The sequence below is a fragment of the Pseudomonas sp. SWRI81 genome, assembly GCF_014268545.1.
GTDB classification, from domain to species: domain Bacteria; phylum Pseudomonadota; class Gammaproteobacteria; order Pseudomonadales; family Pseudomonadaceae; genus Aquipseudomonas; species Aquipseudomonas hamedanensis.
Genome location: NZ_JABWQS010000037.1, coordinates 1 through 56,929 on the forward strand (window position 1 = coordinate 1; position 56,929 = coordinate 56,929).

General features: G+C 58.3%; 54 protein-coding genes, 5 tRNA genes and 3 pseudogenes (1 of these 62 cut by a window edge). 44 read left to right on the forward strand and 18 right to left on the reverse strand.

The genetic code is table 11. From position 1 onward, the window contains the following. Positions 1–232 precede the first annotated feature (232 nt). From HU765_RS20025 to HU765_RS20055, 7 genes are all read left to right on the forward strand, one after another. A tRNA-Val gene (locus tag HU765_RS20025) sits at positions 233–308 on the forward strand. A 55-nt stretch (positions 309–363) separates the two neighbouring features. Then, positions 364–440: transfer RNA gene (locus tag HU765_RS20030), tRNA-Asp, on the forward strand. 93 nt (positions 441–533) lie between these two features. Next, positions 534–610 (forward strand) — tRNA-Asp (locus HU765_RS20035). Between the two features lie 481 nt (positions 611–1,091). Continuing rightward, positions 1,092–3,923, forward strand: a complete 2,832-nt coding sequence (locus HU765_RS20040) for a xanthine dehydrogenase family protein molybdopterin-binding subunit (protein WP_186622493.1) — start codon at positions 1,092–1,094, stop codon at positions 3,921–3,923. Further along, positions 3,916–4,455: a (2Fe-2S)-binding protein gene (locus HU765_RS20045; RefSeq protein ID WP_186622495.1), complete on the forward strand. Its 540-nt coding sequence runs from the start codon at positions 3,916–3,918 to the stop codon at positions 4,453–4,455. The genes HU765_RS20040 and HU765_RS20045 overlap by 8 nt, the downstream gene beginning before the upstream one ends. Before the next feature lie 2 nt (positions 4,456–4,457). Next, complete coding sequence (locus tag HU765_RS20050) at positions 4,458–5,693, forward strand: cytochrome c (RefSeq protein ID WP_186622497.1); 1,236 nt, start codon at positions 4,458–4,460, stop codon at positions 5,691–5,693. A 1-nt stretch (position 5,694) separates the two neighbouring features. Continuing rightward, positions 5,695–6,666, forward strand: coding sequence for an XdhC family protein (locus tag HU765_RS20055; RefSeq protein ID WP_186622499.1), 972 nt, complete (start codon positions 5,695–5,697; stop codon positions 6,664–6,666). Between the two features lie 59 nt (positions 6,667–6,725). Here the strand turns inward: HU765_RS20055 and HU765_RS20060 are convergent, their stop codons facing one another. Next, positions 6,726–8,009 (reverse strand): FAD-binding oxidoreductase, encoded by a 1,284-nt coding sequence (locus HU765_RS20060; protein ID WP_186622501.1) that lies wholly within the window; start codon positions 8,007–8,009, stop codon positions 6,726–6,728. A gap of 182 nt (positions 8,010–8,191) precedes the next feature. Between HU765_RS20060 and HU765_RS20065 the strand changes: the two genes are divergently transcribed. The 3 genes from HU765_RS20065 to HU765_RS20075 all read left to right on the forward strand — a co-directional run bounded on the left by HU765_RS20065 (position 8,192) and on the right by HU765_RS20075 (position 9,257). Then, positions 8,192–8,268 (forward strand) — tRNA-Val (locus HU765_RS20065). A 145-nt stretch (positions 8,269–8,413) separates the two neighbouring features. Then, on the forward strand, positions 8,414–8,779 hold the full coding sequence (locus HU765_RS20070) for a hypothetical protein (protein ID WP_186622502.1): 366 nt from the start codon (positions 8,414–8,416) through the stop codon (positions 8,777–8,779). 22 nt (positions 8,780–8,801) lie between these two features. Then, the gene (locus HU765_RS20075) at positions 8,802–9,257 is read left to right on the forward strand and encodes a DUF2214 family protein (RefSeq protein ID WP_186622503.1); all 456 of its coding nucleotides are present in this window, start codon (positions 8,802–8,804) and stop codon (positions 9,255–9,257) included. Between the two features lie 219 nt (positions 9,258–9,476). On the opposite strand, the gene csrA is transcribed toward HU765_RS20075, so the two are convergent. Further along, positions 9,477–9,671: a carbon storage regulator CsrA gene (gene csrA, locus HU765_RS20080; RefSeq protein ID WP_003179932.1), complete on the reverse strand. Its 195-nt coding sequence runs from the start codon at positions 9,669–9,671 to the stop codon at positions 9,477–9,479. Between the two features lie 250 nt (positions 9,672–9,921). Here csrA and HU765_RS20085 point away from each other — a divergent pair, with 250 nt between their 5' ends. Together HU765_RS20085 and HU765_RS20090 are read left to right on the forward strand one after the other, a co-directional pair. Beyond that, positions 9,922–10,284: an SPOR domain-containing protein gene (locus HU765_RS20085; RefSeq protein WP_186551944.1), complete on the forward strand. Its 363-nt coding sequence runs from the start codon at positions 9,922–9,924 to the stop codon at positions 10,282–10,284. An 87-nt stretch (positions 10,285–10,371) separates the two neighbouring features. Continuing rightward, the gene (locus HU765_RS20090) at positions 10,372–11,286 is read left to right on the forward strand and encodes a siderophore-interacting protein (RefSeq protein ID WP_186622551.1); all 915 of its coding nucleotides are present in this window, start codon (positions 10,372–10,374) and stop codon (positions 11,284–11,286) included. A gap of 50 nt (positions 11,287–11,336) precedes the next feature. Here HU765_RS20090 and HU765_RS20095 read toward each other — a convergent pair whose 3' ends face one another. From HU765_RS20095 to HU765_RS20105, 3 genes are all read right to left on the reverse strand, one after another. Next, positions 11,337–12,026 (reverse strand): endonuclease I family protein, encoded by a 690-nt coding sequence (locus HU765_RS20095; protein WP_186622504.1) that lies wholly within the window; start codon positions 12,024–12,026, stop codon positions 11,337–11,339. 4 nt (positions 12,027–12,030) lie between these two features. Next, positions 12,031–12,300: a DUF1654 domain-containing protein gene (locus HU765_RS20100; RefSeq protein ID WP_186622505.1), complete on the reverse strand. Its 270-nt coding sequence runs from the start codon at positions 12,298–12,300 to the stop codon at positions 12,031–12,033. A 188-nt stretch (positions 12,301–12,488) separates the two neighbouring features. Then, on the reverse strand, positions 12,489–13,577 hold the full coding sequence (locus tag HU765_RS20105) for an asparaginase (protein ID WP_186551940.1): 1,089 nt from the start codon (positions 13,575–13,577) through the stop codon (positions 12,489–12,491). A 348-nt stretch (positions 13,578–13,925) separates the two neighbouring features. Here HU765_RS20105 and HU765_RS20110 point away from each other — a divergent pair, with 348 nt between their 5' ends. From HU765_RS20110 to HU765_RS20145, 8 genes are all read left to right on the forward strand, one after another. After that, the gene (locus HU765_RS20110; protein ID WP_186622506.1) at positions 13,926–14,378 is read left to right on the forward strand and encodes a hypothetical protein; all 453 of its coding nucleotides are present in this window, start codon (positions 13,926–13,928) and stop codon (positions 14,376–14,378) included. Positions 14,379–14,577: 199 nt separating this feature from the next. Next, a complete protein-coding gene (locus HU765_RS20115) occupies positions 14,578–15,534 on the forward strand; it encodes a sugar ABC transporter substrate-binding protein (protein ID WP_186551938.1) in 957 nt (318 codons plus the stop codon). Between the two features lie 57 nt (positions 15,535–15,591). Beyond that, positions 15,592–17,145 carry a sugar ABC transporter ATP-binding protein gene (locus HU765_RS20120; RefSeq protein WP_186622507.1) on the forward strand — a complete coding sequence of 518 codons (1,554 nt, stop codon included), beginning with the start codon at positions 15,592–15,594 and terminating at the stop codon, positions 17,143–17,145. After that, positions 17,142–18,119 (forward strand): ABC transporter permease, encoded by a 978-nt coding sequence (locus HU765_RS20125; RefSeq protein WP_186622508.1) that lies wholly within the window; start codon positions 17,142–17,144, stop codon positions 18,117–18,119. Before HU765_RS20120 ends, HU765_RS20125 begins: the two co-directional genes overlap by 4 nt. Before the next feature lie 7 nt (positions 18,120–18,126). Beyond that, positions 18,127–19,146, forward strand: coding sequence for a LacI family DNA-binding transcriptional regulator (locus tag HU765_RS20130; RefSeq protein WP_186551935.1), 1,020 nt, complete (start codon positions 18,127–18,129; stop codon positions 19,144–19,146). A gap of 24 nt (positions 19,147–19,170) precedes the next feature. Further along, positions 19,171–20,088, forward strand: a complete 918-nt coding sequence (gene rbsK, locus HU765_RS20135) for a ribokinase (RefSeq protein WP_186622509.1) — start codon at positions 19,171–19,173, stop codon at positions 20,086–20,088. Then, positions 20,085–20,489 (forward strand): D-ribose pyranase, encoded by a 405-nt coding sequence (gene rbsD, locus HU765_RS20140; protein ID WP_186622510.1) that lies wholly within the window; start codon positions 20,085–20,087, stop codon positions 20,487–20,489. Before rbsK ends, rbsD begins: the two co-directional genes overlap by 4 nt. Positions 20,490–20,519: 30 nt before the next feature. Further along, on the forward strand, positions 20,520–21,548 hold the full coding sequence (locus HU765_RS20145; protein WP_186622511.1) for a nucleoside hydrolase: 1,029 nt from the start codon (positions 20,520–20,522) through the stop codon (positions 21,546–21,548). A 32-nt stretch (positions 21,549–21,580) separates the two neighbouring features. Here the strand turns inward: HU765_RS20145 and HU765_RS20150 are convergent, their stop codons facing one another. Next, entirely contained in the window at positions 21,581–21,781 is a 201-nt protein-coding gene (locus tag HU765_RS20150; RefSeq protein ID WP_186622512.1) for a hypothetical protein, read from the reverse strand. A 128-nt stretch (positions 21,782–21,909) separates the two neighbouring features. Between HU765_RS20150 and HU765_RS20155 the strand changes: the two genes are divergently transcribed. Then, on the forward strand, positions 21,910–22,212 hold the full coding sequence (locus HU765_RS20155) for a hypothetical protein (protein WP_186622514.1): 303 nt from the start codon (positions 21,910–21,912) through the stop codon (positions 22,210–22,212). 166 nt (positions 22,213–22,378) lie between these two features. Next, positions 22,379–22,696: an I78 family peptidase inhibitor gene (locus HU765_RS20160; protein WP_186551929.1), complete on the forward strand. Its 318-nt coding sequence runs from the start codon at positions 22,379–22,381 to the stop codon at positions 22,694–22,696. Positions 22,697–22,768: 72 nt separating this feature from the next. On the opposite strand, the gene HU765_RS20165 is transcribed toward HU765_RS20160, so the two are convergent. Next, positions 22,769–22,981, reverse strand: coding sequence for a cold-shock protein (locus HU765_RS20165; protein ID WP_047229330.1), 213 nt, complete (start codon positions 22,979–22,981; stop codon positions 22,769–22,771). A gap of 290 nt (positions 22,982–23,271) precedes the next feature. Next, positions 23,272–23,574, reverse strand: coding sequence for a hypothetical protein (locus HU765_RS20170; RefSeq protein WP_186551928.1), 303 nt, complete (start codon positions 23,572–23,574; stop codon positions 23,272–23,274). A 372-nt stretch (positions 23,575–23,946) separates the two neighbouring features. Between HU765_RS20170 and thrS the strand changes: the two genes are divergently transcribed. The 9 genes from thrS (at position 23,947) to HU765_RS20215 (ending at position 31,399) form a co-directional block, all read left to right on the forward strand. After that, positions 23,947–25,869: a threonine--tRNA ligase gene (gene thrS / locus HU765_RS20175; protein ID WP_186551927.1), complete on the forward strand. Its 1,923-nt coding sequence runs from the start codon at positions 23,947–23,949 to the stop codon at positions 25,867–25,869. Further along, positions 25,869–26,420, forward strand: coding sequence for a translation initiation factor IF-3 (infC, locus tag HU765_RS20180; protein ID WP_169432615.1), 552 nt, complete (start codon positions 25,869–25,871; stop codon positions 26,418–26,420). Before thrS ends, infC begins: the two co-directional genes overlap by 1 nt. A gap of 60 nt (positions 26,421–26,480) precedes the next feature. Next, entirely contained in the window at positions 26,481–26,675 is a 195-nt protein-coding gene (rpmI, locus tag HU765_RS20185) for a 50S ribosomal protein L35 (protein WP_002553160.1), read from the forward strand. A gap of 27 nt (positions 26,676–26,702) precedes the next feature. Continuing rightward, positions 26,703–27,059 (forward strand): 50S ribosomal protein L20, encoded by a 357-nt coding sequence (gene rplT / locus HU765_RS20190; RefSeq protein ID WP_002553161.1) that lies wholly within the window; start codon positions 26,703–26,705, stop codon positions 27,057–27,059. 109 nt (positions 27,060–27,168) lie between these two features. After that, positions 27,169–28,185, forward strand: coding sequence for a phenylalanine--tRNA ligase subunit alpha (pheS, locus tag HU765_RS20195; protein WP_003226365.1), 1,017 nt, complete (start codon positions 27,169–27,171; stop codon positions 28,183–28,185). A 26-nt stretch (positions 28,186–28,211) separates the two neighbouring features. Further along, a complete protein-coding gene (gene pheT, locus HU765_RS20200) occupies positions 28,212–30,590 on the forward strand; it encodes a phenylalanine--tRNA ligase subunit beta (RefSeq protein WP_186622516.1) in 2,379 nt (792 codons plus the stop codon). A 3-nt stretch (positions 30,591–30,593) separates the two neighbouring features. Beyond that, positions 30,594–30,896: an integration host factor subunit alpha gene (gene ihfA / locus HU765_RS20205; RefSeq protein ID WP_002553164.1), complete on the forward strand. Its 303-nt coding sequence runs from the start codon at positions 30,594–30,596 to the stop codon at positions 30,894–30,896. Beyond that, positions 30,877–31,233, forward strand: coding sequence for a MerR family transcriptional regulator (locus tag HU765_RS20210; protein WP_003179985.1), 357 nt, complete (start codon positions 30,877–30,879; stop codon positions 31,231–31,233). Before ihfA ends, HU765_RS20210 begins: the two co-directional genes overlap by 20 nt. Positions 31,234–31,322: 89 nt before the next feature. Then, positions 31,323–31,399: transfer RNA gene (locus HU765_RS20215), tRNA-Pro, on the forward strand. An 82-nt stretch (positions 31,400–31,481) separates the two neighbouring features. On the opposite strand, the pseudogene HU765_RS20220 reads toward HU765_RS20215, so the two are convergent. The 3 genes and pseudogenes from HU765_RS20220 to HU765_RS20235 all read right to left on the reverse strand — a co-directional run. Further along, positions 31,482–32,405, reverse strand: a pseudogene (locus tag HU765_RS20220) (tyrosine-type recombinase/integrase); the annotation flags it as partial. A gap of 203 nt (positions 32,406–32,608) precedes the next feature. After that, positions 32,609–32,866, reverse strand: a complete 258-nt coding sequence (locus HU765_RS20230; RefSeq protein ID WP_186622518.1) for an HNH endonuclease — start codon at positions 32,864–32,866, stop codon at positions 32,609–32,611. Positions 32,867–32,922: 56 nt separating this feature from the next. Next, entirely contained in the window at positions 32,923–33,240 is a 318-nt protein-coding gene (locus HU765_RS20235) for a hypothetical protein (RefSeq protein WP_186622519.1), read from the reverse strand. 887 nt (positions 33,241–34,127) lie between these two features. Here HU765_RS20235 and HU765_RS20240 point away from each other — a divergent pair. After that, complete coding sequence (locus tag HU765_RS20240; RefSeq protein WP_186622520.1) at positions 34,128–35,087, forward strand: hypothetical protein; 960 nt, start codon at positions 34,128–34,130, stop codon at positions 35,085–35,087. On the opposite strand, the pseudogene HU765_RS20245 reads toward HU765_RS20240, so the two are convergent. Continuing rightward, positions 35,008–36,984, reverse strand: a pseudogene (locus HU765_RS20245) (DNA cytosine methyltransferase). The gene HU765_RS20240 and the pseudogene HU765_RS20245 sit on opposite strands and share 80 nt — an antisense overlap. A gap of 67 nt (positions 36,985–37,051) precedes the next feature. Here HU765_RS20245 and HU765_RS20250 point away from each other — a divergent pair. Beyond that, positions 37,052–37,741, forward strand: a complete 690-nt coding sequence (locus HU765_RS20250; protein ID WP_186622521.1) for a hypothetical protein — start codon at positions 37,052–37,054, stop codon at positions 37,739–37,741. A 48-nt stretch (positions 37,742–37,789) separates the two neighbouring features. Here HU765_RS20250 and HU765_RS20255 read toward each other — a convergent pair whose 3' ends face one another. Further along, a complete protein-coding gene (locus HU765_RS20255) occupies positions 37,790–38,086 on the reverse strand; it encodes a hypothetical protein (protein ID WP_186622522.1) in 297 nt (98 codons plus the stop codon). Positions 38,087–38,179: 93 nt separating this feature from the next. Here HU765_RS20255 and HU765_RS20260 point away from each other — a divergent pair, with 93 nt between their 5' ends. Further along, positions 38,180–38,815 (forward strand): hypothetical protein, encoded by a 636-nt coding sequence (locus HU765_RS20260; protein ID WP_186622523.1) that lies wholly within the window; start codon positions 38,180–38,182, stop codon positions 38,813–38,815. A 12-nt stretch (positions 38,816–38,827) separates the two neighbouring features. Here the strand turns inward: HU765_RS20260 and HU765_RS20265 are convergent, their stop codons facing one another. The 4 genes and pseudogenes from HU765_RS20265 to HU765_RS20280 form a co-directional block, all read right to left on the reverse strand. Continuing rightward, complete coding sequence (locus HU765_RS20265) at positions 38,828–39,142, reverse strand: hypothetical protein (protein WP_186622525.1); 315 nt, start codon at positions 39,140–39,142, stop codon at positions 38,828–38,830. Between the two features lie 75 nt (positions 39,143–39,217). Further along, entirely contained in the window at positions 39,218–39,682 is a 465-nt protein-coding gene (locus HU765_RS20270; RefSeq protein ID WP_186622526.1) for a hypothetical protein, read from the reverse strand. Beyond that, a complete protein-coding gene (locus HU765_RS20275; RefSeq protein WP_186622527.1) occupies positions 39,679–39,921 on the reverse strand; it encodes a hypothetical protein in 243 nt (80 codons plus the stop codon). The genes HU765_RS20270 and HU765_RS20275 overlap by 4 nt, the downstream gene beginning before the upstream one ends. Further along, positions 39,918–40,318: pseudogene (locus tag HU765_RS20280) on the reverse strand (YqaJ viral recombinase family protein); the annotation flags it as partial. The pseudogene HU765_RS20280 and the gene HU765_RS20275, both read right to left, overlap by 4 nt. 539 nt (positions 40,319–40,857) lie before the next feature. Between HU765_RS20280 and HU765_RS20285 the strand changes: the two are divergent. Beyond that, complete coding sequence (locus HU765_RS20285; RefSeq protein WP_186622528.1) at positions 40,858–41,001, forward strand: hypothetical protein; 144 nt, start codon at positions 40,858–40,860, stop codon at positions 40,999–41,001. 211 nt (positions 41,002–41,212) lie between these two features. Here HU765_RS20285 and HU765_RS20290 read toward each other — a convergent pair whose 3' ends face one another. After that, positions 41,213–41,752 carry a GAF domain-containing protein gene (locus HU765_RS20290; RefSeq protein ID WP_186552401.1) on the reverse strand — a complete coding sequence of 180 codons (540 nt, stop codon included), beginning with the start codon at positions 41,750–41,752 and terminating at the stop codon, positions 41,213–41,215. Positions 41,753–42,033: 281 nt separating this feature from the next. On the opposite strand from HU765_RS20290, the gene HU765_RS20295 reads away from it, so the two are divergent. The 9 genes from HU765_RS20295 to HU765_RS20335 all read left to right on the forward strand — a co-directional run. After that, positions 42,034–42,720 carry an isochorismatase family protein gene (locus HU765_RS20295; protein WP_186622529.1) on the forward strand — a complete coding sequence of 229 codons (687 nt, stop codon included), beginning with the start codon at positions 42,034–42,036 and terminating at the stop codon, positions 42,718–42,720. A 4-nt stretch (positions 42,721–42,724) separates the two neighbouring features. Further along, positions 42,725–43,618: a LysR family transcriptional regulator gene (locus HU765_RS20300; RefSeq protein ID WP_186622530.1), complete on the forward strand. Its 894-nt coding sequence runs from the start codon at positions 42,725–42,727 to the stop codon at positions 43,616–43,618. Between the two features lie 303 nt (positions 43,619–43,921). Further along, positions 43,922–44,587: a response regulator transcription factor gene (locus HU765_RS20305; protein ID WP_186622531.1), complete on the forward strand. Its 666-nt coding sequence runs from the start codon at positions 43,922–43,924 to the stop codon at positions 44,585–44,587. Positions 44,588–44,738: 151 nt separating this feature from the next. Further along, positions 44,739–45,551: a response regulator transcription factor gene (locus tag HU765_RS20310; protein ID WP_346727551.1), complete on the forward strand. Its 813-nt coding sequence runs from the start codon at positions 44,739–44,741 to the stop codon at positions 45,549–45,551. Continuing rightward, positions 45,548–47,965 (forward strand): transporter substrate-binding domain-containing protein, encoded by a 2,418-nt coding sequence (locus tag HU765_RS20315; RefSeq protein ID WP_186622533.1) that lies wholly within the window; start codon positions 45,548–45,550, stop codon positions 47,963–47,965. Before HU765_RS20310 ends, HU765_RS20315 begins: the two co-directional genes overlap by 4 nt. Before the next feature lie 211 nt (positions 47,966–48,176). Further along, complete coding sequence (locus HU765_RS20320; RefSeq protein WP_186622535.1) at positions 48,177–51,578, forward strand: Ig-like domain-containing protein; 3,402 nt, start codon at positions 48,177–48,179, stop codon at positions 51,576–51,578. A gap of 116 nt (positions 51,579–51,694) precedes the next feature. Continuing rightward, a complete protein-coding gene (locus tag HU765_RS20325; RefSeq protein ID WP_202883679.1) occupies positions 51,695–52,606 on the forward strand; it encodes an OmpA family protein in 912 nt (303 codons plus the stop codon). An 897-nt stretch (positions 52,607–53,503) separates the two neighbouring features. Then, on the forward strand, positions 53,504–55,795 hold the full coding sequence (locus HU765_RS20330; RefSeq protein WP_186622539.1) for a type I secretion system permease/ATPase: 2,292 nt from the start codon (positions 53,504–53,506) through the stop codon (positions 55,793–55,795). Next, positions 55,792–56,929: the 5' portion of an HlyD family type I secretion periplasmic adaptor subunit gene (locus HU765_RS20335; RefSeq protein WP_186552261.1), read on the forward strand. The gene runs 104 nt beyond the window's last position; 1,138 of the gene's 1,242 nt are visible here — the first part of the coding sequence; the start codon lies at positions 55,792–55,794; the stop codon falls past the right edge of the window. The genes HU765_RS20330 and HU765_RS20335 overlap by 4 nt, the downstream gene beginning before the upstream one ends.

The window sequence follows — 56,929 nt, forward strand, 5'->3', positions numbered from 1 at the left end:
CCTGAAAGGGAACTCAGCGTGACCGTGAAAGTGGCATAGCAACATCGCTGACGCGACAACTACCTTGAAAAACGCCGCCACATTTGGAATGCAATCCCCTGTGGGAGCGAGCTTGCTCGCGAAGGCGGTCTTGCAGGATGGAAGCAATTTCGTCTTTTTCAGAAAAACTTCAATCCCGCTATTGACTTAGCTTCGCCACCTGCGTAAATTTCGCGGCCTCGGAGATGCAAACGGGTGATTAGCTCAGCTGGGAGAGCGTCTGCCTTACAAGCAGAATGTCGGCGGTTCGATCCCGTCATCACCCACCACTCCCGAGAAGCTTGCGCAAGCAAGAGAGTAGGCTGAAAGTGCCTGCACCGACGCGCAGCGGTAGTTCAGTCGGTTAGAATACCGGCCTGTCACGCCGGGGGTCGCGGGTTCGAGTCCCGTCCGCTGCGCCATATTTTACGAGTCAGACATGTCTGGTTCGCGATTGCAAAGCACCGAAGCTTTCAATCAAAACGAGTTACTTGAGCGCAAGCTCAAAGCGATACGCAGCGGTAGTTCAGTCGGTTAGAATACCGGCCTGTCACGCCGGGGGTCGCGGGTTCGAGTCCCGTCCGCTGCGCCATATCTGTTTCAAGGACCACTGAACGCCTTGGAACACCGAAGTCAGCCGTTGGTTGAGTCGGAATCGATAGCAAAGACCCTGGTCGAAAGACCGGGGTTTTTTGTGTCTGAAATTTGTCCTTTCCTCTTCCTTTCTCGAAACTTCGCACAAGTCCTGTAGGAGTGAGCTTGCTCGCGATAGCGGTTTGTCAGTCACGAACATCGGCGACTGGAATACTGCTATCGCGAGCAGGCTCACTCCTACAGGGATCTGATTTCAAATCACATGGTGCGATGCCACGTCGCATTGATTTTTTGATTATTTAGTCAGGTTTTTGTAACTGGTTGTTTGCTGCGGCCTCAGAAACCTTTAAAGTTAACCTTTCGGTCAGCTTTGCACTGTCAACACAGCTCTTTGCTTCGCCAGAAAGGGCTTCTGCACGACTCGAGATTCCCAGTACATAACCAAAAGGGCGGACCCATAACCGCCCAGAGGATGATCCATGTCCAACCGTGAAATATCCCGGCGCTCGTTCCTTCAGGGCGGGCTGGTGGCGGGTGTGAGCGTCACGCTGACACCGCTCAGCAGTCAGGCGCTGGCTGCCTTGATGGAAACCAGTGTGACCGTGCCCTCCGAGCAGTGGCTCGGCAACAACGGCAAGGCGCGGCAGCGTAACGACGCCTTGTCCAAGGTCTGCGGGGCCAAGGTGTTTGCCCGCGACATCCGTGCCAAGGACATGCCGGGCTGGCCGCAGCAGCAAGGTCACGCCATGCTGCTGAAAACCATCAAGGCCGACCGCATCTATGACGGCTACGACTTGTCGTGGCTCGGCGCCGATCTGCAGCCGGACCGCATCGTCACCGCCGCCGACCTGGACAAGGACGGTATCGTCTTCCCCGAAGAACACGCCCCCGATCCGTTGCTGCCGCAAGGCAAGGTGCCGATGTTCATTGGTCACCCGGTGGCGATCCTGATCTGGAATGATTTCGAGCGCTTTCGCCAGGCCAAGAACCAACTCAAGTTCAATGACAAGGCGATTCGTTACGGCGCCAAAGTGCCGTTCTACGAAGGCGATCCCTACGGCAGCTTCCGCTATGTGCGCGTCGGCGGCCCGACCTCGGCAGACGAAGACGAGTTCGCCAGCCTCAAGGACTCGATCCTGTTCCCGATGCTGAAAAACCGCCGGCCGGTGTGGAACTCCCAGCCGAACCTGCACGGCAACCTGACCGAGCGTGGTCTGTTCTACGCCGAGCGGATGAAGAAACAGATCGATATCCCGCCAGACAACTGGCTGGTGTTCGATGAGCGCTACAAGACGCCATCGATCGAGCCGGCTGCACTGGAGCCGGACAACGGCAACGGCTGGTACGACCCGAAAACCAAGACCCTGCATTTCGTTGTGGCGACTCAGTGCCCGCTGGAAGTGGCGACCGATACCGCGAAAATGATCGCGCCGTCGCGCTTTGGTCTCGCCAATTTGAACATGCACCCAGGTTACACCGTCGGTTACGGCTCCAAGGACCACAACATTTTCGTCTACTACGCAGCCCTCGCTGCGCTGTATGGCGCCGGTGTGCCGGTGCGTCTGGCCAATGATCGCTACGAGCAGTTCCAGAGCGGCATCAAGCGCCACCCGTTCGACATCCGCTACCAATTGGCCGTGGACAAGAACGACTACACCTTCAAGATCTTCCGCGCCGAGATGAGCGTCGACGGCGGTGGCCGGATCAACTACAGCCCGTCGGTGGCCGCGGTTGGCGCCACTGCGGCGCAGTCGATCTACTACATGCCGCAGAATGACCTGCAGGTCACCGCGTATCACTCGCGGGCGGTAGAGGCGGGTTCGATGCGCGGCTATGGCACTCTGCAGAGCATGGCGTCGACCGAGATGATGGTTGACGAAATCGCCAATCGCCTGGGTGTCGACGCGATCGATTTACGCCGCAAGAACGCTCTGCGTTCGGGGATGAAAAACACTCAGGGCGCGATCCCGGCCGGTGCGCTGCGCCTGCACGAGATTCTCGACAAGGCCGCAGTCCACGAAGTCTGGAAGAATCGCGACGCGATCAAGCAGCAGCGCGAAGCGGCTGACCCGGACAACTGGTATGGCGTCGGTTTCGCCATCTGCCAGAAAGACTTCGGCACCGGTTCCGAAGCGCCGATGGCCAGCATCGAGTTCACCGCCGACGGGCGCATCACCTTGCGCCACATCGGTATCGAGATCGGCACCGGAATGTCCACCTCGCAAGCCTTGGTCGTGGCAGATTTCCTCGGCAGCCCGGCGCACGAAGTGAAGACCGGTGAAACCGAATGGAAGGAGATGCAGCTGATCACCAGCGGCAACCCTTACATCATGAGTCAGGCCGAGCAAGACACGCTGCTGCGCAACCCGCGCTGGGTCGGCAAATTGGCGTCGGCGTCGTCGGCGACCAACTCGGCTTACTACTTCAGTCACGCCACCCGTGAAGCCGCGCGCGTACTGTTCAATCACGGCTTGTGGCCGGCAGCGCTGGAGATCTGGCGTCAGGGCCCGTATGGCGGCCAGGCCAACCCTTACGTGGTGCGTCGCGAAGATGCGCATTGGGTCGACGGCAAGCTGACCGCCAACGGCATGCAGCCACTGAGTTTCGAGGAGTTGGCCAAGCGTGCCCACGAACGCGGTCTGGTGACAGGTGCCACGGTGCACGGTTTCAACCGCTGGAGCTGGGCCGAGGCTGAATACAGCATCGACGGCGTGCGCGAGCGGCTGCCGCTCGACGGTCTGGCGGTGAAGTACGGTGAAGGTGCGCCACAAGCGAAAAAGGCGCAGATGAACAGTGCCGGTTTCCACTTGCTCGATCGCCAGAACGTCAACTACCCGGTGGTTCAACTGAACAACGCAGCAGTGACTTACTACAGCCCGGTCGCCACGCTGGTCGAACTCAAAGTCAACAAAGGCTCGGCGCAAGTTGAAGTACTCAACCACCATTCATGGGTCGAGTGCGGGCGTGTGTTGGTTGAAGAGCTGGTCAAGGGCCAGCTCGAAGGCGGTATCGCCATGGGTATTGGTCACGCGCTGATGGAAGAAATGCCGTTGTACGAAGGCGGGCCGGGGGAGGGTGACTGGAACTTCAACCGTTACCGTTTGCCGATGGCGCGCCACGTTGCGGTGTGGAAACAGACCGCGGAAATTCTGCCGCCGCTGTCGCCAAGCGATCCGTCCAAAGGCATCGCCGAGGTGGTGATGATCCCGATTGTCGGTGCTATCGGTAACGCCGTGGCCCATGCCATCGGTAAACGTGTTCGCGATCTGCCCATCACTGCTGCGCGCATCAAGGAGGCCCTCAATGGCTAACCGTCCGCTTCAACTGACTCTTAACGGTCAATCCGTCGGCCCGGTGGACATCCCTGATGACCTGCCGATGATCGACTATCTGCACGAATACAAAAACCTCACCGGTTCGCGCCTGGGTTGCGGCCAAGGCATCTGCCATGCCTGTGTGGTGATCGTCGACAACCCCGACGGCACCAGCGAAGAAGTGCGCACCTGCATCACCGGCGCGCATTACTTCGAGGGCAAGAAGGTTCGCACGATTGAAGGCCATGCGACCCGCGACGAGCAGGGTCAGGTCACCGCGCTGAACCCGATCCAGCAACGCTTCGTCGATGAGTTCGCCTTCCAGTGCAGCTACTGCGCGCCGGGCTTCGTCAACGCCGCGACGGTGCTGGTTGAAAAGCTGCAACGCCAGCCAATCGTCAAAAGCCAGCTCGAACAGGTCATCGAGGAAAGCCTCGGTCATCACGTCTGCCGTTGTACAGGGTACGTGCGTTATTACAACGCTACCCGCAACGTGCTGACTGATCTCGGTTTGGTCAAGGAGGGTTGAGCATGAAGCTGTTACTGACCCGCCTGACCCTGACGCTCGGGCTGGCTGCGCCGCTGCTGTTTGTTCATGCCGACGATCAGGTCAAGCGCGGCGAGTACCTCGCCCGCGCCGCCGACTGCATGGCCTGCCACACCGCGCCGGGTGGCGCGCCTTATGCGGGCGGCCTGCCGATCGTGTCGCCGTTCGGCACGATCTACGGCACCAACATCACGCCGAGCAAGGAACATGGCATCGGTTTGTATAACGACGACGAGTTCTTTGCGGCGCTGACCGAGGGCAAGCGGCGGGATGGTGCGAACCTGTATCCGGCGATGCCGTATACCTCGTATCACCTGATGCCGCGCGCCGACTCCGATGCGATTCACGCGTACCTGAAAACTATCGAGCCGATCGAACGTGCTGCACCGGTGACCAGCCTCAGCTTTCCATTCAACGTCCGTCTGGGCCTGACCGGCTGGAACATGCTGTACGGCAAAGACCTCAAGCTGGAGCCAGCCGAAGGTAAAAGCGAAGCGTGGAAGCGTGGCCAATACATGGTCGATGTGCTCGGCCACTGCGGTGAATGCCACACCCCGCGCGGCCTGCCCGGCGCGATGCAACTGGACAAGCGCATGACCGGCGGCATCCTCAATGGTTATCTGGCGCCGAGTCTGCTGGCCACTGACCTGGCGGCACGCGGCTGGAACCAGGAGGATCTGAGCACGTTTCTTAAGCACGGCATGAGCGCGCAAGGGACGATGTTCAACGAGATGTTCCCGGTGTTCCACAACAGCACGCAAGGCCTCAGCGACGCCGATCTGGCGGCAATGGCGACGTTCTTGCTCGGCGACAAACCGCCGGCAGCCCAAGCGCTTGTTGAAGTACCGGTAGAGAAGCTTGGCGCCAGCGCCCAGCGCGGCCGTCAGGAATATTTGAACGTCTGCGCCGGATGCCACGCGGTCGGTGGCGAAGGCAAACCGCATATCGCGGTGGCCATGCGTGGCAACACCACGTTGCGTCTGGACGACCCACGCAATCTGTTGCGCGTCATCGAAGATGGTATCGGTGAGCAGAAGTTCTCCGGCTTTGAACACATGCAGCCGATGCCTGGCTTCGCCGACAAACTCAGCCCGGAGCAATTGACCGATCTGCTCAATTACCTGCGCCAAGGCTGGGGCGGGCAACCCGCTGAACTGGCGGTGAGCGAAGTGCAGAAGCTGCAAGCGGATGCGCCGTCCATCGAGCACAAGGCGCACTGACATGCAGCATCTTGATCTGCAAGTGGTGCGGCGGGCGCTGGAGTGGTCGGCAGCGGGGCGGCGCATTTGGTTGTGCACGGTGCTGACGACTTACGGTTCGGCACCGCGTGCGCCAGGATCGCTGCTGGCGGTGAACGATGGTGGACAGTGGATCGGTTCGCTGTCCGGTGGCTGCGTCGAAGAGGATTTTCTCGAACGCGTCGCCGAAGGTGCGTTTCTCGATCCGGTCAGCATCGTGCGTTACGGCGCCGGCGAGGATCCGCGCTCGCGGGTCAGCCTGCCGTGTGGCGGCATTCTCGATGTGCTGGTCGAGAAACTCGACGCCGACTGCGCGGTGCAGATGCACTTGCGAGAACTGCAATCGGCGCTGCTAGGGCAGCGTCGCTTGATTCGCCAGATCAATCTGGTCAGTGGTGCGCGCAGTCTGTTCGCTGATGGCGAGCAGGGTGCGCGGATTGCGCGCGAAAACGATCGGGTACGCATTCGTGTGGGCGCGGCGCAGCGCTTGTTGCTCGCCGGCTATTCCAGTGTGGCGCAGGCGTGCGCCGAGTTTGCGCTTGGGCTCGGGTTTGAAGTGATTCTCTGCGATCCGCGCGACGAGGTGCTTGAAGGTGTGCTGCTCGACGGCGTGGAAATCCGTCGGCAATTGCCATCGATGTTTATTGCCGATGGCGGTTGTCATCGCGACACGGCGGTGGTGGCGCTGACCCACGATCCGCGCATCGACGATCTGGCGATGATGGAAGCGGTGCGCACTGACGCGTTCTACATCGGCGTGATGGGATCGCAGCAGACATCGCAGAAGCGTTTCGAGCGCTTGCGGCGCATTGGTGGTTTGAGTGAGGCGGAACTGGCGCGGATTCATGCGCCGATCGGTCTTAATCTTGGCAGCAAGACACCGGCAGAAATTGCCTTGGCGGTGCTGGCGGATATCCTGCGGATTCGCAGCGGAATTGCCCGCGACCAGCTCTGATCCAAAGCCTTGCTGAATCTACTGTGGCGAGGGGATAAATCCCCTCGCCACAATGGTGTTTATAGGCCGTACTTATCCCGCAACCCGTAATACCAGGCCCCCATCGCCGCAAACGGCGTACGCAGCAATTGCCCGCCCGGGAACGGGTAATGCGGCAGATCAGCGAACGCATCGAAACGCTCAGCCTGCCCACGCAACGCCTCGGCCAGCACCTTGCCGGCGAGGTGCGTATAAGTCACGCCGTGGCCGCTGCAGCCCTGCGAGTAATAAATGTTGTCACCCAGACGCCCAACCTGCGGCAGGCGCGACAAGGTCAGCAGGAAGTTGCCCGTCCAGGCGTAATCAATTTTTACATCCTTGAGTTGCGGAAAGGCCTTGAGCATTTTCGGGCGAATGATCGCTTCGATATTCGCCGGGTCCCGCGCGCCGTACACCACGCCGCCGCCGAAGATCAGGCGTTTGTCAGCCGTCAGGCGGTAGTAATCGAGCAAGTAATTGCAGTCTTCGACGCAGTAATCCTGCGGCAACAGGGTCTTTGCCAGCTCATCGCCCAGCGGTTGCGTGGCGATCACCTGCGTGCCGCAGGGCATCGATTTGGCGGCCAGTTCCGGCACCAGATTGCCGAGGTAGGCGTTGCCGGCAACGATGATGAATTTCGCCCTGACCTTGCCTTGCGGGGTGTGCACGACCGGATTGGCGCCGCGCTCAATGCGCACCGCAGGCGACTGCTCATAAATAGTGCCACCGAGGGATTCGACAGCAGCCGCTTCGCCGAGCGCCAGGTTCAGCGGATGAATATGTCCGCCGCTCATGTCGAGCATGCCGCCCACGTACTGATCGCAAGCCACGACTTCGCGGATCCGGCGCTGATCGAGCAGTTCGAGTTGGCTATGGCCGAAGCGCTCCCAAAGGCGCTTTTGCGATTCCAGGTGGCCCATCTGCTTCGCCGTCAGGGCGGCGAACACGCCGCCGTCCTTCAAATCGCACTGGATGTTGTACGTGGACACGCGTTCACGAATGATCCGGCCGCCTTCGAAAGCCATCTGCCCAAGCATCTGCGCCTGCCGAGGGCCAACGCTGCGCTCGATCACATCAATATCACGGCTATAGCTATTAACGATCTGCCCGCCATTGCGCCCCGAGGCACCGAAACCGACCCTGGCCGCTTCCAGTACCGTCACGCGAAAACCGCTCTCCAGCAGGAAGAGGGCAGAGGACAGCCCGGTATACCCGGCGCCGATCACGCAGACATCCGTCTCCACATCATCCTGCAGGACAGGGCGTGGCGGTGCGGGATTGGCCGACGCCGCATAATAAGACTCTGGGTAAGGGGTGTTCGCCATCCTGCAGCCTCTGTTTAATATATTTTACGAGTGCGCCGATCCTACCCGAGTTGAAAAACCTCCGCCAGCCACCGAAAATCTCTGTCGGCACGCCGAAATTAAAAATTTTGCATATTCATAGGGTTAGGTGAAAAAAAGGTGTTGACACCCCTACGGAATTCCGTAGAATGCCGCCTCACAGCAGGCACGTAGCTCAGTTGGTTAGAGCACCACCTTGACATGGTGGGGGTCGTTGGTTCGAGTCCAATCGCGCCTACCAAACAAAATCCGCTCTGCTGGGCGGTCTGGAAGGGCTCACCGAAAGGTGGGCCCTTTTTTGTTGTCTGCGATTTGCAAGACTTTTGCAGAGGCCCCATTCCTGTACTTTTAGACATGCCGACTTAAACAACCTCTGCCTTGCCGCCATGCTTGCCCCCACGATTGTGGCCGCTCAAGAATGCATGATTCAGTCTGGACGTTCTGGGAAAGAGGTTGATGCCGGACGAAGCGTAAATCTGTCGGATATTGAACAGGTTACGAGTTTTTTTAACCGACCGGTTATCCAAAAAGCCTTGTTGAGGGTTGTGAATTTAAGTAACATCCGTCCCGCGTTCACCACCACGGTTTATGCATTTTTAAATCCCAAGCTTCCATCAGCTGCTTGGGATTTTTTTTGCCTGCGATTTGGCTTCTCCTGCCCCCTCGTTTTTTCTTCGCTGTCTCGCGACACCCGCGATACGCCGCGGCACGTTGCGGTTTTTTCGACTACTACTGACTGGCCGATTTTCTAACGATTGCCGATTGGGGGTAGCGATGCTGAGTCACTGGTTCCTCGCCGCTGTGCATCTTCTGGCTTTTGCCTTGGGCTTCTGGGCCGTGCTGACGCGTGGTGCGGCGTTCAGTCGTCTGGCGAGCGGTACGGGAGAGGTCGGGCGGGTTTTGCTGGCCGATAATCTCTGGGGAGTGTCGGCGCTGATCTTGCTCATCACCGGCGGGATGCGAGCCTTTGGTGGCTACGAAAAGGGTGCTGACTATTACCTTCATCAGCCGCTGTTTCATCTGAAGATGACGCTGTTTGTACTGATTCTGCTAATTGAGCTTGCACCGATGATTACATTGATCAAATGGCGGATCGGCAAGGCGCGGGGAGTGGTGTCTGATACCGGGCGAGCAAGGTTGTTTGCGCGTCTCAGTCACGTCGAAGCGCTGCTGCTGGCGCTCATGGTCATCGCGGCGACGGGTATGGCGCGGGGCATCTCTTTGGGGTAGGAGCGCAAATTCCCCGTGCGCTATCGGAAACGTCCGACAGTCAGTGACAGGAATGGCAGGTAGTATCGTGCGGCAAGAGGGAAGGGGAGGCGTAACGAAGTGTTCCGGTGTTTCAAGCGCCGTACCCAGTTGAGTGGGGAGCGGATGGCAAAACGGCGCGTGAATCTTTAGCCAGTCATTGCGCGCAGGCACACGAACTGGCTACTGACTGCGGGTGGCTCAGGGCGTCTGTGGCTTGTCTGGGGCGGTCAGGCCAGCCTGGATGCGCTGATAGATTTCTTCACGGTGCACGGCAACGTTTTTCGGAGCGTTGATACCGATGCGGACCTGTTGGCCGCTGACGCCCAGAATGGTGATGGTGATGTCATCACCGATGTTTATGCTTTCACCGACTTTGCGGGTGAGTATCAGCATGGTCTTCTCCTTGATTGCTTTGTAGGGCACCTGATTCAGACAGTGCAGAAGTCGGTGGTACGTATAGATTAGTGCGAAGTCTCACGGTTTGGGTGCCTCTTTCTGACGCGCAGAAGCGGCATTAATTCCCAGGGCGTAACTATACAGAGGCTGCAATCATCAATCTCGTTGTTTTGTGCCCATTTTGCGGGGCTCGCGAAGTATTTATGAATGTTAAGATCGCCGCTTTGAGAATTCCGAGGAAAGCGTTGTGCGCAAATTGGTTTGGTTGGTCGTGGCACTGGCATTGGCAGGGTGTGGTGAAGGCAAGCCTGTAGAGGAGCAAAAACCCAAAGCGGCGGTTGCGCCGGCGGTGGCATCGGCGCCGCAGTGGGATCTCGAAGTGCGTGGCGAAACCCCTCAGGCCGTCAGCGATCTGAGTGGCTGGTTGATCGAGCATGCTTTCGTTCCGACCGTTATCAAGGACAGCAGCGGCAAGACGCGGATTCTCATCGGTCCGTTCAATTCCAGGGCTGAAGCTGAAGCGCGAAAGGTGCAGGTTGATGCGGCTTTGGTGAAAGCCAAAAAGCAGAACATTGAATCGGTGTTGGTCGAGCATCCGATCGCGCCGTAAGCATGCCATTCGGCGGAGTTGCCTAAAGGCGATCCGGCGCGATTCGTTTTCAAGGGAATCGCTGATGATTTCCACAAGGAGCGCCCGATGGCTTGCGCCAATCCCTACAGGCTGTTCGATGTCACCTTGCACCGCAAAACGCAATTGAGTCCACACATGATGCGGCTCACGCTGACGGGGCCGCCAGTCACCGAAATGGCAACGTGGGCACCGGACCAACGAGTAAAGCTGTTTTTTCCTGCCGCTGACGGCACGCACTCAAAGCTTGTCCGGGAAGAAGGTTGGTACGCTCGATTCAAGTCGATGCTTGCGGATCGTCGTCCCGCAATGCGCACTTATACCATCCGGCATCTGCGTGCCGAACAGGGCGAGGTGGATATCGATTTTGTATTGCATGGGGAAACCGGTCCGGCATCGCGTTGGGCGTTGCGAGCGCAGCCAGGGGACTCGATGCAGATTCTTGCGCCTGACAAGCAGTTTTCAGCGAAAGAAACCGGTGGGTTTGAATGGAAGCCCCCAAAAACGCTCACGCAGTTGCTGATTGTCGCGGATGCGACGGCATTGCCGGCGGCCATGGGGATTCTCGACGAGTTGGCGACCCTCGCGAAGCCACCGCAAACGCAGGCATTCTTCGAAGTCGACAGCGCGCAAGACATGCTCGCCGTGCCGGACTGGCCGGGGCTCGCGGTGCAATGGCTGATTCGCGATCAAGCCGACGCGGTGGTTGCCGGTGCTCTGATGGTGGAGGCAGTGCGTCATGCAATCCTGCCCGTGCAGCCAGCTGCGGGGCAGGCGGTAGAGCTGGCTGAGGTCGATATCGATAAAGACATTCTCTGGGAAGTTGCCGAGACGGCCAGTGAAGGTTTCTATGGCTGGATCGCCGGAGAAAGTGCCGCGGTCATGAGCCTGCGCAGGTACTTGATCAAGGAGTGCGGCATTCCCCGCGAAGCGCTCAACCTGATGGGCTATTGGCGCGACACCAAGCCTGGTGTTCAGGCGTAAAAAAGGGCCTCGAATATTTCTGTTCGAGGCCCTTTTTTTGTCGCGATTGATCAGCCGCAAGCTTTCAGATTAACCGGGCCGACGAACTCGTTGCCTCGTCCCATCACGCACGCCACGCTTTGATTGCGCTGACGCTCCCAGTCCTGCACCGGGTAGGTCTTGTCCCATGCTTCGTACAAGCGCCGATCCTGTTTCGACAGGCGCAAGCCGTATTGCTTGCTCATGTAGAAATAGGTGCGCGCGATCATTCCGCGAATCGACGGGCGGGGCATGACCTTCTTTGCCTTGAAGTCGACTTGGGTCAGGCATGAGCCGTACTGGCCGGACTGTACTGGCAGCCAGCCGAAGCTGAAGTTGCTGCGGTCACCGTTGACCTCGCCGATGCTCGGTACCAGGTTGTGCAAATCCGCTTCGGCTTTCTGATAGATCGGGTCGTAGCGTGTGCAGTTTTTACGCCCGCCTTCTTGCCAGCATTGGCGCTGATGGCCGATTTGCCAGGCCGGCACGATGTGCTCCCATTCGATACGAGACGCGCGTTTGGCGTTCTTGCGCGGAACGTAACCACACGCCTTCAGATCAACCCTGTTGCCGGTGTATTTACAGCCGCAATAAAACTCGGTGGACTGCGGTGCGTACAGTGTCCAGGCGACCTTCTTGGCTTCAGTGAATGTGCGGGGAGCGCCAGCATGGGCGCCCACGGTGACGAACAGCAGCAGTAGAGCAAAACAGCGGACAATCATTGAATCAATCTTCCTTCGGCACAACCCAAAAAATCTGCACGCCACCGTCGTCGCGGTAGGCGAGGGTGACGTTGTCGTTCTCGTCGATCTCCTCAAGCAGGCGCTCCCACTGGTCCATCGGCTCGTCTGGCAGGCGGAAGATCAGTGCGGCTTTGGCTTTCTGTGCGGTGGGGGAGTTGATGATTTTCTGAACGCGCATGCCCATGCGTTCGTAAGCGTCAGGAGCATCAGGAGAGGTGGCCACGAGGTTATCCTTATTAAGCTGTACGTGCATACAGTATTTAACTGTAAGCAATTTCGCAACTGCTTAAATTTCAAGAAAATCCTCTGACAGCGGTTTTGGGTTTTTGGTGTAAGGCGCGTCGAGTTTTTTGTAGGAAAGATGCTGGACGGGGCATCACCCGCCGATCAGGCGAGTGATGAATCGAATGCCCGGTCCAGACTGGATCGGGCGAGGGGCAATCAGTATTCCCAGAACATCCGTTGCAGCTCTTTGCTGTCGTTGGTTTTGGTCAGTGCGACCATCGCCAGGATGCGGGCTTTTTGCGGGTTCAAGTCATGCGCGACCACCCAGTCATACTTGTCATCGGGTTGTTCGGCGTTACGCAGGACAAAGCCGCCAGCATTGACGTGGGATGAGCGAATGATTTGCACGCCATCCTTGCGCAGCGCTTGCAGGGCGGGGACAACGCGGGAAGACACCGAGCCGTTGCCGGTGCCGGCATGGATGATCGCCTTGGCGCCGGATTGCGCGAGGGCCTTGTAGGCGGTATCGCTGACGTTGCCATAGGAGTAGGCGATTTCTACGTCCGGCAGGCTTTTGATGGTTTTGATGTCGAATTCCGAATCCATGGTATGGCGCTTGGCTGGCAAGCGGAACCAGTAGGATTTGCCTTCAACGACCATGCCCATCGGGCCCCACGCGCTTTTGAACGCTTCGGTCTTGATGTTGATCGTTTTGCTAACGTCGCGACCGGACTGGATCTCATCGTTCATGGTCACCAGCACGCCTTTGCCGCGAGCTTCTTTGCTGCTGGCCACGGCCACGGCGTTGTACAGGTTGAGCATGCCGTCGGCAGACATGGCGGTACCCGGACGCATCGAGCCGACCACGATGATCGGCTTGTCGGTTTTCTCTACCAGGTTCAGGAAGTAAGCGGTTTCTTCCAGGGTGTCGGTGCCGTGGGTGATGACGATGCCGTCGACATCTTTGCTGTCGGCCAGTTCGGCCACGCGACGACCCAGCTGCAGCAGGTTTTCGTTGGTGATGCTTTCGGAGGCAATCTGCATGACTTGTTCGCCACGTACATTGGCCAGCTTGCTCAGCTCGGGAATGCCGGCGATCAGTTGTTCAACGCCGACCTTGGCGGCTTGATAGGTGGCGCTGTTGGCGGCGCTCGCACCGGCACCGGCGATGGTGCCGCCAGTGGCAAGTACCACGACGTTAGCGAGCTTGGTCTGGGTTTCGACTTCTTTTGCCTGAAGGGCGGTGGGCAGGAGCAGGAGGAGGGCCAAAGCGCCCGGAACCAAAGTGTTGAAAGCAGATTTCATTATTTTTCTCTCTAGTAGTGAGACGGTGCTGATGCAGGTTCATCTAGATGCGCCCCGAGCCGATCTGGAGGCTGGGGTGCAATGAACGGAGCAGGATCTGTACCACTCGTACTTTGCGCCGTAAAAATGTTTAACTCGATGATTTGCATCAATATTTTATAAATCTTCAAGTTGCGGAGTGAGTCGGTTATCCGGGTTTCCGAACACTGCGCGTCTTCCTGTTCGGCTCTCCGAAAGGGACTACCGGTTCTGTCCGGTTATGCGGATTGCCGATTTGCGTCTTTCTGCTAAAGAAACATTCGTTCGGGCCGATGGGTGTTCAAGGAAACTAAAACGTAGGGAGTTCCCATGTCACTGACGGTCGGTTTTACAAATCCTGGCGCTGTCACGATCGGCGGCAAGACCGCGGCAACGATCAACACAATGAATCAGGAGCAAGCGGATGCTTCTGCCGAGGCGTCTGGCACCGAGAAGGCTGACGTCACGCAGGTCAGAACCGGTGGTGGTCCTGCTGCACCAGCAGACAGCAAGGCTGAAAGCGGCGATAACCTGGGCGTCACCGTCAAGATGCTGTTGAAGCGGATGCAGGAGCTGCAAAAGCAGTTGCAGGAACAGCAGCAGCAACTGGCGGCCGCTCAGGCCCGCAGCTATCCGACGCCGGAGGCAAAGTCCCAGGCGCTCATGGCCATTCAGGGGCAGATCGCACAGACCAGCGCAGCGCTGGCGGAAGTGGCCGGTTCGCTGGTAAAGGAAATGTCCAAGAGCACTACCAGCGGTAATTTTGTCAGCACCACGGTGTAAGCAGCGAAAGGGCGGGTCGGACGATTCGCCCTACAATAAATGACGATTTGTGATTGTTGACAAATGTCGGCGGGATTCGCATAGTTCGGTCTACGCAAACGTTTGCGCGACTCATGCGGCGCGGTAAGGCCGGGAGAAGCGATGAAGCTTACGCCAGCGCGAGCGTTGCTCACAATAATCATAAGATCGGAGTGAACCCATGAAGCTGCCATTCGCTGGACGTCTTCTTGCTGTCGCTATGCTGGCTGCCACAGCCGCTGCACTACCCGTCTCGTCGGCATTCGCCGAATCCCCTGAAAAACCCAAGGTCGCGCTGGTCATGAAGTCTCTGGCCAACGAATTCTTCCTGACCATGGAAGACGGCGCCAAGGCTTACCAGAAAGAACACGCTGCCGATTTCGACCTGATTTCCAACGGCATCAAGGACGAAACCGACACCGCGAACCAGATCCGTATCGTCGAGCAGATGATCGTCTCGAAAGTCGATGCGCTGGTCATCGCGCCCGCCGACTCCAAGGCCATGGTGCCTGTCATCAAGAAAGCCGTTGATGCCGGCATCACGGTCATCAACATCGACAACCAGCTCGATCCTGCCATCGTCAAAAGCAAGAATATCAGCGTGCCATTCGTAGGGCCGGACAACCGCAAGGGCGCACGTCTGGTAGGCGAATACCTGGCCAAGCAACTGAAGGCGGGCGACGAGGTCGGCATCATCGAAGGTGTCTCAACCACGACCAATGCCCAGGCACGCACGGCCGGCTTCAAGGACGCGATGGACGCGGCGCAGATCAAGGTGGTGTCGCTGCAGTCCGGTGACTGGGAAATCAACAAGGGCAATCAGGTTGCCTCTTCCATGCTCAGCGAGTACCCGCAGATCAAGGCGCTGCTGGCTGGCAATGACAGCATGGCGGTCGGTGCAGTCTCCGCGGTGCGTGCCGCTGGCAAGGCCGGTCAGGTGAAAGTGGTCGGCTACGACAACATCAACGCCATCAAACCGATGTTGAAGGACGGTCGCGTGTTGGCGACGGCTGATCAGTTCGCGGCCAGACAAGCCGTGTTCGGCATCGAGACCGCGCTGAAAATCATCAAGGGCGAGAAAGTCGACGGCGCTGCCAATGGCGTGATCGAAACGCCGGTCGAACTGGTTACCCAATAAGTCTTCTGGCGACACAACGGCGCTCGTCCGTCCGGGCGAGCGCATGGAGAGTTTTTTATGTCAGTTTCCGCCCCGAACGCTGTCCTCTCGGTCAGCGGTATCGGTAAGACTTATGCGCAACCGGTGCTCAGCGGCATCGATCTGACGCTGATGCGTGGTGAAGTGTTGGCGCTGACCGGCGAGAATGGCGCTGGCAAAAGCACCCTCTCGAAGATCATCGGTGGCCTGGTCACCCCGACCACTGGCCGCATGGAATTCCAGGGCAAAGAATACTGCCCTGGCAGCCGTACCCAGGCCGAAGACCTCGGCGTGCGCATGGTCATGCAGGAACTCAATCTGTTGCCGACGTTGTCGGTGGCGGAGAACCTGTTTCTCGATAACCTGCCGAGTCACGGCGGCTGGATCAGTCGCAAGCAACTGCGCAAGGCCGCGATCGAAGCCATGGCGCAAGTCGGTCTCGACGCGATTGATCCGGACACGCTGGTCGGCGAGTTGGGCATCGGTCATCAGCAGATGGTCGAAATTGCGCGCAACCTGATCGGTGACTGCCATGTGCTGATCCTCGATGAGCCGACCGCGATGCTCACCGCGCGCGAAGTCGAAATGCTCTTCGAACAGATCACTCGTCTGCAGGCTCGCGGTGTTTCCATCATTTATATTTCCCATCGCCTCGAAGAACTGGCCCGCGTCGCTCAGCGGATTGCCGTGTTGCGCGACGGCAATCTGGTCTGCGTCGAGCCGATGGCCAATTACAACAGCGAGCAACTGGTCACGCTGATGGTCGGTCGCGAACTGGGCGAGCACATCGACATGGGCCCGCGCAAGATTGGCGCCGCGGCGCTGACGGTCAAGGGCCTGACCCGCTCGGACAAGGTGCGCGATGTGTCCTTTGAAGTGCGTGCCGGAGAAATCTTCGGTATTTCCGGACTGATCGGGGCAGGGCGTACCGAGCTGCTGCGGTTGATCTTCGGCGCTGATACTGCCGATAGCGGCAGCATCGCGCTCGGTTCGCCGGCTCAGGTGGTCAGTGTGCGGTCGCCGGTCGACGCGGTGCGCCACGGCATTGCCTTGATCACCGAGGATCGCAAGGGCGAGGGCTTGCTGCTCAGCCAGTCGATCAGCGCCAATATCGCGCTGGGCAACATGCCGGAAATTTCCAGTGGCGGGTTCGTCAATAACGGCGACGAAATCTCTTTGGCACAGCGTCAGATTGATGCCATGCGTATCCGCACTTCCAGCCCGACACAGCTGGTGTCGGAGCTGTCGGGCGGTAATCAACAGAAAGTCGTGATTGGTCGCTGGCTGGAGCGCGATTGTTCGGTGCTGCTGTTTGATGAGCCTACCCGCGGCATCGACGTCGGTGCCAAGTTCGACATTTATGCTTTGCTCGGTGAATTGACTCGCCAGGGCAAAGCGCTGGTGGTGGTTTCCAGTGATTTGCGTGAGCTGATGCTGATCTGCGACCGGATCGGCGTGCTGTCGGCAGGGCGCCTGATCGACACTTTCGAGCGCGATAGCTGGACCCAGGATGATTTGCTTGCCGCCGCGTTCGCCGGCTACCAAAAACGTGATGCGTTGCTCAACGAAGCGGCGCCTAGGGATCTCCCATGAAAACTGCATCTCCTGCCGGCAAACGTAGTGGCAATTTCTACGGCCTGGGCACTTATCTCGGCCTGGCCGGTGCCTTGCTGGCAATGGTCGCGCTGTTCTCGATGTTGAGCAGCCACTTTTTGTCCTATAACACGTTCAGCACGCTGGCCAATCAGATTCCCGATTTGATGGTGCTGGCGGTCGGTATGACCTTCGTGCTGATCATTGGCGGTATCGACCTGTCGGTGGGTTCGGTGCTGGCACTGGCGGCGTCGACGGTCAGCGTTGCCATTCTCGGTTGGGGCTGGAGCGTATTGCCAGCTGCGTTGCTCGGCATGGCGGTTGCGGCGCTGGCCGGTACGATCACCGGCTCGATCACCGTGGCCTGGCGGATTCCATCGTTCATCGTGTCCCTGGGTGTGCTGGAAATGGCCCGGGGCGTGGCCTATCAGATGACCGGGTCGCGGACTGCGTACATTGGCGATGCATTTGCCTGGCTGTCGAACCCGATCGCTTTCGGCATCTCGCCGTCATTCATCATTGCCTTGCTGGTGATTTTCATCGCCCAGGCCGTTTTGACCCGCACGGTGTTCGGCCGCTACCTGATCGGCATCGGCACCAACGAAGAGGCGGTGCGCCTGGCCGGGATCAATCCGAAACCCTACAAAATCCTAGTGTTTAGCCTGATGGGGCTGCTGGCCGGGATCGCTGCGCTGTTTCAGATTTCCCGACTGGAAGCGGCCGACCCGAATGCCGGTTCCGGCCTGGAACTGCAAGTGATTGCTGCTGTGGTAATCGGCGGCACTAGCCTGATGGGCGGGCGCGGCTCGGTGATCAGTACGTTCTTCGGCGTGTTGATTATTTCCGTGCTGGCGGCAGGGCTTGCCCAGATCGGTGCGACCGAACCGACCAAGCGCATCATCACGGGTGCGGTGATCGTGATTGCGGTGGTGCTCGACACTTATCGCAGTCAACGCGCCAGTCGACGGAGCTGAGATAACGATGGCAACGATCAAGGATGTAGCGGCACTCGCAGGCATTTCCTACACGACCGTGTCCCACGTGGTGAACAACACCCGGCCGGTCAGTCAGGAAGTGCGTTTGAAAGTCGAAGCCGCGATCAAGAGTCTCGATTATGTGCCCAGTGCGGTGGCCCGTTCGCTGAAAGCCAAGACCACGGCCACCATCGGCTTGCTGGTGCCCAACAGTCTCAACCCGTACTTCGCCGAGCTGGCCCGGGGTATCGAGGACTATTGCGAGCGAAACGGCTACTGCGTGATTCTTTGCAACTCCGACGACAACCCGGAAAAACAGCGCAGCTATTTGCGCGTGTTGCTGGAAAAACGCATCGACGGCCTGATCGTTGCCTCCGCCGGCGGTGACAGTAGCCTGGCGGAGGGGCTGGCGGGCGTGAAGACGCCGATGGTGATTGTCGACCGTGGCCTGGAAGGTGTGAATGCCGATCTGGTGCGCATCGACCACGAGTACGGCGCTTATCTGGCGACACGTCACCTGCTCGAGTTAGGCCACCGCGACATCGCCACTATTGGTGGTCCGGCGAGTACCAGCGTGGCGCAAATGCGTCAGGCCGGATATTGCCGAGCGCTGAAAGAGGCAGGCATCGAGGCGCGCGCGGAGCGCATGCTGGAGAGCGACTTTACCAGCACCGGCGGTTACAACGCCGCGGCCCGGCTGCTTGAAAGCAATCCGCCCAGTGCGATTTTTGCCGGTAACGACATGATCGGCATCGGCGTGTTACGCGCGGCGGCCGAACGTAACGTGCGGGTACCGGCCGAGCTGTCAGTGATCGGCTTCGACGACATCCAGATGAGCCGCTACGTTTATCCGGCGCTGACCACAGTTGGCCAGTCGATCCTGCAACTGGGGGAAATGGCCGCTGAAGTCTTGTTACGAAGGATTGCTACGCCGAATCTGGGCACTGATCAGCGGATCGTGACCCCGAGTATTGTCTTGCGCGAATCCACTGCGCCGCAGTCCGGCGTGTTCACCGAATACCGCTGAAACCGAATTGACGAGTAGTGATGTATGCCAGCAAATGTAGTGGTAATAGGCAGCTTGAACATGGACCTGGTCACCCGGGCGCCACGGCTGCCGACAGGCGGTGAAACGCTGATCGGTCACTCTTTCGCCACCGTGTCCGGTGGCAAGGGCGCCAACCAGGCCGTGGCCGCGGCGCGCCTCGGGGCGCAAGTGGCGATGGTCGGTTGCGTCGGCTCTGACGATTACGGTGTGCAGTTGCGTGATGCGCTGCTGGCCGAGCAGATCGATTGCCAGGCCGTTAGCGTTGTCGAGGGTTCCAGTGGCGTGGCGCTGATCGTGGTCGATGACAACAGTCAGAACGCTATCGTAATTGTTGCCGGCGCCAACGCAGCGATGACGCCCGCGGTGATTGACCGGTTCGATGCGGTGTTGCAGGACGCCGATGTGGTGATCTGCCAGTTGGAAATCCCCGATGCCACGGTGGGGCATGCGCTCAAGCGCGCACGTGCACTGGGCAAGACGGTGATTCTCAATCCGGCACCGGCCAGCCGACCACTGCCGGCAGACTGGTTTGCCGCCATCGATTATCTGATTCCCAACGAGAGTGAAGCGGCCGCTTTGAGCGGCCTGCCGGTCGACTCGCTGCAAACGGCTGAAAAGGCTGCCAGCCACCTGCTCGCCATGGGCGCGAGCAAGGTCATCGTCACCCTCGGTGCCGAGGGCTCGCTGTTCGCCAACGGCAAGGGCTTCGAGCATTTTCCCGCGCCGAAAGTGAAGGCGGTCGATACCACGGCGGCTGGCGACACCTTTGTTGGTGGTTTTGCCGCTGCGCTCGCGGCTGGCAGTTCCGAGGCCGAAGCTATCCGCTACGGACAAATCGCCGCCGCGCTGTCGGTCACTCGCGCAGGTGCGCAACCGTCCATCCCACGTTTATCCGACGTTCAGGGGTTTAAACCCGCATGAAGAAAACACCTCTGCTGAACATCGCGCTATCGCGCTTGATCGCCTCTCTGGGTCATGGCGACCGGGTGGTCATCGGCGACGCCGGGCTGCCGGTGCCGCCGGGAGTCGAAATGATCGATCTGGCCCTGACGCATGGGGTCCCGGATTTCGTCAGCACGCTGAAGGTCATACTCAGCGAGATGCAGGTCGAGAGCCATGCGCTGGCCAGGGAGATCTTCGACAAGCAGCCCGCGGCGCTGGCTACGCTGGAGGCATTGAATGCCGAAGGTGCGCTGGGACGTCGCGAATTGCTCACTCACGAGCAGTTCAAAGTGCTCAGCCGACAGGCACGGGCGATTATTCGTACAGGCGAATGTCAGCCGTACTGCAACATCGTGCTGGTCGCCGGGGTTACATTCTGATTTCGATCTCAACTGCACAAGGAATGCGCCATGCAACGCTATGCTGAAAAAATCCATCACTTGATCCGGAGCCTGCTGCTTTTGTCCGTGCTAACCGCGACCGGCGCTCAGGCGGCGGAAAAAATCGATTTGATCATCGATACCGATCCGGGCGCTGACGACGTGGTCGCCTTGCTGTTCGCCCTGGCCTCGCCCGACGAGCTGAATATTCGTGCCTTGACCACCGTGGCCGGCAACGTGCGCCTCGACAAGACTTCGCGCAACGCGCGCCTGGCGCGGGAGTGGGCGGGGCGCGAAGACGTGCCGGTTTACGCTGGCGCGCCGAAGCCGCTGATGCGCACGCCGATCTATGCCGAGAACATTCATGGCAAGGAAGGTTTGTCGGGTGTCACGGTTCACGAACCGAAAAAAGGCCTCGCGCAAGGCAGTGCGGTCAACTATCTGATCGATACGCTCAAAAGCGCCAAACCACACAGCATCACTATTGCCATGCTCGGCCCGCAAACCAACCTGGCACTGGCGCTGATCCAGGAGCCCGAGATCGTCCAGGGCATCAAGGAAGTGGTAATCATGGGCGGGGCGCATTTCAACGGCGGCAACATCACCCCCGTGGCTGAATTCAACCTGTTTGCTGATCCGCAGGCGGCTGAGGTGGTGCTCAAGAGTGGCGTGAAGCTGACGTATCTGCCGCTGGACGTGACGCACAAGATCCTCACCAGTGACGCGCGCCTGAAGCAGATTGCCGCGCTGAACAACAATGCGAGCAAGATTGTCGGTGGCATCCTCAATGAATACATCAAGGGCGATATGGAGCACTACGGTATTCCAGGTGGCCCGGTGCATGACGCGACGGTCGTGGCTTATCTGCTCAAGCCTGAGTTGTTCACCGGGCGATCGGTCAATGTCGTCGTGGACAGCCGGGAAGGGCCGACATTCGGTCAAACGATCGTTGACTGGTACGACGGTTTGAAAGCGCCGAAGAATGCGTTCTGGGTCGAGAATGGCGACGCCCAGGGATTCTTTGATCTGCTGACCGAGCGCCTGAAACGTCTGAAATAAGCCAGTACCCGCAGGCCGTTGCTTGCGGGTTTTTACTGCGTCTGTTCGGCCTGTACGGTCGTGTATCGTTCAAATGCCTGATTGATAAATTGCTGCGCTGCCTTTATACCCAACTCCTTGACCAATAAATCGATACCGATCAGCGCCAGCTCTTCCGTCGTGCCGGGGCTGTAAGAACTGTGTCCGTCTGCCCATTTGGCGTTAATGGCGGCGTCGATGCTGAGGCTGGTCATGAGAGGCTCGAAAGGTCAGGAGGTCTGTTTTCGAGTTAACCATTTTGCGCGACATTTGGCACTGCGACTTAGGCATGAACGGAGCGCTATGCGACACTTGGTCTTTTCGGCTTTCCGAGGACCCTGCTGTGCAGATCGATTTGAATACCCCCGACGGCCTGACACTGGAAGCTGTGCGCCAGTTACTGGCCTCAGCCAGCGATGACGAGCACACCCAGTTGCGCGTGACCAAAGGTGGCATCGCCTATCTCTCCACCGTAACCGGTGGACAAGAGATCGACGGTCTGCTGTTTCGCCTCGAAACGTGGGCGAAGGGCTCGGGCTATGTGGGCAAGGTCGCTGCCAGCGATGAAGTCTGGGTGATGCAGATTTACAACGCGCTCAAAGACAACTGGCCGCATCCACCGTTTGACTACATCGACGTTTATTGAGCGTCGTTAATATTCAGTCACGATTGTTTGATAAAGAGTCGGGCAAGGCTCAGGCACACTCGGCGTTTTTCGATCGTGGGGCAGGGTGATGGCACTCGCCGGGAAACCAAACGCCGGATTGGCGGTCGCACGATCTCAGCTTAACCATTTAAAACAAGGAGGCTTCATGCCTTTGAAGTTCGCGATACTGGGTGCATTGATGGCTGCTGCCATGTTGGCGGGTTGTTCCACGACCTCCAGCGAGTCAGCCAAGGATCCAGTGGCATCCGAATCCGGTCACAGCCGCTGTGAAGCGACGGCGGCAGAGTTCACCATTGGTAAAAAGGCATCGCCGCAACTGCTGGAGGAGGCGCGGGCCAAGGCCGGCGCACAGAACGCCCGCTTCCTCAAGCCAACCGATATGATCACCCTGGAATATCGTTCCGATCGGCTGAATCTCAACACCGACAACAATCTGGTGGTGACGCGCGTCAACTGCGGCTGATCGCAGACCGCTTTTGTTGCAGGCATAAAAAACCCCGTCACATGGACGGGGTTTTTTTAGTGCGCCGAGAAATTACTCTGGGCGAACCTGTGCAGCTTGCATACCCTTTTGGCCTTTCTCAGCCACGAAGGAAACGGTCTGGCCTTCTTTCAGGCTTTTGAAACCGTCGCTTTCGATAGCTTTGAAGTGTACGAACAGGTCGTCACCGCCACCTGTAGGAGTGATGAAGCCGAAGCCTTTTTCATCGTTGAACCATTTAACGGTGCCGGTTTGGCGATTAGACATGGTGTATCTCCAAGAAACATATATTTTCAGTAGTGCTGTGCTGCTCAGGCCAACTGGGCACACCCGGGTATCATAGTCGAAATGTTCGCTTTGGTAGCCCCCCGGACGTGCTGTTTGCCAATCAGTCGTGTTTTCTTTACCGCCTGTTTCTGCTGAAAGCCCCGGTTTGAAAGGCCTGCAGCGAAACGTAAAGGCGATAAAAAAACCTGTAAAACCTGCATAAATCGTCTGAAAACCTTCATTTCCAGCATTTTTTTTCAGCTTTTAGCCGATCAGGAAGCTCCGTTTTCTTACTTTTTCGCTGGGGGATTTGCCTTGCATTTGGCGATCTGGCCAAGGGCTTTCTGTTGCAGCTCAGGGGTGGCCTTGTTGTCCATCAGCGCCTGGATATCGCTGGCCGGATAGGACTTGATGGCATCAGCACCGCAAGCGCAGTGAGATTTCGCGGCGGCAGCGCCGATTTGTTGGGTGGCCGCCTGGGTGCACTGGGCCATGTACTTCTCGCGCTCGCCCTTCGGCCAGTCGGCATGGGCGCTCAGTGGCAGCAGCAGAACGACGGGGGCGACGACGGCGAATAAGCTTTTCAGACGCATGCGAGGATGCTCCTTGTGGGTCAATGTCTTGTTATCTGAGGGTGCAAGGGCCTTTCAAGTTCAGCACTCTGGCATAAAAACGGACAATCCGCCTTCTGCTAAATCAGGGCGTAAGCGACCGCTCATCTGTGCTAGCATGCCGGGCTCAAGCGTTCTCAGGCAGCGGATGACCTTCAGTCCCGGTGCGGTCGGCGTGCGAATTATTTCCCGATTTGAATCCCAGTCACTCTGGTTCGGTTTTCCGGTTGGCCGCAAGGCTCCTGCCGCTGTAAGGCAGGCGTTCGTCATTGAATGGCCTGGATCGGATCTTGTACTGGCTCATCCCAACCCACGTGACCTTTGGTAGGGGTCACCACTAGGAGAGGAGGCGCCATGCCAACTATTACTCTTCCCGACGGCAGTCAACGTTCATTCGATCACCCGGTTTCCGTAGCCGAGGTCGCCGCATCCATCGGTGCAGGCCTGGCCAAGGCAACGCTCGCCGGCAAGGTCAATGGCCAACTGGTCGACGCCAGCGACATCATCAGCAGCGATGCGACCCTGCAAATCATTACGCCAAAGGATGAAGAGGGGCTGGAGATCATTCGCCACTCTTGCGCTCACCTGGTCGGCCACGCAGTCAAGCAACTGTACCCGACCGCGAAGATGGTCATCGGTCCGGTCATCGACGAAGGCTTCTATTACGATATCGCCTACGAGCGTCCGTTCACGCCGGAAGACATGGCGGCCATCGAACAGCGCATGCAGCAGCTGATCGAGAAAGATTACGACGTCATCAAGAAGGTCACTCCGCGCGCCGAAGTGATCGAAGTGTTCAAGGCCCGCGGCGAAGACTACAAGCTGCGTCTGGTCGAAGACATGCCGAACGAGCAGGCCATGGGTCTGTACTACCACGAAGAATACGTCGACATGTGCCGCGGTCCGCACGTGCCGAATACGCGTTTCCTGAAATCCTTCAAGTTGACCAAGCTGTCCGGTGCTTACTGGCGCGGCGATGCCAAAAACGAGCAATTGCAGCGCGTTTACGGCACCGCGTGGGCCGACAAGAAGCAACTGGCAGCGTACATCCAGCGCATCGAAGAAGCCGAAAAGCGCGATCACCGCAAGATCGGCAAGCGCCTGGGCCTGTTTCACACCCAGGAAGAATCCCCGGGCATGGTGTTCTGGCACCCGAACGGCTGGACGTTGTATCAGGTACTCGAGCAGTACATGCGCAAGATCCAGCGCGACAACGGCTATCTCGAGATCAAGACGCCGCAAGTCGTTGACCGCAGCCTTTGGGAGAAATCCGGGCACTGGGCCAACTACGCCGACAACATGTTCACCACCCAGTCGGAAAACCGCGATTACGCCATCAAGCCGATGAACTGCCCGTGCCACGTGCAGGTGTTCAATCAAGGCCTGAAGAGCTACCGCGAGCTGCCGATGCGTCTGGCCGAGTTCGGTGCCTGCCACCGTAACGAGCCGTCAGGCGCGTTGCACGGCATCATGCGTGTACGTGCGTTTACACAGGACGATGCCCACATCTTCTGCACCGAAGAGCAGATGCAGGCCGAATCCGCCGCGTTCATCAAGCTGACCATGGACGTTTATCGCGATTTCGGCTTTACCGAAGTCGAGATGAAACTGTCCACTCGTCCGGAAAAACGCGTCGGTTCCGACGAGCTGTGGGATCGCGCTGAAGCCGCATTGGCCGCAGCCCTTGATTCTGCGGGCTTGCCGTACGATCTGCAGCCGGGCGAGGGCGCTTTCTACGGTCCGAAGATCGAGTTCTCGCTGAAAGATTGCCTCGGTCGCGTCTGGCAATGTGGTACCTTGCAGCTCGATTTTAACCTGCCTGTCCGTTTGGGCGCTGAATACGTCTCCGAAGACAACAGCCGCAAACACCCTGTGATGCTGCACCGTGCGATCCTCGGTTCCTTCGAGCGTTTCGTCGGGATTCTGATCGAGCACTACGAAGGTGCTTTCCCGGCCTGGCTGGCGCCAACCCAGGCGGTGATCATGAATATCACTGATAAACAGGCAGATTTTGTTGCAGAAGTCGAAAAAACTCTCAACGAAAGCGGATTTCGTGCCAAGTCCGACTTGAGAAATGAAAAGATCGGCTTTAAAATCCGCGAGCATACTTTGCTCAAGGTTCCCTATCTTTTGGTTATCGGAGATAAGGAAGTCGAGATGCAGACTGTCGCTGTGCGTACTCGTGAAGGTGCTGACCTGGGCTCGATGCCCGTCGCCGAATTCGCTGAGTTTCTCGCGCAAGCGGTTTCCCGGCGTGGTCGCCCAGATTCGGAGTAATTATTATTAAGCGTGAAATGAGACAAGATAAACGAGCTGCACCGAAAGCCCCGATCAACGAGAATATCTCGGCACGCGAGGTTCGGTTAATTGGCGCTGATGGCGAGCAGATTGGCATCGTCTCGATTGATGAAGCGCTTCGTATCGCTGAAGAAGCAAAGCTTGATCTGGTGGAAATTTCCGCAGACGCAGTCCCGCCTGTTTGCCGGGTGATGGACTACGGCAAGTCGATCTTCGAAAAGAAGAAGCAGATTGCTGCGGCGAAGAAGAACCAGAAGCAGATTCAGGTTAAAGAAATCAAGTTTCGTCCAGGGACGGAGGAAGGGGATTACCAGGTAAAACTGCGCAACCTGGTACGTTTCCTGAGTGACGGGGACAGGGCCAAGGTATCCTTGCGATTCCGCGGCCGTGAGATGGCCCACCAGGAGCTGGGGATGGAACTCCTCAAGCGGGTTGAACAAGACCTGCTCGAGTACGGTTCGGTCGAACAGCATCCTAAGATGGAAGGACGCCAGCTGATCATGGTCATCGCCCCGAAAAAGAAGAAGTAATCAACAGGGCACGGCAGGCCTTCTGATTATGTTTATCAACTGAATGCGGAGTATCCGAACATGCCAAAAATGAAAACCAAAAGTGGTGCTGCCAAGCGGTTTCTGAAAACTGCTAACGGCATCAAGCACAAGCACGCTTTCAAGAGCCACATCCTGACTAAAATGTCGACCAAGCGTAAGCGTCAACTGCGCGGTAGCAGCTTGCTGCATCCGTCTGACGTGGCAAAAGTCGAGCGCATGCTGCGCCTTCGTTAATTTAGTCAAGAATAGAGGAAGTAACTCATGGCTCGTGTAAAGCGTGGCGTCATTGCCCGTAAGCGTCACAAAAAAATTCTGAAACTTGCTAAAGGCTACTACGGCGCACGCTCCCGCGTATTCCGTGTTGCCAAGCAAGCGGTAATCAAGGCAGGCCAATACGCCTACCGTGACCGTCGTCAGAAAAAACGTCAGTTCCGCGCTCTGTGGATCGCTCGTATCAACGCTGGTGCTCGTGTTAACGGTCTGTCCTACAGCCGTTTCATCGCTGGCCTGAAAAAAGCGTCCATCGAGATCGACCGTAAGGTTCTGGCTGATCTGGCAGTGAACGAAAAAGCGGCGTTTGCTGCGATTGTCGAGAAAGCTAAAGCCACCTTGGCTTAAGTACCCCCGACAGTCACCCGGCCTCACCTCTGTGGGGTCAGGTGTTAAACGTCATAAATAGGGGAAGAGCCTTCAAGCTCTTCCCCTATTTTGTATCTGGAGTCTGTACATGGAAAACCTGGATGCGCTGGTCTCTCAAGCACTAGAGGCTGTGCAAAGCGCTGAAGACATCAATGCCCTGGAGCAAATCCGGGTTCAATACCTTGGCAAGAAGGGCGAATTGACTCAGGTGATGAAGACCTTGGGGAATTTGCCAGCAGAAGAGCGTCCGCAAGTCGGCGCCCTGATCAACGTTGCCAAGGAACGTGTTACAGGCGTTCTCAATGCGCGCATGGCGCTGTTTGAAGAAGCCGAACTGGCTGCCAAACTGTCCGCCGAGTCCATCGACGTGACATTGCCGGGCCGTGGCCAGACCTCCGGTGGTCTGCATCCGGTCACCCGGACTCTGGAACGTGTCGAACAGTTCTTCACCCGCATCGGCTACGGCATCGCCGAAGGCCCTGAGGTCGAAGACGATTATCACAACTTTGAAGCGCTCAACATCCCAGGCCATCACCCGGCCCGGTCGATGCATGACACCTTCTATTTCAATGCCAACATGTTGCTGCGCACCCATACCTCGCCGGTCCAGGTCCGCACCATGGAATCGAAACAGCCGCCGATCCGCATCGTCTGCCCAGGCCGTGTGTACCGCAGCGACTCCGATATCACCCATTCGCCGATGTTCCATCAGGTTGAAGGCCTGCTGGTCGATCGCGACATCAATTTTGCCGATCTCAAAGGCACCATCGAAGAGTTCCTGCGGGTGTTCTTCGAGAAAGAACTGGCCGTGCGATTCCGTCCTTCGTACTTCCCGTTCACCGAGCCCTCCGCTGAAGTCGATATGGAGTGCGTGATGTGCAGCGGTAAAGGCTGCCGCGTCTGTAAGCAGACCGGCTGGCTGGAAGTGATGGGCTGCGGCATGGTTCACCCGAACGTGCTGCGCATGTCTGGCATCGATCCGGAAGAATTTTCCGGCTTTGCTTTCGGCATGGGCGTCGAGCGTCTGGCCATGCTCCGTTACGGCGTGAACGACTTGCGTCTGTTCTTCGACAACGACTTGCGGTTCCTCGCGCAATTTCGCTAGTCGTAACGAATTCTTAGGAGAGCAGGATGAAATTCAGTGAACAATGGCTGCGTGGCTGGGTTAGCCCGCAGGTAAATCGCGACGAGCTGGTTGCCCGTCTGTCGATGGCCGGTCTTGAGGTCGATAGCGTCACTCCGGCCGCCGGTGTATTCAGTGGCGTGGTGGTGGGCGAGGTGCTGAGCACCGAGCAACACCCGGATGCCGACAAGTTGCGCGTGTGCCAGGTCAGCAATGGCGCGGAAACCTTCCAGGTCGTGTGCGGTGCGCCAAACGTGCGTCCGGGCCTGAAGATTCCGTTCGCCATGATCGGTGCCGAGCTGCCAGGCGATTTCAAGATCAAGAAGGCCAAGCTGCGCGGCGTTGAGTCCAACGGCATGCTGTGCTCGCAAGCCGAGTTGCAGATTGGCGAAGGCAACGATGGTCTGATGGAGCTGCCGGCCGATGCGCCGGTGGGCGAAGACATCCGCGTGTATCTGGACCTGGAAGACGCCAGCATCGAGGTCGACCTGACCCCGAACCGTGGCGACTGCCTGTCCCTCGCTGGTTTGGCCCGCGAAGTCGGCGCGCTGTATGCCGCGCCGGTAACCCGTCCTGTGGTGGCGGCGGTTCCTGCCGTACACGACGAAGTGCGTCCTGTCGAAGTGCTGGCGCCAGCCGCCTGCCCACGTTACCTGGGGCGCGTGATCCGCAATGTTGACCTGTCCAGGCCAACGCCGCTGTGGATGGTTGAGCGTCTGCGTCGCGCCGACGTGCGCAGCATCGATGCGGCCGTCGACATCACCAACTACGTGATGCTTGAACTGGGTCAGCCGTTGCACGCCTTCGATCTTGCCGAGATCAATGGCGGCATCCGTGTGCGCATGGCCGAAGACGGCGAGAAGCTGGTACTGCTCGACGGGCAGGAAGTCAGCCTGCGCAGCGATACGCTGGTCATCGCCGACCACACCCGCGCGCTGGCGATTGCCGGTGTCATGGGCGGCGAGCACAGCGGTGTGTCTGCGACCACGCGCGACGTATTCCTTGAATCGGCGTTCTTCGATCAGATCGCTGTGGCGGGCAAGGCCCGTTCCTATGGCCTGCACACCGACGCGTCGCACCGCTACGAGCGTGGCGTCGACTGGCAACTGGCCCGTGAAGCCATGGAGCGCGCCACTGGCCTGCTGCTGGACATCACCGGTGGCGAAGCGGGCCCGATCATCGAAACCGTCAGCGAGGCGCATCTGCCGTCGATCGCACCGATCACTTTGCGTGCCCAGCGCATCACGCAGATGCTCGGCATGGAGATGGATTCGGCGCAGGTCGAGCGTCTGCTCGGCGCGCTGGGTCTGACCATCAGTGCCGAGGGGGCAGGGCAGTGGCGCGTAGAAGTGCCAAGCCATCGCTTCGATATCAGCCTGGAAGTCGACCTGATCGAAGAGCTGGCCCGTCTGTACGGCTACAACCGCCTGCCGGTTCGTTACCCGCAAGCGCGTCTGGCGCCGCAAGCCAAGGCTGAAGCGCGTAGCGACCTGCCTGAGCTGCGTCGCCTGTTGGTAGCACGTGGCTATCAGGAAGCGATCACCTATAGCTTCATCGATCCGAAGCAGTTCGAACTGTTCAACCCCGGCGTCGAGCCGCTGCTGCTGGCCAATCCGATCTCCAATGACATGGCCGCCATGCGCTCGTCGCTGTGGCCGGGTCTGGTCAAGGCATTGCAGCACAACCTCAACCGTCAACAGGATCGCGTGCGTCTGTTCGAAAGCGGTCTGCGCTTTGTCGGTCAGCTCGAAGGCCTGAAGCAAGAGCCGATGCTCTCCGGTGTTGTCTGCGGTAGCCGTCTGCCGGAAGGCTGGGCGCAAGGTCGCGACACCGTTGATTTCTTCGACGTCAAAGCCGACGTGGAAGCGGTACTTGGCTTCGCCGGTGCACTGGATTCGTTCACCTTCGCACCGGGCAAACATCCGGCGCTGCACCCGGGTCAAACCGCGCGCATCGAACGCGAAGGTCGCGAAGTGGGTTTCATTGGCGCCATTCACCCTGAGCTGTCGAAAGCGTTGGGTCTGGACCGTCCTGTGTTCGTTTTCGAGCTGGTTCTGGCGGAAGTGGCACTCGGTAAAATGCCGAAATTCCACGAGTTGTCGCGCTTTCCTGAAGTGCGTCGTGACCTTGCACTGATCGCGCACAAAGAGGTCGCGTCCGCGGCGGTACTGGACGTAATCCGTGAAAATGCAGGCGAATGGCTCACAGATCTCAGGCTGTTTGACGTGTATCAGGGTAAAGGCATTGATCCTGATAGAAAAAGCCTTGCAGTTGGCTTGACCTGGCAGCATCCATCGCGCACTCTTAATGACGATGAGGTGAATTCGACGACGCAAAATATCCTCACCTCGCTCGAACAAAGGTTGAACGCCACGTTAAGGAAGTGACGTATGGGGGCTTTGACGAAAGCTGAGATGGCGGAACGTCTGTATGAAGAGCTGGGCCTGAACAAGCGGGAAGCCAAGGAATTGGTCGAACTGTTTTTCGAGGAAATCAGGCACGCTCTTGAAGACAACGAGCAGGTCAAATTGTCCGGTTTCGGCAATTTCGACCTTCGGGACAAACGCCAGCGGCCTGGCCGCAACCCGAAAACGGGGGAAGAAATTCCGATCACGGCTCGCCGTGTGGTCACCTTTCGTCCAGGGCAGAAGTTGAAGGCCCGAGTTGAGGCTTATGCTGGAACCAAGTCATAACGACGAACTACCCGTCATCCCGGGCAAACGCTACTTCACCATCGGTGAAGTCAGCGAGCTGTGTGCCGTAAAGCCACACGTGCTGCGCTACTGGGAGCAGGAGTTTCCTCAGCTAAACCCCGTCAAACGCCGCGGAAACCGCCGGTATTATCAGCGCCAGGACGTGCTGATGATCCGGCAGATCCGCGCGCTCCTTTACGATCAGGGTTTCACCATCGGCGGCGCACGTCTGCGCTTGTCCGGCGACGAAGCCAAAGACGACACCACCCAGTACAAACAAATGATTCGGCAGATGATTGCCGAGCTGGAAGACGTACTGGTGGTACTCAAGAAATAAAAAGCTGCGTTTGAATACTTCCAGTTTTCAAATGCTTGCGATATATTCTTGAGCGTTCTTCGAAGCTGAAGAACACATGCAACATCAGTCGGGGCGTAGCGCAGTCCGGTAGCGCACTAGCATGGGGTGCTAGGGGTCGAGTGTTCGAATCACTCCGTCCCGACCATATTTTTCAATGACTTAGCCGCTTTCGAGCGGCTTTGTTGTTTCTGCCGTAGTGACTTTCCGAGTGGCCTTGGCATTTTCGATCATGCTTCCCTCCTTTTCAGAATCGTCAGCGCTGGTGCGCGCGAGTCGGTTGCTGATACCTTATTTGCCGCCGCAATGAGTTGATCCAATTCCGCTGCCGAGTAGTGGCTGGTGATGCTCCCGTTCTTGTGGCCGAGCAATGCTTTGCGATCCTCCTCAGTCACGCCAGCCGCACGCAGCCTTCTCCCAAAGGTGTGCTTCAAGTCGTGAATTCGGATTCTGGCAAAGCCGTCATTTGCCGGCCGCAAGAATTTCTCCTGCCACTTCTTCGCCGCTCGGATCCGCGCCTTCTTCCAGGCCGAGTCATTCATGCGGTGAACTGTCGTTTCATTCCCCTCACCATCTGGCTTGCCGAACGGGAAGACGTAGAGCAGATGCTTGCCGCGCTGCTTCTCGATCACAGACTTGGCAACGTCATTCATCACGACCAGACGTTCGTCTCGGTTCTTCACGCCAGACCTGGCGCTCCTTCCGCCAAATCCCGCCGGTATCAGGAACACGCTCGTTCCCAGCTCCGGTACCGCAATCTCCCAATTCCACTGTAGCTTGCAAACTTCCTGCTCCCGGCAACCTGTGTTGACCTTGAACATGGCCATGGTCTGAAGGTGCGCTGGGAGTTCGGCGAACAGGATCGACTGCTCTTCCCATGAAAGCGGGTAGGGCTTTCGGCTGTTCGTCTTCTCGTCCAGCAGGGAAATCATCGGCACCACGTCCAGCAGCGGCCGTCGCTCCTCGTCACGCCACTTTCGCGCGCAGAGGTTCAGCACACGGATGACCCGTTGAAGCGCGATATTCACTGTCCGGTTCGTGACCGGTTTCCCTACCGCTGGATTCAGCTTCGACTGGATGTAAGGCGCGAGGGCGTCGTCGTCGATGTGGGTCAGCGGCATATCGCCAATAAACGGATCAAGCTGCTCCATATAAGTACCCGAGCGCTTTCGATGGTTGAGTGGTAGCCGCCGTAGAAGTATTTCCCGCGACATTGCATTTGGACGTGCCAGCGTTCTTTCCGGCCATCCCAGTACACGCCGTGGATTCCACTTGCTCCGCGCCCGGCGCTGTTGCCACCGCCGCCATACTCGCGGTTGTTGCAGTCATCGTCCGGTGTGGTTTGGCGAAGGTTGATCTACCTGTTGTCGTCGCGAATGCGGTTGATGTGATCGACATGCAGGTCTTCATCTGGATGCTCGCCCGTCATGTACAGCCAAGCCAGGCGGTGCGCTTGGTGCTTGACTCGATCAACCGCTATCGTGATGTAGCCATTCTTGTCGAATTGGCCGATGCGCCGCTTGTGGTTCGGTGGGCGCCGGGTGAATCGACCAGTTTCGGGATCGTAATGCAGCTTTTCCAAAAGGCGGGCATGGGTGAGTTCTCGCGTTTTCATAGGCGAAAGCCTCCTTCGCCCGCCGTACACCGGTAGGCTGTTGAGTAGGGGAGGGGTTACTGCTGAACAAGCTCGGCAGGTACTTTCACGCTTGCGCCGCGCTTGGCGAAGACCACGGCGCGGAACACTGCGATGGTTCGGGTTTCGCCGGGCTGGCGGTTGCATGGGTCGTTGGTCGCGTCAGCCAGCCGAGGGTGACGGTGTCCAACTTCGCACCAGTCGCCGTACTTGGTGATCAGGTGGTCGGCGTCGGGTAGGGCGAACAGTTGCAGCTGACCGGCGGCTGGCTGCTGATCACCCTCGATTGCGTTGATTGCCCAGTCCAGCGCCGGGCCGGTCAGTTCCTCGGTGCGGACGCTGACTAGGCACTTCATCGCTGGCGCCTCTGAAAGTCAGTGCAGCGCACGATCACCGTCTGCCCGTCGCGGGAAAGCGGTGGCATGGTGCTGAAGGGAAGGTGGCTGCAACTGCGATGGGCGTGGGCGCAGGTTGCGCACATTCCGCCTTTGGGCTGATGGTTCATCACCGCGGCCCCTTGTAGCAGTACACATAGGCGAACCAGGCGAGGGCGTTCATGGCGTCACCCGCTGCTGTTCCTGGCGTAAAGCCTGCTGTACCGCCTCGAAAACCCGGTGCAGGTACGTGAATTTATGGTTTCCCCGACTGCCTTTCCGTCGAGCGGGGAAAGCCATTCATCTCCGAACAGTTCGGTCAACAGCCTGCTTTGATGCCAGCATTCGTTAGCGCTTTCTATGCCGCGCAGTTCGTCGATGTCACTCCAAAGCTGACGGGCTTCGTCTTTACTCAGCTCGCCGAACTCCCATCATGGCGACCTGTCTGTTGCCGCCGGCGCTGAACGATGCACTTCTTGGCCAGCGCATGGAGGGCGCCGCCGCTGAACAAAGTGGGGCTAATCCCGCGATCCAAACAATTCAGAACGTAATGCCAGTCACAGTCGGCGACAAACTGCGCAACGGTTCGCTGGCCCATACCGCCCAGTAGGCGTTTCAGCTGTTGTCCCATCAGTTGATGGTGATCTTGCCTTGGGCGGTCTGGTAGCTCGGATCTGACTCAGTCGGGCAATCGCTCCGGCCGAAGTCATCGAGGAACACGGAATCGGGTCGAGACGCGGCGCGCCGGTGATCACCAGCTTCGTAACTGTCGAACGCTCAATCTGTAGAGGCTCGGCCGGTTTTTTTTCTGTGGGCATGGGGATACCAAGGTTTTGTCGATGTAGATTGTGGGCATGGGGAGGAGGTGGGTGAACGCCTTTATTATTCGTGATAGCCTTAAGCCACTTTATATGGAGGTGGCTGTGAATTTGGTTAATGGATTACTGATGTTGATCGGGATGCTATGTTGCTTATCATTCTATTTCTGGCTAAAAATAAAAAAGATGGAACATGACGAGGACGTTCAGCCGCTTGATACCGGACTTGTTGTTTGGGTGGCTTTGGTGTTCGTCTTGTTTGTTGTATGTCTATTTTTTTATTTTGGGGAAAATAAGTTTAGCGTCCCTGAAAATATTGGGCAGATAGGTGATTTTATAGGTGGCTTAACTAATCCGGTGTTGAGCTTTTTGGCTCTTTTGGTTTTATTGAGGACTACGTTGATTCAAACTATGGAATCTAGAAAGACAACTGGCTTTATGAGGTCTCAGCAAAAGCTGTTGGAAGAAGAAAGGTTTGAAAATACTTTTTTTCACCTGTTGTCTCAGTTGGAAAGCTATTGCGAGAAACACTTTAGAGATGATGGGGAAGGGCAATCTTACGCAGAAGAGCTTTCGGAGACTTTATGTGAAAACTATGGTGAATTCGCAAGTCTCGACAAAGATTTGCAAATGAAAGCTGCCGAAAAGCATATCAAAGAGGTTACAGATAATAGTCTTTGTATTACTTTGGTACAGCGTTATGCGAGGGTTGCGAAGTTTGTTGCAAATTCAAAAATAGATAAAAAATTACGTGCTAGCTATGCGTCAGTTTTACGAGATACTGTCTATCCTGATGAATGTATTTTAATTTCGAGTAAATTGTTCCTAAATAAGACGTTGGCTTTAGTGCTCAAAGAGTGGAAGCTTGTAGACGCGAGTAGGGGGTACTTTGTATGTCCTGAAATAGAATACTTTTACAAAGGGGGGCCTCCTAAGCAGCCTGTTGCCGAGTCTTCGGCTGTCGCCAGGGATTATTTGCCTGCGCTAGTGCAGCCATCGGCGGCGGGCTGACGCTGTTGCCGCACATGTGCACTTGCTGGGTCTTGTTGAAAGGCTTCCCGTCGGCGCCCCGGCTGATGATGTAGTCGGCAGGGAAGCCCTGAGCCTTGTACAGCTCGGCCGGTTGCAGCATGCGTAAGCAGATATCGATGATCACGTAGGGCGCGCCTTTGATGGTGACGGTAACCAGTCCCAGCCGATCCTTGGTGGTGATCGTTGGTGCTGGCGCGTCGGCGGCGCTCATGTTCTCGGTGCCGTAGTAGCTGATCAGGAATGCCGCGACCCGCAGTGCGCCGGCCTCAATCTCTGGCGAGAGCTGCAGCTCGACCAGCGAACTCTTGCCGCCACCGCCCGCCGTGATGGTCGGCGCCGGTTCATCCACGCCTTGGCCGGCGCTGATGGTGTGCAGCGGATCGTTCGCGTCTCGCGCATCACAGTTGCCGCGCAAGTGCATCAGGTTCGCCGTCACCAGCTGCTGCTGGCTGCGGGTGTTGGTCACCGTAGTCATCGGGTCTTCGACGCTTTTGGCATCCGTGGTTTTACCATTCATCTGCGCCATGAACACTGTTGAGATACCTATGGCGTGGGCGGCCCCGGCAGGGCGCTGGTATTTGCCGCCGCTGGTGATGGTCGGTAGCGGCTCGTCGAGCGCCTTGCCTTCATCCGCAAACCTGAACTTCACCAGATGCGCGGCAGCGATCGCACGATGGTTCTGGGTCACCAATGTCCCTGCCGGCTGGTCCGCTGTCGCAGGCTTGCCGCTGTACTCCGGCCCACCGGCCAACCAGTACCGGGCTGATCAGCATCAGCTCGCCGCGCTTCGCGCGGGTCACCGTCGGCAGCGGCGCGTGTGGATCGTTGACCGATCGCTACCTTGATGGGTGGCCGGTGCAATGATCGGGCTCGCCATGGCGAACGATCCGCCGCGCCGCCAAGATGTCACGGTGCGCAGTGGGTCATGGGCGGACTGAACACTTTCACCCGACCAGTTCGCGACCGGCACAATGAACGGGTCAGCAGCATCGATGACGAACTTCTTCATGCCCTTGGCGATTCGGCGCAGGGTGGCCGGTGCCAGCGGTTTTGCCCGGTCGAAAATGCTTTTGCTCGGGATGGTGCAGTCGATGCACTCGGCGGCGGTGCGCCACTTCTTTTGGCCTTTGGCTGGGTTCTTCGCGTGGGTCGGCTCAGGCCAAACAATCGGCTGGCCGTCGCAACGGGCGATCATGAACAGTCGCTCGGGGCTGGTCGGCGCGCCGAAGTCGCAGGCCTTGATGACCCGCCATTGGACGACGTAGCCCAGGCGTTTCAGCTCGGCGACGAACACTGCCCAAGTTTGCCTGCGGCGCTTCAGGTCAGGCACCAGGAACTGCTGGTGGACGGTACTACTTCGCCAGGCTCGGCAATGGCGCCGCCCAACTTCATCACACGGCCGGTTGCCTTGCAGCGCTTGGCGATCAGCGGCCCCCGCTGGAGGATCTGTTTCACGTTCTCCAAGCTGATCACGCGCGGCTTCTTCTTGCCGGCCCACTTCAACCCGATCCACGACAGGTTCCGGATCTCGCGTTTGCGCGGCTGTCCACCGGCGGCTTGGCTGTGGTGCGTGCAGCCGGGCGACATGTGGAACCAGCCAACGGCCTTGCCGCCGCACTCGGTGTCCGGATCACCCTCGAATACTTCGGTGGTGTAGTGCACCGCGCCCGGGTGATTCACGGTGTGCATGCTGATCGCTTGGGGCTGTGGTTCTTCGCGACATTCACCGCGCGGCCCAATCCCATTTCACCAGCCCGGTACCGGCGCCGCCGCCACCGCAGAAGAAGTCGACAACGATCTCATCGTCCTGAGTGCTGAAGCCGAGTCCGTATTGAGTTTTGAAATCGAAGGGGTGTTTCTTCTGTTGTGCGGACATAGGGGATCCTCGCCTGAAGCAGTGAGCTTCGGCATAATCATGCGAATTAAATTTTTGGAGAGGCGAATTGAAAAAGGATTGGCTTGTTTGGGTAGGTTGCTTACTACTATTTTCGGTTGGAGCCATTTGGGGTGGAGTGCCAATAAGCACAAATTTTTTTAAAGTCGATAATGTTCACGATTTATTAGAAGTCGCGAGTTCCATTGCAACAGTACTTGCAGTTTGCTTGGCTGCTGCAGGTTATAATGCATGGAAATCTCAAGTGGTTGCTACGTCTGATCATGAACTGTCTAGGCGTGTAGCACTTACAATGCTTCGGTATAAGTTTAGCTCGGTGCGAGGGTGCGAGTTAACTAGGTATCTTGTCAGTCGTATGAGGTTGCAGGTCGGTAAGGAAGGGACGCGGCAAGATCTGCTGGATGAGGTAAGACGTGAGCTCAAGGAGCTTCAAGCAATTTGCTCTGAAATAAGAACTGTTGCTTTTGAGTGCAAAGTTATGTGGGGCGAAAGTGTCTGGAGTGATTTTGAAAAGGTCTTCGTGTTAGGTAGTCGCTGCTGTAGCTGCATCGATTCGTTTTTGAGATGGTCAAGAACTGAGTCTTCTGAAAAATTCAAGGATAAAATCGCTACGGACGCAGTCGATCTTTTTGATGACTTGTCTCAATGGATAGGTGACAACAAAGAAAGCGTCGAGCGATATATGGATGATATGCTTAAACCTATCTATGTTGAGGTGGGAGAAAGACTTTTGAGGTGATTTCCATCCAGATGTCGATCAGTTTTCGTGCAAACAATTTGAGGCAGCTCATGCGCGACGTACTTTGAAATGGAGCATCGCCTTGATGCTGTGGCAGTAATCCTGGAGCTGTTCATAGGCCTTGTATTTGGCCTGACCTCGAGTAGCCGCCCAGACCCTGACCAGGTCTTCGCGAGCTTCCCGGTTCCAGTCGAGATCGTCCCAGTCATGCTTAAACGGCAGGACCTGCCACTCTTTTAGCGGTAGCGTCTCGGCGACGCCGGGCTTGCCGTAGGCGATAACGCGGCGGCCTATTTCGGCGGGCACCTGATAGTGCTTTCGGACGTACTCGCAGTTGTGGCTCATGGATTATCTCCAGTCAGGCGCTGCCCTCCGTGACCTGTGGTGGCAATTTGGTTTGGGTTGGGGTATTACGGATGATCTGCAAGGGGGCGATGAATGATGGGCGGAAAAAGCAACAGTAAATTTGGGGTTTTAGTAAACGTAGGGCTAGCAGTTATTTTTCTATTGCTTTTTTCGCTGCTCTATTTTTATTCCACCATCTTTGATGGCGATGTATCAAGGAAGGCAGAGAGTTGGTCTGCGTTTGGTTCCTTTTTTGGTGGTGTGTTTGGTCCTGTTATATCACTAGTCACCCTGTTTGCGCTGTTGCGCACAATCCAGCTTCAAAAAGAGTTACTTGTCACACAGTCGACTGAATTTGATGCGCTTTCATCTCTGCAATCTGAACAATTAATCGAGACGAAGCTGTCAGACTACAAAACTCATCAATTGCAACTCCTTCACCAGCAAGTCAGCATGTTTGAGCAAATGCAAGACCGATACAACAAGGAAGGGGAGAGAATCGTCGCAACTACAAAAGACTTCTACGGCACTAAAAGTGCAGCCATCATAAAGCTGGACGAGGCCATCGTGGAAATGGAAGATGCGATTGGTAAGCTCATAAAGCTTTCAATCAAAGTGTCATTAACCACATACACGTCGATCGAGCAGATTCGATCAGATGTTTCTGAGGGGCTAGAATCAATTCACCCGTTTTTTGCAGAAATTAATATTCCCATAGTGGGAAGTTAATCCAGGTACGATTTAAAGATGGTTTTCCACGCCGGTTGCGGCAAAGGCCTCAAGCTTACGCGACCACTTCTCATTAATTACCAGTTCCGGTCGCGACATGCTCACGAAGCGCTCTAAATCTTCGGTCGGCGCTGCCGCCAAGTTGATGATAAATCTGGATACCGTCTCTTGCCATTCCTCGAAGCCGTGACGCTCGCCGAGGATTAGCAGCGCATCATCGAGCGCCTTCGAAACAATCAGCGATCGCTTCTCGGCGCCGATCTGATCGAGCAGCGCCTTCTCCTTGGCGCGCTTGTCCTTCTGCAATTGCGCATTGCTCTTGGCCATGTCCTACCTCTTGAATTCCGCTGGCCGGCAGGTCCAGCCAAGTCTGTCGTTTGCGTTGTTGGGTGTGAAAACGTCTCACGCTGCGACCTTCACCTGATGCCAGGCGCCGGCGGCGTAGAACAGCTTCGCGGCTTGGGCTTCGTCCATCGATATTTCGTCGGGAATGGCGATCCAGCCCGACGCCACCAGATGATTCGGGTTCGCGCTGTTGCGCAGTTCCAGGTAGTAATGCTCGATGGCATCGGTCAGGCGCTCGACCTTGTAGATGCCTTCCGGCGAGATCTCGACGGATTTGATGTACTCGGCGCCGCGCTCGTCTCGACACATGGCGGCGATGTAGAACGTCCATCGGTAGGAGAAATCGAATATCGCGTTGGCGATCGCCAGGCTGCGGATCTGCTTGCAGCTCTTCCAGTTCGCCATGATCTGGCTGCCGCTGGGGTCGATGTTCACCACCGCGACGTGGTTGGTGCGCAGCAGCGCCCGGCAGCTGCGTTCGGCCCGGGCGAGACCGTTGTTGGGTTTGCGTTTCGACTTCATAGCGAGTCCGCCATTTTGCGCAGAGCCTTGCGGTCAGCGGCCGATATCGGCTTCGGCCGCCGCTTGAGGACCGTTTCAGGGTCTATTTTCTTCGAGCGGGGCGGTGGGATCGGATTGCGCGGCGGGCTTTTCAGTTGATCGATTCGCCCGCCGGCGGCCAGGTACTGCGCGATCCGTTCAGAGATCGACTCGGCGTCCGGTCGGTACTGCTCGACGAGGTTGAGGTGGTTGCTGATCATGCTGCGATCCCCAGTACCTGGTTCATGCGATCCTCAAGGATCTCGTAGAAGGTTTTCACCCGCTCCGAGAGCTTGCGGATCATTGCTTCGTCGCGGCAGGCGCGCTTGATGAACAGCGACATGCCCGGCCAGTAGCAGACAAAGTCGATCCACTCGCGTTCCGAGACCCACAAGCCACCCTCGCATTGGGCGATGTGCTCTTTCGGGATTTCGCCGCCGAGGATTACCTCGACCTGCAGCTTTGGCAGCTTTGTTTTGATTTCGGTGAGGCCGTTGGCGCCGATCAAGGAGTCTGTGAGTACCCAATCCCGTGGTTAAGGATGATCCCGACCTGTTCAGACTTCACGCCCTCGCGCGATTCGTACAGCCCGCGCGCGATTCCCTCGTATTCCTGGCCGCTCGCCACGAGACGTCGCAGCCGGATTGCACCAACTGCTCGGTCGCGTTGCACAGCCACTCAGCCCGAGCCACTTCCTGCGCGCTCTCGCTCACCATCGGAGCCAACTGCGCGTCGTGCATTGCCTGACAGAGTTTCAGTGCTGCGTTCATGCTGCCCCCGGCCAGTGGCGCTCAATGCTTTCTTTGGCGTACGGCGATAAGCGCGTATAGGCGCACGTGGGCTACAGTTGTCCGATGCGCAGTGACCTGGAGGCAATGAATGTTTGATCGATATCCTGAGCAGAAGCCGAGCAGGAAAGCGCTTTGCGCACTTGGTGTCGCGGTCATGACGCTGGGATTATTTTTAATCGCCATCAAAGGAGTGGGCGGGGTCCTATTCACCGTCATGGGAGCGGGGTTGGTTTTAACGTGCTTCGCGAGTGAACGAGCATTCGCGAGGGTACTTCGCCTGCTGAGTTGGTTTTGAGTCGACACCCTTTCCAGGGCCGTACACCGGCAGGCCTTGTGGTTTATGAGAGAAGTTAAGGAGAGGTTGCTATGGAAAAGGCGTTTCGAGATCCATTGTTTTTGACAGGCTTACCGTTGGCTGTTTGTGGTTTCGCCATCACGGCGCCGGCCTTCTGGATTCCGGGCTTGGCCTTGATGGTGTGCGGATGGACCAAGAGTAAAAAACAAGCCTGAGGCCATCACCGCGGCCCCTTGTAGCAGTACATACGCATGGCGACCTCCATTGTTTGGGCGCGCGCGGCCTCACAAAAGCACGAAGGGCTTCAGTTGCACGACTCGTCAGCCGGAACGGGGATCAGGGGACGAGCTTCAGAGGCAGTCGGACTCGCCTATCTGAAACTCGATTATCGGTGAGCTGGTTGAATCGTTGTAGAGGTAGTTATCACTAATCCGTAACACCCGATCCCGTCTTGCCGTAACCGCTCCCGGCCTCTGTCAAATTCGAGTAAAAGATGCACCCGATGAGTCTCGCGAACAGGCCTAAAGTGTCGGCCAGATCCGGGTCGTCGAATATCACCGCCCTTGAATCCAAAGCACACAGCGCACCCCAGAGTTGTCCGTCGGGCAGGAAAATAGGTGCACCGGCGTAGCTTTCAATCATGTATTGCTTCACAACCGGGCGTGTGGCGAACCTGCCGTCTTTACTTATTTTCGGGACGAAAAGCACTTGGGGATCTCTTCGGAATTCACTGCAGAGCGTGGTCTCCAGTTCCAGCGTATCGCCGGTGTGGATGCCCAACTCGATTGGGTCGTACGCGGAGCAGACTATCCATTCCGTTTCCGTGAATTTTGCGATCGCCGCGAAGCGCGTTCCTGTCATGCGTGTGACGAGCTGTAAAATGTTGGTAGTTGCCTCAATTTCGGCGATAGAGGAACGCTCTTCCGCGCTTAGCAATGCTCTGTGAATGGTGTCACTAAGAGGCATGCAGTTTTCTCCAATAATCAAATGATGGGCTGGCAGCGATACACGCGCTGGACGCTGCCCCTATTGATTCTAGACGGAGCTGATTCGTTCATTTAATTGGTTGCGAATTGCCATCAGCGAAGAAAATGATTGGCGCCAAACTCGATGCGTTGTCAGTGGTAGGCGAAGAGCGGGTTCGTTTGTGCAAAAACAGCACAGAATCTGTGCTGTACGTGATGTGTTCAAACAAGGCGTACCTTCCTAGCATTCCCTTTCTCAATCAATCGAAAAGGAAATGCCCCATGCCACGTTTGACTCGTCGTTTTCTTGCTGCCTGTGCATTTTCTGGCATAGTTGCCAGCGCGGGTGCCTTGGCCGAAGGCCATCCCACCATTCGCGCCATGTCCGGCGCCAAACCGGTCAGCGAGTTGCCTGCCGGCAAATCCGCACTGCTGGTGATCGACTTCCAGAACGAATATTTCACGGGGCGCATGCCGATTCCCGACGGCGCCGAGGCGTTGGCCAAGACGCGTGAGCTGATCAAGTTCGCCGACAGCCACAAGATGCCGGTCTATCACGTCCAGCACGTTGCACCGGCAGGTTCCGCGGTGTTTGCCATTGATGGGGACACCGTGAAGTTCCACCCGGACATGCTGCCGCGGGCCAAGGACTCGGTTGTGCAGAAAACCAGCGTCAGCGTGTTCGCCAGCACCGACCTGGACAAGCGCCTGAAGAGTGCTGGCATCAAGACCCTGATCATTTCCGGTCTGATGACCCACGCTTGTGTTGCCGGCGCCGCCCGTGACGCTGCGCCCCTTGGCTACAACGTCATCGTCGCCTCCGATGCGTCGGCCACTCGCGACATTACCCGGGTCAACGGTGACAAGATCGACAAAGATGCATTGCACAAGGCCGCATTGGCCGAAGTCGAGGACACCTTCGGCGATGTGCTGACCACGGCCCAGATCGTTAAATTACCGGTGCGCTAAACCTATGAATCAGATGTTCGCCATGCGTGTATTTCGTTGCATTGTCGAGGCCCAGGGTTTTTCCGCCGCTGCCGAGCGGCTGGACACGACTCATTCCTCAGTGTCGCGACACTTGCAGCATCTGGAGTGCACGCTCGGCGTGCGTCTGATCAACCGCAATACCCGGCGCATGAGCCTCAGCGCCGCCGGCGAACGTTATTACGCGGCGTGCGTGGACATTCTGGATCGCGTCGATGCGGCGGCGCAGGCCGTCACTCTGGAGCAGGAACGACCTTCCGGCTTATTGCGCATCAGTGCTCCTCTGGTGGTCGGTACGCTGGAGCTGGCCCAGTGGTTGCCAGCGTTCCAGCAGCGCTACCCGGATATTCAGGTCGACCTGTCCTGCTCGGACCCTTTCGTCGATCTGGTGGCCGATGGCTTCGATGTCGCCATTCGCATTTGTGGCCCGTTAGCCGACAGCAGTCTGGTCGCGCGGTTGCTCACGGTTTCGCCCATGGTTCTGGTCGCCTCGTCGGCCTATGTATTCAGGCACGGCTTGCCGCGTAGCGTCGCCGAACTGGGCGAGCACCGGCTGCTGACATTTGCCGGCACGGCTCAATGGTCACTGATCAATGAGCGGGACGAGCCGATATCCGTCACGCCCGACAGCAGCTTTCACACCGATACCATCGCCGCGTTGCACGCTTGTGCACTGGCGGGCGGCGGCATCGCGGCTTTTACGTTAGCCACGGTGCAGGACGACCTGCAGGCCGGGAGGCTGGTGCGGATTCTTCCGGACTACACCCTCGGTGTGCGCCATTACTACGCGTTGTATCCCCATGCCCGACATCTGCCCGCCAAAGTCAGGGCATTTGTCGATTTCATGGCCGAGTATTACCGGCTCAAGGCGCAAGGTTGAGCGACGTCAGACACGAATAGTCGTGTTCGTGGGCTGAGTTCAATAGGGGGCATCAAGGGCAGGCGTCGCCTCTGCGGAGGGGACATGAGCGGCTGTGCAATTTGAGACAAATCCTAGGGATCGCCCGCAATGAAATCGATAGTCTGCGAGCAACCAGAATGCAGGTCAGCCGGCATTCGCTTTTTTTGAGAGCGCCTTTCGAGAGACTCCGAAGATGCTTCGAACCATTTCTGTCATCTGTCAAACGACCCATCCTTCCCCATGCCAAGGGACAGGCTGCTTATCGGGAAAGGGAATCAAGCCGTGTTGAACACTATCAGGGTTGGGGTGCTCGATGAGCAGGAAGTCGTGCGTTACGGCCTGTGCAACCACCTCGCCAGTCAATCGGGCATGATCGTGGTAGGTTCGTATCGCAGCGCCGGGCATGCCTTGCAGGCTGCCGATCAAGGCGAGCTGGACCTGTTATTGATGGACCACAGGCTGAATCACAGCGACAGCATCGGGCTCATCAAGACGCTGAACAAAGACTATCCGGCCTTGAAAGTCCTCGTCCTGATGGCACAGCCCAACACCGCCGTGGCGAGCCTTCTGTTAACGGCCGGCGGACATGGCGTGGTCAGCAAGACCCAGCCCTTGGGTGTTTATGTCGAAGCGGTCCGCGCGGTAGCGGCCGGTGAGTCGTATTGCTGCACCGGCTCCGTGGCCGACGCTAGCCAGTGTCAGTCGGTTTCCGGCGCAGGCGTGCAGGCCGACCATCCTGGCACACAGCTACTCGGTCATCCGATGCTATCGCTGCGCGAGCGAGAAGTGCTGCGGTTGTGTATCAGTGGAATGACCGTGACCCAGATTGCAATCATGTTCGAACGCAGCGTCAAAACCGTGAGTGCGCAGAAGCTGACGGCTTACCGCAAATTGGGTTTGAAAAACGACATGGAGCTGTTCAAAAGGCTCTCGCGACGCGGGACCTGAACTGTCTTGCCATCAGGTTCCTGGCAGGTTCAACGACAGTATCGCCGACCGACGAAACTCGCGCATGCCTGATCCGGCAGCTCAGAACCGTCTGTTTCCGAGTGTGCTCTCGGAAATTTCTTAGACACTTCGCTACCCCCGATCCCGATACTTGTTTGTATTGCGCCGAGGCCTTGGGAAGCTGCTTTTTCAGTTGATTTTCCGATGGCCCGCCGCGCCGCGACAGCATGAATCTTTTACTTTGCCGATTCCGGGAGAAGCGAAAATGAAATGGTCGAATCTTTCACCTCTGCGCGTGGCCATCCTGGACGATCACCCGTTGGTTCGCCGGGGCTTCGGCTCGCGGATTGAATCGGAACGCGACCTCAAGCTGGTTGCCATGTATGCGGGCAGTCGTGAGCTGTTGGCCGGCCTGCGCAATGAAGCGGTGGATGTGCTGGTCCTCGACTATTCTCTGCAACAGGACGAATTGGACGGTTTGAACCTGATTCGTTTGCTGCGCGTGCGCCATCCCGAGGTCCGGATCCTGGTGTCTTCTTCGGCTGAAAGCCTGGCGACCATCTCGTTGGCCCTGCGTGCCGGGGCCAGCGGTTTTGTCGGCAAGTCGCAAGAGGTCGACGATCTGCTCGGAGCGATCCGGACGGTGGCGTGCGAGCGTGTCTATCTGGCACAGGAAGTGGCATTGGAGCTGGGGCATGTGCCGTCCCGGCAAGGGGAAGATGAAGTCGGCAAGTCGATTCGCGTCGACTCCGATTCTGCCCTTGTCAGCCATCCGTTGCTTTCCCCCAAGGAACAGGAGGTCCTGCGATGCTGCCTGGATGGTATGTCGGTGTCGCAGATTGCGCACAAGTTCACCCGCAGTCGGAAGACCATCAGCGGGCAAAAGCAATCTGCCTTTCGCAAACTCGGGGTGAGTTGCGATTCCGAGCTGCACAAGATTCACGGCGAGCTGAGCCTGGCTTGATTCGGTTGTTCAGAGCGCTGCTGATGCTGCTGTTCAGCGTCGGTTACCTACCATTGTGCGCCGCGCAAGACCCGGGGTTCACCGAACAGGAGCAGGAATGGATCGCTTCGCACCCGGTCATCAACGTTGCGGTCGGTGCCGATTGGCGTCCCTTGGAATATGTCGAAAACGGCGTCTACAAAGGGCTGAGCGCCGAATACTTGAAGGCTATTTCGCGGGTCTCGGGCCTGCAGTTCCGCTGGGTGCCGGGCGCCAGTTGGAGCGAGGCCCGGGAGGCCTTGAATAAAGGCCAGGTCGAGCTGCTGCCAGCGGTTTCCGAGGCGTTTTCCACGCCGGCACTGCGCGACAGAATTGCCTACAGCCAACCCTATTTTGCCGGTTCGACGCTTATCGTGACCCGGGCGAATTCCCCCACGGTGTACGACCCACGGCAGTTATCCGGAAAAAAAGTGGCGATCAAGGGCGGTGGCGGATACGAGCGCAGCCTTCGCGAGCATTATCCCGGCATCCAACTGCTGACTGTCGTCACACCTTCCGAGGCCCTTGATCTGGTGGCGACCGGCGAGGCGGAGGCGGCAATCGATGTCGACACCGCCTTGCTGCCAATCATGCAGCGGCGTTATCTCGGCGCGCTGCACATCGCCGGGACGATCGTCGACATGCCGGCCGTGGTCAGCATGGGCGTTTCCAGAGACCAGCCGCTGTTGCTCTCCATCATCAACAAATCGATCGGTTCCCTGACCGCGCTGGAAACCGACCAGATGATCGAGCGCTGGGTGGTGCCCACCGATTATGGTCTGCCGTCCTGGCCGATCGTGCTGCATTACTACCGCTGGCAGGCACTGGCGGCGGCGTGTTTGTTCGCACTGTTTGCGGTGCTGGTCTATCGCGCGCTCAAGGCGCGTCGGCGAGCGGAGCGCAGTGAGCGTGACAAAGCCATGTTCCTGGCGGTGATGAGCCACGAAATCCGCACGCCCATGAGCGCCATCCTGTCCTCCATCGAATTGCTCGAACGCGCGAAGCTCGCGCCCGAAGAAGCGCGACTGGCAAAAGTGGCGGCATCCGGGGCCAATGGCTTGCTCGAACTGCTCGATGATGTCCTCGATTTTTCCAAGATGGAGGCCAAAAAGGTCACGCTCGATTGCAAGGCCAGCGACATTGCCGCGCTGGCGCGGGAGGCCGTCAGCATTGCCGAAATCCGCGCCCAGGAAAAAGGCCTGCCGCTGATGCTCAAGTTGCGATTGGAGGAGGGCGTCTGGCCGGTCATCGATGCCCAGCGCGTGCGCCAGGTGCTGAACAACCTGATCTCCAACGCCGTCAAGTTCACTGCGGCGGGGCGGGTCGAGGTGAGCGTCGACCTGTCGACGGCTCAGGAGGATTCGGCGCTGGGCGTGTTGTCGATCAAGGTTGAGGACAGCGGCATCGGCATTGCCAAGCGTGCGCAGAGTCGTCTGTTTCGAGCGTTTGCCCAGGCCGATCAATCGACCACACGCCAGTTCGGCGGGACGGGGCTGGGGCTGAGAATCTGCAAGGACCTGGTGGAACTGATGCAAGGCGATATCCAGCTGCACAGCCAGCCGGGAAAGGGCACCGTGGTCGAGGTGCAAATCCCGGTAGCACTCGGTCGTCAGGCCGAGAGTGCCGCGCCGTTGGTAAGCCTCGACGACAGCGCTCGGCAAGCCACTGCCGAGCAACATCCCGAGGATTGCCAGCCCGCATCCTTGACGGTGCTGGTGGTGGAAGATCATCCGCAGAACCGCTTCGTCATCGAGCGCCAGCTGCACGCCTTGGGCTATGCCGCGGTGCTGGTGGAAACAGGGCAAGCGGCGCTCGACAGCATCGCTGAAACGGCATTCGATATCGTCTTGCTCGATTGCAATCTGCCGGACATCGACGGTTATACCGTGGCGTCGAGGATTCGCCAGAGTGAACTCGGCAGTGCCCGGCATGTGCCGATCATTGCCATCTCGGCCATGGTCGGGCCGGAGCATCTGGACGCCAGCCTGTCGGCCGGTATCGACGGGGTTCTGTCCAAGCCCCTGCGCCTCAACGAACTGCGGGCGACCATCGAAATGTGGTGCGACACCGGGCAATCCCTGACCCCCTCTGTCATGGACGAACCCGCCACCGCGACCAGCCTCCACGAAGAATTTCTGCTGACCAGCGAAGCCGACCTGGCGAAGTTGCGGCAAGCCGTCAGTGCAGCGGATTGGCGTCAGGTCGCACGCACGGCACACCGTATCGTCGGTGCCGCCCTGAGCCTTGGCAGGCCGGACATTGCCGGCTTCGCCAGAGCCATTGAGCAAGAAGCGTCCGCGCCCGGACTGTCGGCGCTCTCGGTTGGCGCGGTCCAGCGCCTGGAAAGTGCTCTGCGCAACAGCCACGGTCCGGAGCAGGCCGACCACCGCAGTTGATTAATCAGCCGCCCGTTCGCGGCGGCTGGCTGCCTCGCAAATCCCGAATGGCTGAGCTTTTGGGACAGGTCTCATATCGGCGGACCGCCTCCTTCAAGAGAATTCTTATACCTCTAAGGCCCCCCAAAAAAAGCGGAATGCCTTGGTTGATTGAAGGCGTGCCGGGCACTCCCGGTGTGATGAGCAACCTGACTAATTGAAGGCAGAGCACGTGAACCCAAGTGCAGTGAATATCGCCGTAGTAGACGGCAAGACGATTACCCAGACGCAAGAGCTTCGCAGCGCCGCGGCGGGTGAACCGGTACGAATCAAAGCCGTGCGTGGCGGCAGCTACATCCTCGCCGAAGGCGAGAAAGGTGTCGCGCCACAGAACATCACCGTCAAGCGGGTCGGCAAAGACCTGCACGTCAGCCTCGAAGGCGCCGAGCTGGATCAGCCGCAACTGATCATCGAAGACTTCTACGGCAGCGACAGCCAGTTGGTCGGCATGGCCGAAGACGGCGAGTACCACGAGTACGTTGCTTCCGACGCTGACGCCGAACACGAAGCCGCGTTCCTGATGGATGGCGACTCTTCGGCCCAGGTGCTGGCTTCGGATCAGTTGCCGGGCTTTGGCACTGGTCTGGTCGCGGGCGCTGGCGCTGGTCTGATGGGCATGGCCGGCATGGGCTTCATGCCGGCCATGCTCGGTCTGGGCGCATTGGCGCTGGGTGGTGTGGCGTATGCCGTCAGTAACAAAAGCGATGGTGGTAATGATCACGCCCCTGGCATCCCGCCAACCGCACCCATCGCCGGTGTTTATGACAATGTCGGTGATGAACAGGGACTGATCGGCCACGGCGGCGCGACCGACGACCGCACCCCGACCTTCACCGGCACCGGCACGCCGGGCAACACGGTTGTCATCAGGGACAACGGTGTCGTTATTGGCGAAGTAGTGGTTGGCGAAGACGGCAGTTGGGAATTCACCCCCACCACGCCGCTGCCTGAAGGTGCGCACAACCTGGTCGTGGTTGAAAAAGACCCTGCCGGCAACGAGGGCATCCCGTCCGAAGGCTTTGAGCTGATCGTCGATGTGACCGCACCCGGCAAATCGACAATTTCTGCTGTGATTGACAATGAAGGCAACGACACCGGCCCTGTTGCGAATGGCGGCTACACCGACGACAACCGTCCGACGCTGACCGGCACCGGCGAAGCCGGCGCGCGTATCGACGTCTACGCCAATGGTGTGAAAACCGGGTCAACCATTGTCAATGCCGACGGCACCTGGAGCTATACGCCGGAAACCGCGTGGGGCGATGGCCAGCACGTGCTTACCACTGTCGCGGTCGATGCCGCTGGCAATGCCGGCCTGCCGTCCGATCCGTACACCATCATTATCGATACTGTAATACCGGGCAAAGGCGTGATCGGCGAAGTCGTTGACCAGTCCGGTGATCCTATCGGCAACGGCGGCGCCACTTCGGACAAGCAGCCAATCTTCAATGGCGGCGGTCTGGAGCCGGGCGATACCGTGATCATTAGGGACAACGGTGAAGTGATCGGCGAAACCATCGTCGATGACGACGGCAACTGGTCATTCACCCCGGACCCTGCGCTGGACGACGGCAACCATGAAGTGGTGGTCGTGATCAAAGACCCTACCGGCAACGAAGGTGATCCTTCCGATCCGCACTTGATCATCGTTGATACCCAGGCGCCGGTAATGCCGGGTGACGGCAGCATCGGGGAGGGTAAGGCGTTTGAAGGTGCGTGGGATGACCAGGATCCGATTATTGACAAAATCAAACCGGGCGATGAAACCAATGACGCCCGACCGGAGTTCAAGGGCGTCGGCCTGGAGTTTGGCGACACCGTGGTCATCCGCAACAAGGGCGCCATTATTGGTACTACGCCCGTAAAAAGCGACGGTACCTGGTCCTGGACACCAGAACACGACCTTCCCGAAGATGCGTACAGCGTCGATATCGTAATCCGCGACAAGGCGGGCAACGAGAGTGATCCGAGCGGTGCGCTGGATTTTGTTATAGACCTCACGGCGCCTTTGGCACAGGCCGTGGTCACCAGCATGGGCAAGGACAGCGGTGCTGACAGCAGTGACTTCGTTACCAACGACGGTTCGGCGGGACGTTTGATTCAGGGCACGTTGAGTGCTGCGTTGGCGGCTGGCGAAAAAGTGCAGGTGTCCACGGATGGTGGTGTCACTTGGCTGGATGCTTTGGTTGATGGTGCTGGGGGCTGGAGCTTTATTGACCAGAATAGCCACAGCAGTAGCTGGGAAATTCAAACGCGCGTTACCGATTTAGCGTGTAATGCAAATGCTTCCAGTCAGACCGTTACCGTGAACACCTCTGTCGCTGTGCCCGATACGGTGAAGTGGGATGGTACGAATGTTGAAATTGAGTTCAATGGTAGTGGTCTGACTGTAGGCAGCAAGATCCATTTGATAATCGACGGTTTCATTGTCGAGCAGTCACTAAGTCAGGATGATATTGACGCGGGGGCTGTATCGGTATCGTGGTCTTCTGCAGATAAGGGAAATTCAAATGTTATCGCGGCTGCTATCGTTGATACGGCTGGCAATGTCTCTTCTTATGTAATTTATGAGAAAACCGACTCAAATATAATTGTTGAAGATTTCAATTCGCAGTCACCAACGACCATGGCGGCAGGCGATGTGATTGCGCTCTCCAATTTCGACTTTCGAGCTATCGCTGTCGGCCCTGATCTGGGTTGGGGTACAACGGGCTTTGGCGACGGACGGGGATGGACGACACCTTCGCCCAGCATGGCTATGACCATTAGCGCAGGTTCGAAAATCCAACTTGATATGAAAAGTCATGACTTTAGTTACATGTCTATGACGATAGGTGACTTAAATTTCGGTGAGCAGGTTACCGCCGTATTCTATGATCAGAACAACACAAAAGTTTATGAGGAGAGTTTTATTGATGATTCTCCTGGTGGCACCCCTTACGTCATTACAGCTGAATTACCATACGGACTAACTTTTTCATCTGTAACTTTGGAGGCTACCGGCCGAACAATAGGTGCATTCTGGATAGATGATATTCAGATGGGGGTCGAGGGGTACTCGGCTACTGGGGAAACTGTCGCAGAGATTAACCAAACGATTACTCAAGGCGATGTTCAGTATTACGGTGGCGAAGCTGACAATGTTTTCTCGTTAGCTGACGTCGGCCTATTGGCGGGCAGCGGCGCTATTAACGGTGGTCTTGGGGTCGATACTCTGAGTTTGACAGGCACAACACAGACGCTTGATCTAGGTATTATCGGAAAACTGGAGTCCATCGAAATCATCGACATCACCGGCACCGGCAACAACACCCTGAATCTGTCCCTCGGTGACGTACTGGAACAAGGTGAAACCTCACTGTTCACCAGCGATGAAACTGTCCAGATGATGGTCAAGGGCAACGCCGGCGATGAGGTCAACCTCGACGACCTGCTCGCCGACGGGACCGATCCGGGCGACTGGGCGGCGCAAGGTGCGGTCACGGTAGAAGGTATTACCTACAACGTGTTCCAGCATTCGAGTCTGGACGCTCAGTTACTGGTACAGGACGGGGTCACCACCAACCTGGTGTAAGGCTAGCGGGGCGGGGCGTTTGCTCTGTCCCTGCGGGTTACCCGTTTATTCGCCAACTTTCCCATACATCAATACCCGGGTGCCGGTTGAACGGCACCCGTGGTGGAGTCATGACCATGTTCAAACGAAACCACGCGACCCCTTTTGTCCTGTGCGGCGCACTGCTGCTCGCCGGCCTACCGCTGCTGGCGCAGGCCGCGCCGGAAACCAAGACCTTTGGCGCGGCCTATCAGCCGGTGGCTCCGGTCGGCAACGATCAGGTTCAGGTGGTGTACTACCGCGCGGCCGAAGCCGGGCAGGCCGACAAGGGCGCGGCCCACGTTTATGTGGACCGCCGTTTCCACACCGGCTTGCTGCCCGGTGGCTACACCGCGTTCTGCGTCAAGCCGGGCGACCATACTCTGGGCGCTTATCTGAACGACGCGCCGCTGTACAAAGGCAAGAACAGCGACACCTATCGGGCCGAGTTTCAGGGCGGCAAAACCTACTTCTTGCGGGTCAACAGCACCAGCACCGGCGCGCCGCAAGTGGTTGCGCGGGCCGACGCCGAGCGCGAGCTGGCGGCCGGCCGTGTGCAGGCCCATGCCTTGTCGCGGGCATCGACGATCGAAGCCTGCCGCTATCAGCAGGGCGTCGCGCAGCAAGACCATACCTTGTCCGGTGACGTGCTGTTCGCCTTTGGCAAATCGGGTTATCAGGACATCACCGCCCAGGGACGAGCGACCATCCGCGAACTGGCCAGCCAGTTGCGTGGCGACGCCGCTGCGTCCAAGCGCATCCAGGTGATCGGTCACACCGATTCGCTCGGCAGCGAAGCGAGCAACCAGGTGCTGGGCCTCAAGCGCGCGCAAACTGTGCGCCGGATCCTTCTCGACGGCGGCCTGCCGGCCTCCGCGGTCAGTGCCAGCAGCGCCGGCAGCCAGGAACCGGTGATCGACGTGTGCCGGGGTAGCAAAAGCGAGCAAGTGCGCTGCAACGCCCCGAATCGCCGCGTAGTGGTGCGCGTCGAAGGTTCTGCGCAAGGCTGATTCGGACCGACCGCGTCAAACCAAACCGCCGCCTCTGATTTTTGGAGGCGGCGGTTTTTTTGTGTTTATCAATAATGTTGAGGCATAGGAAGGGATGCCTATCAGTGAGCCGACTGGCGATTGATCAGGCTGCGGGGATGTTGATTGTGCTGGCCTCTTCGCGAGCAAGCCCGCTCCCACAGGGGATTTTTGGCTGGATTGAGATTAATGGCTCGGCGCCGAACCCAGTGTGGGAGCGGGCTTGCTCGCGAAGGCGGTGTGTCAGGCGGCGGGGATGTTGATTGTGCTGGCCCCTTCGCGAGCAGGCTCGCTCCCAGAGGGATTTTTGGCTGGATTGAGATTAATGGCTCGACGCAGAACCCAGTGTGGGAGCGGGCTTGCTCGCGATGGCGGTGTGTCAGGCGGCGGGGATGTTGGCTGTGCTGGCCTCTTCGCGAGCAGGCTCGCTCCCACAGGGAGTTTTGGCTGGATTGGGATTGGTGGTTCGGCGCAGGACATAGTGTGGGAGCGGGCTTGTTCGCGATGGCGGTGTGTCAGGCGGCGGGGATGTTGATTGTGCTGGCCCCTTCGCGAGCAGGCTCGCTCCCACAGGGGGTTTTTGGCTGGATTGAGATTAATGGCTCGGCGCCGAACCCAGTGTGGGAGCAGGCTTGCTCGCGATGGCGGTGTGTCAGGCAACGGGGATGTTGGCACGCGGGTCAAACCGCCGGTCCGTGCAATGCGTGGCCGCCGGTTTTTGGGACAAGTCTTGTTTTGCCAACAGGGTCTGGGAGTCAGAATTGTCTTAATCGCTTCAAGGCCACCCGCCGCATCGGCTGGACGTTCACATCGCTGAATGGGGCGCCTTGAAACCCTCAAGTCTGTCGATTCGCTCGACCTCGACCCAGGACTCTTTTGATGGCTACTGACATGCCTGTTCATTCAAGCATGGCGGATCAGGCTGTGCCTGCGCCGCCAACCCGTATCCAGGACACGCTGCTGCAAAGCGTGTCGTGGATCTGCGATCACTATGGCTTTGGCAAAAGCCCGGAGGCATTAACGGCGGGCTTGCCCAAGGGTGGCCTGCTGTCGCCGTCGCTGGCGTTGGCGGCGCTGTCCAATGCCGGTCTGTCTGCCGGATTGATCGAGCGCAACGCCCAGTCGCTGCCCAGCCAACTGATGCCGATGGTGTTGCTGCGCCATGAGCAGGGTGGCTGCATCCTGCTCGGTCGCCGACGTGATCCGCAGGCCGACGACAAGCGCAGCTTCCTCTATCAAGTGGTACTGCCAGAAATCAGCGGTGAAGCGGTCGAGGTCAGCCAGTTGGAGATGGAGCAGATGTACACCGGTTTCGCCGTGCTGGTGAAGCCGCGCGCCAAGGTCGACACCCGCGCTGGCGAGCAGGCCCCGCAGGCCGCTGGGCACTGGTTGCTCAGCACCTTGTGGCGCTATCGCCGTTACTACCGCAGTGCGGCCATCGGCGCGGTGCTGATCAACGTGTTGGCGCTGTCCAGTATCTTTTTCACCATGAACGTTTACGACCGCGTGGTCCCCAATCAGGCGTTCGTCACCCTGTGGTCGCTGGGCATCGGCGTCGCCGTGGCCATGGTGTTCGAGGCGGTGGCGCGGTATGTGCGCGCACATTTGCTCGATGTCGCCGGCAAGAAAGCCGATCTGGTGCTGGGCACGATGTTGTTCCGCCAGGCGCTGTCGATCCAGATGGAACACAAGCCAGCGTCGTCGGGCTCGTTCGCCAACCAGTTGCGCGAGTTCGAATCGGTGCGCGACTTCGCGACGTCAGCCACTCTGGCGGCGATCTCCGATTTGCCGTTCGTGCTGATGTTCGTCGGTGTGATCTTTGCCATTGGCGGGCCGCTGGGCTGGGTACCGTTGCTGTTGATTCCGCTGATCCTGTTGGTCAGCGTAATCATTCAATGGCCGTTGGCGCGCACCATGAAAGAGAACCTGCGCGAGTCGTCGCTCAAGCAGGGTGTACTCGTCGAGTCGGTTGAGGGCCTGGAAACGCTCAAGGCCGTCGGCGGCGAGGCGTACATGCAGCGGCGCTGGGAAACCTTCAGTGCGCTGTCGGCGGCAACGTCGTTGAAGTCGCGCCAGCTCTCCAGCCTGGCAACCGGAGTGGTGGCGTTCCTGCAGCAACTGCAGACCGTGGCGTTGATCATCATCGGCGTGTACCTGATCGATGCCGGGGACCTGACCATGGGCGCGCTGATCGCCACGGTCATGCTCGCCGGGCGTGCTACCGCGCCTTTGGGTCAGGTGATCGGCCTGGCGGTGCGTTTCCAGCAGGCCAAGGCGGCCTTGCAGTCGCTCAACAAGCTCATGGCCATGCCGGTGGATCGCGATTCGGATCGCGAATATCTCGCCAAGCCAACACTGTCGGGGCAGATCGCGCTCAAGAATGTGGCCTTCGCCTATCCGGCGCCGCCGATGCAACCCAACCCGCCGGTACTGCAAGGCATCAACCTGTCGATCCAGGCCGGTGAGCGTGTGGCGATTCTCGGGCGTATCGGCAGTGGCAAGTCGACCCTGTTGCGGGTGATGGCGCGTCTGTATTCGCCGGTTGAGGGGCAGATGTTCACCGACGGCCTGGACGTCAATCAAATCGACCCGGCCGACTGGCGCAAGGCCGTGGGATACGTCGGCCAGGATGCGCGGCTGTTTTACGGTTCGCTGCGCGAGAACGTGATGATCGGCCGCCCCGAATCGACCGCCGAAGAGTTTTTGCGAGTCTTGCGCCTGACCGGCCTGGACCGGGTGGCGGCCCGTCATCCTCAAGGCATCAACCTGCCGATCGGCGAGATGGGTGAGGGCCTGTCCGGCGGACAGCGGCAACTGGTGTCGCTGGCGCGCAGCCTGCTGGCACGGCCAAAACTGCTGCTGCTCGATGAGCCGACCAGTGCCATGGACACGCAAAGCGAAGCGCAATTTCTCGAACACCTCAAGCACGCCACTGAAGGCCAGGCCGTGGTGGTGGTGACGCATCGTCCGTCGTTGCTGGCCCTGGTCGAGCGCATCGTCGTGGTGGACGACGGCAAGGTGGTCGCCGATGGACCCAAGGACAAGATCCTCGCCAGCCTCGCGGGCAAATCGGCCAACAGCGCCGCGCCGGCCCAGCCGACGGCACGGACACAGAAGGTTCGAGTGGGGCCGCCGCGCCCGGTTGCCGTACAAGGGGAGGCAGCACAATGATCGGTCAATTCCTGCGCGGTAAAGGCGCTCCGGACCTCAAGCCGGGCGATGCCGCCTTCATGAATGATGTGCAAGAGTCGTTGCTGACCCAGACGACGCCGGGTTCCAAACTGGTGCTGTATCTGATTGCCGCGGTGTTGGTCGGTGGCCTGGTCTGGGCGTCCTTCGCCCGGGTGGAAGAAATCACCCAGGGCGAGGCGAAGATTATTTCCCTGAGCCGCGAGCAAGTGATTCAGAGCCTGGAGGGCGGCATTCTCGCGGAAATGAACGTGCGCGAAGGTGCCATCGTCGAGAAAGGCGAGGTCTTGCTCAAGATCGACCCGACCCGTGCGCAGTCCAGCTACCGCGAGGCACTGTCGAAGGTGATCGGCCTCAAGGCTTCGATTGCACGGCTGCGCTCCGAGGCGTATCAGCAGCCGCTCGAATTCGACGAAATGGTCAGGCAGGACCCGACCGTCGTCGCCCAGGAAACCCGCGCCTACAACGCCCGTAAACGGGCGCTGGATGAAAGCATCAACGCGTTGCAGCGCAGCTATGCCTTGTCCAGTCGCGAAGTGCGCCTGGCCCAGCCGTTGGCCGCCAAAGGCTTGATGTCCGAAGTGGAGCTGCTGCGCATTCAGCGCCAGGCCAACGAGATCAAGTCGCAGATGGTCGAGCGCACCAACAAATTCCAGGCCGATGCCAACTCCGAGTTGGCCAAGCTTGAGCTTGAGCTGTCGCAGACCAGCGAGAACCTGGTCGGGCGGGCGGACATCGTCGAACGCACCACCATCACCGCACCGGTACGCGGCACGGTGAAGAATGTGCGGGTCAATACCATCGGCGGGGTGATCCAGCCCGGCGAGCACATTCTGGAAATCGTGCCGCTGGAAGAACAACTGCTGGTGGAAGGCAAGATCAGGCCTTCGGATGTTGCGTTTCTGCACCCCGGGCTGCCAGCAACGGTAAAGATCACGGCTTATGACTACGCCATCTATGGCGGCTTGAAAGGCACGGTCGAGCACATTAGTCCCGACACTCTGAAGGATGATCAAAAGGCCGCCGCCGGGCGTCCCGACGATACCTATTACCGGGTGCTGGTACTGACCGACAGCAGCGAACTGAATGCCGGCGGCAAAGCCTTGCCGATCATCC

Coding starts and splice junctions, on each gene's coding strand:
- HU765_RS20040 (WP_186622493.1), top strand. CDS start 1,092: ATGTCCAACCGTGAAATATCCCGGCGCTCGTTCCTTCAGGGCGGGCTG.
- HU765_RS20045 (WP_186622495.1), top strand. CDS start 3,916: ATGGCTAACCGTCCGCTTCAACTGACTCTTAACGGTCAATCCGTCGGC.
- HU765_RS20050 (WP_186622497.1), top strand. CDS start 4,458: ATGAAGCTGTTACTGACCCGCCTGACCCTGACGCTCGGGCTGGCTGCG.
- HU765_RS20055 (WP_186622499.1), top strand. CDS start 5,695: ATGCAGCATCTTGATCTGCAAGTGGTGCGGCGGGCGCTGGAGTGGTCG.
- HU765_RS20060 (WP_186622501.1), bottom strand. CDS start 8,009: ATGGCGAACACCCCTTACCCAGAGTCTTATTATGCGGCGTCGGCCAAT.
- HU765_RS20070 (WP_186622502.1), top strand. CDS start 8,414: ATGCTTGCCCCCACGATTGTGGCCGCTCAAGAATGCATGATTCAGTCT.
- HU765_RS20075 (WP_186622503.1), top strand. CDS start 8,802: ATGCTGAGTCACTGGTTCCTCGCCGCTGTGCATCTTCTGGCTTTTGCC.
- csrA (WP_003179932.1), bottom strand. CDS start 9,671: ATGCTGATACTCACCCGCAAAGTCGGTGAAAGCATAAACATCGGTGAT.
- HU765_RS20090 (WP_186622551.1), top strand. CDS start 10,372: ATGGCTTGCGCCAATCCCTACAGGCTGTTCGATGTCACCTTGCACCGC.
- HU765_RS20095 (WP_186622504.1), bottom strand. CDS start 12,026: ATGATTGTCCGCTGTTTTGCTCTACTGCTGCTGTTCGTCACCGTGGGC.
- HU765_RS20100 (WP_186622505.1), bottom strand. CDS start 12,300: ATGCACGTACAGCTTAATAAGGATAACCTCGTGGCCACCTCTCCTGAT.
- HU765_RS20105 (WP_186551940.1), bottom strand. CDS start 13,577: ATGAAATCTGCTTTCAACACTTTGGTTCCGGGCGCTTTGGCCCTCCTC.
- HU765_RS20110 (WP_186622506.1), top strand. CDS start 13,926: ATGTCACTGACGGTCGGTTTTACAAATCCTGGCGCTGTCACGATCGGC.
- HU765_RS20115 (WP_186551938.1), top strand. CDS start 14,578: ATGAAGCTGCCATTCGCTGGACGTCTTCTTGCTGTCGCTATGCTGGCT.
- HU765_RS20120 (WP_186622507.1), top strand. CDS start 15,592: ATGTCAGTTTCCGCCCCGAACGCTGTCCTCTCGGTCAGCGGTATCGGT.
- HU765_RS20125 (WP_186622508.1), top strand. CDS start 17,142: ATGAAAACTGCATCTCCTGCCGGCAAACGTAGTGGCAATTTCTACGGC.
- HU765_RS20130 (WP_186551935.1), top strand. CDS start 18,127: ATGGCAACGATCAAGGATGTAGCGGCACTCGCAGGCATTTCCTACACG.
- rbsK (WP_186622509.1), top strand. CDS start 19,171: ATGCCAGCAAATGTAGTGGTAATAGGCAGCTTGAACATGGACCTGGTC.
- rbsD (WP_186622510.1), top strand. CDS start 20,085: ATGAAGAAAACACCTCTGCTGAACATCGCGCTATCGCGCTTGATCGCC.
- HU765_RS20145 (WP_186622511.1), top strand. CDS start 20,520: ATGCAACGCTATGCTGAAAAAATCCATCACTTGATCCGGAGCCTGCTG.
- HU765_RS20150 (WP_186622512.1), bottom strand. CDS start 21,781: ATGACCAGCCTCAGCATCGACGCCGCCATTAACGCCAAATGGGCAGAC.
- HU765_RS20160 (WP_186551929.1), top strand. CDS start 22,379: ATGCCTTTGAAGTTCGCGATACTGGGTGCATTGATGGCTGCTGCCATG.
- HU765_RS20165 (WP_047229330.1), bottom strand. CDS start 22,981: ATGTCTAATCGCCAAACCGGCACCGTTAAATGGTTCAACGATGAAAAA.
- HU765_RS20170 (WP_186551928.1), bottom strand. CDS start 23,574: ATGCGTCTGAAAAGCTTATTCGCCGTCGTCGCCCCCGTCGTTCTGCTG.
- thrS (WP_186551927.1), top strand. CDS start 23,947: ATGCCAACTATTACTCTTCCCGACGGCAGTCAACGTTCATTCGATCAC.
- rpmI (WP_002553160.1), top strand. CDS start 26,481: ATGCCAAAAATGAAAACCAAAAGTGGTGCTGCCAAGCGGTTTCTGAAA.
- rplT (WP_002553161.1), top strand. CDS start 26,703: ATGGCTCGTGTAAAGCGTGGCGTCATTGCCCGTAAGCGTCACAAAAAA.
- pheS (WP_003226365.1), top strand. CDS start 27,169: ATGGAAAACCTGGATGCGCTGGTCTCTCAAGCACTAGAGGCTGTGCAA.
- pheT (WP_186622516.1), top strand. CDS start 28,212: ATGAAATTCAGTGAACAATGGCTGCGTGGCTGGGTTAGCCCGCAGGTA.
- ihfA (WP_002553164.1), top strand. CDS start 30,594: ATGGGGGCTTTGACGAAAGCTGAGATGGCGGAACGTCTGTATGAAGAG.
- HU765_RS20210 (WP_003179985.1), top strand. CDS start 30,877: ATGCTGGAACCAAGTCATAACGACGAACTACCCGTCATCCCGGGCAAA.
- HU765_RS20230 (WP_186622518.1), bottom strand. CDS start 32,866: ATGAAAACGCGAGAACTCACCCATGCCCGCCTTTTGGAAAAGCTGCAT.
- HU765_RS20235 (WP_186622519.1), bottom strand. CDS start 33,240: ATGAAGTGCCTAGTCAGCGTCCGCACCGAGGAACTGACCGGCCCGGCG.
- HU765_RS20255 (WP_186622522.1), bottom strand. CDS start 38,086: ATGAGCCACAACTGCGAGTACGTCCGAAAGCACTATCAGGTGCCCGCC.
- HU765_RS20260 (WP_186622523.1), top strand. CDS start 38,180: ATGATGGGCGGAAAAAGCAACAGTAAATTTGGGGTTTTAGTAAACGTA.
- HU765_RS20265 (WP_186622525.1), bottom strand. CDS start 39,142: ATGGCCAAGAGCAATGCGCAATTGCAGAAGGACAAGCGCGCCAAGGAG.
- HU765_RS20270 (WP_186622526.1), bottom strand. CDS start 39,682: ATGAAGTCGAAACGCAAACCCAACAACGGTCTCGCCCGGGCCGAACGC.
- HU765_RS20275 (WP_186622527.1), bottom strand. CDS start 39,921: ATGATCAGCAACCACCTCAACCTCGTCGAGCAGTACCGACCGGACGCC.
- HU765_RS20285 (WP_186622528.1), top strand. CDS start 40,858: ATGGAAAAGGCGTTTCGAGATCCATTGTTTTTGACAGGCTTACCGTTG.
- HU765_RS20290 (WP_186552401.1), bottom strand. CDS start 41,752: ATGCCTCTTAGTGACACCATTCACAGAGCATTGCTAAGCGCGGAAGAG.
- HU765_RS20295 (WP_186622529.1), top strand. CDS start 42,034: ATGCCACGTTTGACTCGTCGTTTTCTTGCTGCCTGTGCATTTTCTGGC.
- HU765_RS20300 (WP_186622530.1), top strand. CDS start 42,725: ATGAATCAGATGTTCGCCATGCGTGTATTTCGTTGCATTGTCGAGGCC.
- HU765_RS20325 (WP_202883679.1), top strand. CDS start 51,695: ATGTTCAAACGAAACCACGCGACCCCTTTTGTCCTGTGCGGCGCACTG.
- HU765_RS20330 (WP_186622539.1), top strand. CDS start 53,504: ATGGCTACTGACATGCCTGTTCATTCAAGCATGGCGGATCAGGCTGTG.